At 59.5% G+C, this 57,671-nt stretch carries 52 protein-coding genes (1 of these 52 cut by a window edge); 22 read left to right on the top strand and 30 right to left on the bottom strand.

The genetic code is table 11. The features are described 5' to 3' along the window. Positions 1-923 precede the first annotated feature (923 nt). Positions 924-1,745, bottom strand: a complete 822-nt coding sequence (locus ACSQ8V_RS32370) for an SDR family oxidoreductase (protein ID WP_436208531.1) — start codon at positions 1,743-1,745, stop codon at positions 924-926. Between the two features lie 112 nt (positions 1,746-1,857). On the opposite strand from ACSQ8V_RS32370, the gene ACSQ8V_RS32365 reads away from it, so the two are divergent. From ACSQ8V_RS32365 to speG, 11 genes are all read left to right on the top strand, one after another. Beyond that, entirely contained in the window at positions 1,858-2,772 is a 915-nt protein-coding gene (locus ACSQ8V_RS32365; protein ID WP_436208530.1) for a LysR family transcriptional regulator, read from the top strand. 263 nt (positions 2,773-3,035) lie between these two features. After that, positions 3,036-4,004, top strand: coding sequence for an ABC transporter substrate-binding protein (locus ACSQ8V_RS32360; RefSeq protein WP_436208529.1), 969 nt, complete (start codon positions 3,036-3,038; stop codon positions 4,002-4,004). A 108-nt stretch (positions 4,005-4,112) separates the two neighbouring features. Then, on the top strand, positions 4,113-5,627 hold the full coding sequence (locus tag ACSQ8V_RS32355; protein WP_436208528.1) for a sugar ABC transporter ATP-binding protein: 1,515 nt from the start codon (positions 4,113-4,115) through the stop codon (positions 5,625-5,627). Next, positions 5,624-6,661, top strand: a complete 1,038-nt coding sequence (locus ACSQ8V_RS32350; protein ID WP_436208527.1) for an ABC transporter permease — start codon at positions 5,624-5,626, stop codon at positions 6,659-6,661. The genes ACSQ8V_RS32355 and ACSQ8V_RS32350 overlap by 4 nt, the downstream gene beginning before the upstream one ends. Next, entirely contained in the window at positions 6,658-7,752 is a 1,095-nt protein-coding gene (gene yjfF / locus ACSQ8V_RS32345; protein ID WP_436208526.1) for a galactofuranose ABC transporter, permease protein YjfF, read from the top strand. The genes ACSQ8V_RS32350 and yjfF overlap by 4 nt, the downstream gene beginning before the upstream one ends. A 207-nt stretch (positions 7,753-7,959) precedes the next feature. Next, entirely contained in the window at positions 7,960-9,702 is a 1,743-nt protein-coding gene (locus ACSQ8V_RS32340) for an IlvD/Edd family dehydratase (protein ID WP_213768097.1), read from the top strand. A 62-nt stretch (positions 9,703-9,764) separates the two neighbouring features. Continuing rightward, complete coding sequence (locus ACSQ8V_RS32335; RefSeq protein WP_436208525.1) at positions 9,765-10,694, top strand: Gfo/Idh/MocA family protein; 930 nt, start codon at positions 9,765-9,767, stop codon at positions 10,692-10,694. 712 nt (positions 10,695-11,406) lie between these two features. Further along, on the top strand, positions 11,407-12,801 hold the full coding sequence (locus ACSQ8V_RS32330) for a selenium-binding family protein (protein ID WP_436208524.1): 1,395 nt from the start codon (positions 11,407-11,409) through the stop codon (positions 12,799-12,801). Positions 12,802-12,862: 61 nt separating this feature from the next. Continuing rightward, positions 12,863-13,504, top strand: a complete 642-nt coding sequence (locus tag ACSQ8V_RS32325; protein ID WP_436208523.1) for a hypothetical protein — start codon at positions 12,863-12,865, stop codon at positions 13,502-13,504. Between the two features lie 328 nt (positions 13,505-13,832). Next, positions 13,833-14,804, top strand: coding sequence for a LysR family transcriptional regulator (locus ACSQ8V_RS32320; protein WP_213768094.1), 972 nt, complete (start codon positions 13,833-13,835; stop codon positions 14,802-14,804). Positions 14,805-14,880: 76 nt separating this feature from the next. Further along, positions 14,881-15,423, top strand: a complete 543-nt coding sequence (speG, locus tag ACSQ8V_RS32315; RefSeq protein WP_213768092.1) for a spermidine N1-acetyltransferase — start codon at positions 14,881-14,883, stop codon at positions 15,421-15,423. A gap of 146 nt (positions 15,424-15,569) precedes the next feature. Here speG and ACSQ8V_RS32310 read toward each other — a convergent pair whose 3' ends face one another. Then, on the bottom strand, positions 15,570-16,628 hold the full coding sequence (locus ACSQ8V_RS32310) for a glycosyltransferase (protein WP_436208522.1): 1,059 nt from the start codon (positions 16,626-16,628) through the stop codon (positions 15,570-15,572). 529 nt (positions 16,629-17,157) lie between these two features. Between ACSQ8V_RS32310 and ACSQ8V_RS32305 the strand changes: the two genes are divergently transcribed. After that, complete coding sequence (locus ACSQ8V_RS32305; RefSeq protein WP_436208521.1) at positions 17,158-20,271, top strand: autotransporter outer membrane beta-barrel domain-containing protein; 3,114 nt, start codon at positions 17,158-17,160, stop codon at positions 20,269-20,271. A 169-nt stretch (positions 20,272-20,440) separates the two neighbouring features. Here the strand turns inward: ACSQ8V_RS32305 and ACSQ8V_RS32300 are convergent, their stop codons facing one another. The 6 genes from ACSQ8V_RS32300 to ACSQ8V_RS32275 form a co-directional block, all read right to left on the bottom strand. Then, a complete protein-coding gene (locus ACSQ8V_RS32300) occupies positions 20,441-21,796 on the bottom strand; it encodes a sensor histidine kinase (protein WP_436208520.1) in 1,356 nt (451 codons plus the stop codon). A gap of 137 nt (positions 21,797-21,933) precedes the next feature. Then, positions 21,934-22,707, bottom strand: coding sequence for a response regulator transcription factor (locus ACSQ8V_RS32295; RefSeq protein WP_436208519.1), 774 nt, complete (start codon positions 22,705-22,707; stop codon positions 21,934-21,936). Next, positions 22,704-23,429, bottom strand: coding sequence for a response regulator transcription factor (locus ACSQ8V_RS32290; protein WP_436208518.1), 726 nt, complete (start codon positions 23,427-23,429; stop codon positions 22,704-22,706). Before ACSQ8V_RS32290 ends, ACSQ8V_RS32295 begins: the two co-directional genes overlap by 4 nt. 9 nt (positions 23,430-23,438) lie before the next feature. Then, the gene (locus ACSQ8V_RS32285; RefSeq protein WP_436208517.1) at positions 23,439-24,257 is read right to left on the bottom strand and encodes a MipA/OmpV family protein; all 819 of its coding nucleotides are present in this window, start codon (positions 24,255-24,257) and stop codon (positions 23,439-23,441) included. Between the two features lie 480 nt (positions 24,258-24,737). Then, on the bottom strand, positions 24,738-25,457 hold the full coding sequence (locus ACSQ8V_RS32280) for an ABC transporter substrate-binding protein (protein WP_436209227.1): 720 nt from the start codon (positions 25,455-25,457) through the stop codon (positions 24,738-24,740). A 372-nt stretch (positions 25,458-25,829) separates the two neighbouring features. After that, on the bottom strand, positions 25,830-27,092 hold the full coding sequence (locus ACSQ8V_RS32275; RefSeq protein WP_436208516.1) for an MFS transporter: 1,263 nt from the start codon (positions 27,090-27,092) through the stop codon (positions 25,830-25,832). 134 nt (positions 27,093-27,226) lie between these two features. Between ACSQ8V_RS32275 and ACSQ8V_RS32270 the strand changes: the two genes are divergently transcribed. Further along, the gene (locus ACSQ8V_RS32270) at positions 27,227-28,174 is read left to right on the top strand and encodes a LysR family transcriptional regulator (RefSeq protein WP_436208515.1); all 948 of its coding nucleotides are present in this window, start codon (positions 27,227-27,229) and stop codon (positions 28,172-28,174) included. A gap of 189 nt (positions 28,175-28,363) precedes the next feature. Here ACSQ8V_RS32270 and ACSQ8V_RS32265 read toward each other — a convergent pair whose 3' ends face one another. Beyond that, complete coding sequence (locus ACSQ8V_RS32265; RefSeq protein ID WP_436208514.1) at positions 28,364-29,518, bottom strand: epoxide hydrolase family protein; 1,155 nt, start codon at positions 29,516-29,518, stop codon at positions 28,364-28,366. A 125-nt stretch (positions 29,519-29,643) separates the two neighbouring features. Here ACSQ8V_RS32265 and ACSQ8V_RS32260 point away from each other — a divergent pair, with 125 nt between their 5' ends. The 3 genes from ACSQ8V_RS32260 to ACSQ8V_RS32250 all read left to right on the top strand — a co-directional run bounded on the left by ACSQ8V_RS32260 (position 29,644) and on the right by ACSQ8V_RS32250 (position 31,016). Next, entirely contained in the window at positions 29,644-29,979 is a 336-nt protein-coding gene (locus ACSQ8V_RS32260; RefSeq protein ID WP_436208513.1) for an ArsR/SmtB family transcription factor, read from the top strand. Further along, positions 29,976-30,503: an SRPBCC family protein gene (locus ACSQ8V_RS32255; protein ID WP_436208512.1), complete on the top strand. Its 528-nt coding sequence runs from the start codon at positions 29,976-29,978 to the stop codon at positions 30,501-30,503. Before ACSQ8V_RS32260 ends, ACSQ8V_RS32255 begins: the two co-directional genes overlap by 4 nt. Before the next feature lie 96 nt (positions 30,504-30,599). Continuing rightward, positions 30,600-31,016: a DUF1801 domain-containing protein gene (locus tag ACSQ8V_RS32250; protein ID WP_436208511.1), complete on the top strand. Its 417-nt coding sequence runs from the start codon at positions 30,600-30,602 to the stop codon at positions 31,014-31,016. Between the two features lie 191 nt (positions 31,017-31,207). On the opposite strand, the gene ACSQ8V_RS32245 is transcribed toward ACSQ8V_RS32250, so the two are convergent. The 4 genes from ACSQ8V_RS32245 to ACSQ8V_RS32230 form a co-directional block, all read right to left on the bottom strand. Further along, positions 31,208-31,552 carry a hypothetical protein gene (locus tag ACSQ8V_RS32245; protein ID WP_436208510.1) on the bottom strand — a complete coding sequence of 115 codons (345 nt, stop codon included), beginning with the start codon at positions 31,550-31,552 and terminating at the stop codon, positions 31,208-31,210. A gap of 560 nt (positions 31,553-32,112) precedes the next feature. Further along, on the bottom strand, positions 32,113-33,051 hold the full coding sequence (locus tag ACSQ8V_RS32240) for a PD-(D/E)XK nuclease family protein (protein ID WP_436208509.1): 939 nt from the start codon (positions 33,049-33,051) through the stop codon (positions 32,113-32,115). Positions 33,052-33,242: 191 nt separating this feature from the next. Further along, positions 33,243-33,734, bottom strand: coding sequence for an NUDIX domain-containing protein (locus ACSQ8V_RS32235; RefSeq protein ID WP_436208508.1), 492 nt, complete (start codon positions 33,732-33,734; stop codon positions 33,243-33,245). Positions 33,735-33,937: 203 nt separating this feature from the next. After that, the gene (locus ACSQ8V_RS32230; RefSeq protein ID WP_436209226.1) at positions 33,938-34,444 is read right to left on the bottom strand and encodes a GNAT family N-acetyltransferase; all 507 of its coding nucleotides are present in this window, start codon (positions 34,442-34,444) and stop codon (positions 33,938-33,940) included. Positions 34,445-35,098: 654 nt separating this feature from the next. Here ACSQ8V_RS32230 and ACSQ8V_RS32225 point away from each other — a divergent pair. Together ACSQ8V_RS32225 and ACSQ8V_RS32220 are read left to right on the top strand one after the other, a co-directional pair. Next, on the top strand, positions 35,099-36,223 hold the full coding sequence (locus ACSQ8V_RS32225) for an ISAs1 family transposase (protein ID WP_436208507.1): 1,125 nt from the start codon (positions 35,099-35,101) through the stop codon (positions 36,221-36,223). A 293-nt stretch (positions 36,224-36,516) separates the two neighbouring features. After that, a complete protein-coding gene (locus tag ACSQ8V_RS32220) occupies positions 36,517-37,311 on the top strand; it encodes an ABC transporter substrate-binding protein (protein ID WP_436185759.1) in 795 nt (264 codons plus the stop codon). Between the two features lie 478 nt (positions 37,312-37,789). Here ACSQ8V_RS32220 and ACSQ8V_RS32215 read toward each other — a convergent pair whose 3' ends face one another. The 3 genes from ACSQ8V_RS32215 to ACSQ8V_RS32205 all read right to left on the bottom strand — a co-directional run bounded on the left by ACSQ8V_RS32215 (position 37,790) and on the right by ACSQ8V_RS32205 (position 39,535). Continuing rightward, positions 37,790-38,089 (bottom strand): hypothetical protein, encoded by a 300-nt coding sequence (locus tag ACSQ8V_RS32215; protein ID WP_436185758.1) that lies wholly within the window; start codon positions 38,087-38,089, stop codon positions 37,790-37,792. Between the two features lie 604 nt (positions 38,090-38,693). Continuing rightward, positions 38,694-39,089 carry a hypothetical protein gene (locus ACSQ8V_RS32210; RefSeq protein ID WP_436208506.1) on the bottom strand — a complete coding sequence of 132 codons (396 nt, stop codon included), beginning with the start codon at positions 39,087-39,089 and terminating at the stop codon, positions 38,694-38,696. A gap of 119 nt (positions 39,090-39,208) precedes the next feature. Further along, a complete protein-coding gene (locus tag ACSQ8V_RS32205) occupies positions 39,209-39,535 on the bottom strand; it encodes a LysR substrate-binding domain-containing protein (protein WP_436208505.1) in 327 nt (108 codons plus the stop codon). A gap of 294 nt (positions 39,536-39,829) precedes the next feature. Between ACSQ8V_RS32205 and ACSQ8V_RS32200 the strand changes: the two genes are divergently transcribed. Together ACSQ8V_RS32200 and ACSQ8V_RS32195 are read left to right on the top strand one after the other, a co-directional pair. Next, a complete protein-coding gene (locus ACSQ8V_RS32200; RefSeq protein ID WP_436208504.1) occupies positions 39,830-40,660 on the top strand; it encodes a DUF72 domain-containing protein in 831 nt (276 codons plus the stop codon). Between the two features lie 1,247 nt (positions 40,661-41,907). Next, positions 41,908-42,963 (top strand): porin, encoded by a 1,056-nt coding sequence (locus tag ACSQ8V_RS32195; RefSeq protein WP_436208503.1) that lies wholly within the window; start codon positions 41,908-41,910, stop codon positions 42,961-42,963. Positions 42,964-43,129: 166 nt separating this feature from the next. On the opposite strand, the gene ACSQ8V_RS32190 is transcribed toward ACSQ8V_RS32195, so the two are convergent. From ACSQ8V_RS32190 to ACSQ8V_RS32180, 3 genes are all read right to left on the bottom strand, one after another. Further along, positions 43,130-43,840 carry a YceH family protein gene (locus tag ACSQ8V_RS32190; protein WP_436208502.1) on the bottom strand — a complete coding sequence of 237 codons (711 nt, stop codon included), beginning with the start codon at positions 43,838-43,840 and terminating at the stop codon, positions 43,130-43,132. A gap of 145 nt (positions 43,841-43,985) precedes the next feature. Next, the gene (locus tag ACSQ8V_RS32185) at positions 43,986-44,399 is read right to left on the bottom strand and encodes a DoxX family protein (protein WP_213768063.1); all 414 of its coding nucleotides are present in this window, start codon (positions 44,397-44,399) and stop codon (positions 43,986-43,988) included. Between the two features lie 150 nt (positions 44,400-44,549). Continuing rightward, the gene (locus ACSQ8V_RS32180) at positions 44,550-45,644 is read right to left on the bottom strand and encodes an alpha/beta fold hydrolase (RefSeq protein WP_436208501.1); all 1,095 of its coding nucleotides are present in this window, start codon (positions 45,642-45,644) and stop codon (positions 44,550-44,552) included. Positions 45,645-45,774: 130 nt separating this feature from the next. Here ACSQ8V_RS32180 and ACSQ8V_RS32175 point away from each other — a divergent pair, with 130 nt between their 5' ends. Then, entirely contained in the window at positions 45,775-46,680 is a 906-nt protein-coding gene (locus tag ACSQ8V_RS32175; protein ID WP_436185750.1) for a LysR family transcriptional regulator, read from the top strand. A 196-nt stretch (positions 46,681-46,876) separates the two neighbouring features. On the opposite strand, the gene ACSQ8V_RS32170 is transcribed toward ACSQ8V_RS32175, so the two are convergent. From ACSQ8V_RS32170 to ACSQ8V_RS32130, 9 genes are all read right to left on the bottom strand, one after another. After that, on the bottom strand, positions 46,877-47,230 hold the full coding sequence (locus ACSQ8V_RS32170; RefSeq protein WP_213768060.1) for a RidA family protein: 354 nt from the start codon (positions 47,228-47,230) through the stop codon (positions 46,877-46,879). 60 nt (positions 47,231-47,290) lie between these two features. After that, positions 47,291-48,427, bottom strand: coding sequence for an NAD(P)/FAD-dependent oxidoreductase (locus ACSQ8V_RS32165; RefSeq protein WP_436208500.1), 1,137 nt, complete (start codon positions 48,425-48,427; stop codon positions 47,291-47,293). Further along, a complete protein-coding gene (locus tag ACSQ8V_RS32160) occupies positions 48,420-49,814 on the bottom strand; it encodes an NAD(P)/FAD-dependent oxidoreductase (protein ID WP_436208499.1) in 1,395 nt (464 codons plus the stop codon). Before ACSQ8V_RS32160 ends, ACSQ8V_RS32165 begins: the two co-directional genes overlap by 8 nt. Further along, a complete protein-coding gene (locus ACSQ8V_RS32155) occupies positions 49,804-50,184 on the bottom strand; it encodes a (2Fe-2S)-binding protein (protein WP_436208498.1) in 381 nt (126 codons plus the stop codon). Before ACSQ8V_RS32155 ends, ACSQ8V_RS32160 begins: the two co-directional genes overlap by 11 nt. A 108-nt stretch (positions 50,185-50,292) precedes the next feature. Next, entirely contained in the window at positions 50,293-51,435 is a 1,143-nt protein-coding gene (locus ACSQ8V_RS32150; protein ID WP_436208497.1) for an NAD(P)/FAD-dependent oxidoreductase, read from the bottom strand. Then, on the bottom strand, positions 51,432-52,229 hold the full coding sequence (locus tag ACSQ8V_RS32145; RefSeq protein WP_436208496.1) for an ABC transporter permease: 798 nt from the start codon (positions 52,227-52,229) through the stop codon (positions 51,432-51,434). Before ACSQ8V_RS32145 ends, ACSQ8V_RS32150 begins: the two co-directional genes overlap by 4 nt. 13 nt (positions 52,230-52,242) lie before the next feature. Beyond that, positions 52,243-53,115, bottom strand: a complete 873-nt coding sequence (locus ACSQ8V_RS32140) for an ABC transporter permease (protein WP_436208495.1) — start codon at positions 53,113-53,115, stop codon at positions 52,243-52,245. Beyond that, positions 53,102-54,181, bottom strand: a complete 1,080-nt coding sequence (locus tag ACSQ8V_RS32135) for an ABC transporter ATP-binding protein (protein WP_436208494.1) — start codon at positions 54,179-54,181, stop codon at positions 53,102-53,104. The genes ACSQ8V_RS32140 and ACSQ8V_RS32135 overlap by 14 nt, the downstream gene beginning before the upstream one ends. Positions 54,182-54,233: 52 nt before the next feature. Continuing rightward, a complete protein-coding gene (locus tag ACSQ8V_RS32130) occupies positions 54,234-55,313 on the bottom strand; it encodes an ABC transporter substrate-binding protein (RefSeq protein WP_213768052.1) in 1,080 nt (359 codons plus the stop codon). A 137-nt stretch (positions 55,314-55,450) separates the two neighbouring features. Here ACSQ8V_RS32130 and ACSQ8V_RS32125 point away from each other — a divergent pair, with 137 nt between their 5' ends. Further along, the gene (locus tag ACSQ8V_RS32125; protein WP_213768051.1) at positions 55,451-56,374 is read left to right on the top strand and encodes a LysR substrate-binding domain-containing protein; all 924 of its coding nucleotides are present in this window, start codon (positions 55,451-55,453) and stop codon (positions 56,372-56,374) included. Positions 56,375-56,393: 19 nt separating this feature from the next. Here ACSQ8V_RS32125 and ACSQ8V_RS32120 read toward each other — a convergent pair whose 3' ends face one another. Continuing rightward, a complete protein-coding gene (locus tag ACSQ8V_RS32120) occupies positions 56,394-56,945 on the bottom strand; it encodes an ureidoglycolate lyase (RefSeq protein WP_436208493.1) in 552 nt (183 codons plus the stop codon). Beyond that, a protein-coding gene (locus ACSQ8V_RS32115; RefSeq protein ID WP_436208492.1) for a LysR family transcriptional regulator crosses the window boundary here: on the bottom strand, positions 56,935-57,671 show its 3' portion. Its footprint extends 259 nt past the window's final position; 737 of the gene's 996 nt are visible here — the last part of the coding sequence; the start codon falls outside the window, past its right edge — the gene reads right to left on this strand; its stop codon occupies positions 56,935-56,937. The genes ACSQ8V_RS32120 and ACSQ8V_RS32115 overlap by 11 nt, the downstream gene beginning before the upstream one ends.

Below are 57,671 nucleotides of genomic sequence, written 5' to 3'. Positions count from 1 at the left end.
AAACGAAGCAAAGAAAACGCTTTCAACCACGCTACCCTAAGTGTCCACAGCGTGCAGTTTCTATTCATGGGTGCCCCAAAAGCACGGTGCTCGCCAGAGCGAAGGATGTTTGAACCCCTCCTTCTCGCGAATCCTGACACGAACACGCTTCGCCCCGTACGCTCTCGGGCAAGCACAATTGCCAATGAACCCGCACGGCCTTACAGGTATTTACGGCTGCGGTTTTTTGACAGGTTAGCTACTTGGTCTGTGCGACCGTATTCATTGACCACGGCTTGATGCGTGTTTGTGTTTACTGCTTCAGTTTTTGTGAATTGGCTGCGCGTTCTGTACAGCTATTTTCGTCGGTTACGCCCGCCCGCATCTTTGCGGCCGCGTTTCTTGGCGGGTTGGCGACGAGGTTCGAGGCGCATACACATTTAGAGGGAGGTCGTCCGCGGATAGCGCGGGGTGCTCCTTGGGCAGGTTCCTTAGCAATTGTGCTTGCCCGAGAGCGTACGGGGCGAAGCGTGTTCGTGTCAGGATTCGTGAGAAGGAGGGTTTCACACATCCTTCGCTCTGGCGAGCACCGTGCTTTTGGGGCACCTATGAATAGAAACTGCACGCTGTGGACACTTAGGGTAGCGTGGTTGAAAGCGTTTTCTTTGCTTCGTTTCTTTGTCGCTTTGGACAAAGAAATGACGTGCCGCCACGCACAGTGGCTAATAGTGATAAAGAGAAAATCCGACTCTCGCAGACCACTAACACTGAAAGCAGCAACCCGGCATTGACCTCTGACCACTAACGCCGAAAGCACCAACCCGGCATAGACCCCGACCACTAACCCCAGAACCGACTACCCCGGCATAAACCCAGAACCACGAGCGCCAGCAGACCTCCCCCTCACGCCAATCCCCCCAACGCTATGACCGCCGCCCCAAACCTCATGCAGAAGGAAACCGCGCCCGCATGAAATCGATATAGTCCTGATCATCCAGGTTGCGGCGCGCCTTGATAAAGCCGCGCGCATCATCGCCGACAAGGTAGCGCAAGCGGTCAGTACCATCGGTCGCCGCACCGTGAATGACGTGCGCCACCTCTTCCGCCGTGATATTGCTCGCCGCCGCGAGATTGGCGAAGGCCTCGCTCGTGCGGCCGACAAAATTGTCATAGTCCTTCAACGCGTCGCTGCTCGCCGCGCTTTGCGCCAACCGCTCGTTAAACCGCGTGCTCGTCACGCCCCCGTGCGGATCAACGAGCTTCACGCCGATACCTTGCGACGCCAGTTCATACGACAACGCTTCAGAGAAGCCCTCCAGTGCGAACTTGCTCGCGCAGTAGAGCGAGATCATCGGCAGCGTGAAAATGCCCGCCCCCGACCCGACGTTCACGATCACACCGGACTTGCGCGCCCGGAAATGCGGCAGGACCGCACGCGTGACGTTCATCACGCCGAACACGTTGACGTCGAACTGCGTCTGGATGTCTTCCCGCGACAGCGCCTCGAACAACCCGTATTGACCATAACCGGCGTTGTTGAGCAACACATCGATCGCACCAAAGCGCGCGATGCCGGCATCGACGGCGTGTTGAATACTGTCGACGTCCTGCACATCCAGCTTCTCGACCAGCAGATTGTCCGCCTCAAGCGACGCGTCGGGATGACGCATCGTCGCAACCACGTTCCAACCCTTCGCGGCAAACAACGCCGTGCTCGCCCGGCCAATACCCGACGACGCGCCGGTAATCAAAATCGTCTTGCTCATGGTTCTGTTTCCCTGACCGTTGATGACATGCGGACAAGGTAACAACCCATGATCGATGCGACAATACGCACAATATCGCATGGGTTAATGCAAGTAATCGAACAATGGAACAATGAACAAGACAGCGTTATCCGAACTGACATCGGTGGCGTCGGTTGCGGCACACCGCAGCTTTCGCGGCGCCGCGAAAGAACTCGGCATGTCGCCATCGGCGCTGAGTCACGCGGTCGCCGCGCTCGAACAGCGCATGGGCGTGCGCTTGTTTCATCGCACTACGCGCAGCGTATCGCTGACCGAAGCCGGCGAGCAGTTTCTCGCGCGCATCGGTCCCGCACTGCGCGAAATCTCCGCCGCAATGGATGAGGCCAACACGCATCGCGCAACACTGACGGGCACATTGCGCATCAACGCGTCGGAAGGCGCAGCGCTGCGGTTGATAAACCCTGTCGGCTATGAATTCCTGCGGCGTTATCCCGACATGAAGCTCGACATAGTGACGGACGCGCGGATGGTGGACATCGTCGCGGAAGGTTTCGATGCCGGAGTCCGGCAGATCGGCCACGTGCCGCAAGACATGATCGCCGTGCCTTGCAGTGCGGCGGTGCGCTTCCTGGTGGTGGGCGCGCCGGCGTATTTTTCCGATCGCACCCGGCCGATGGTGCCCGACGACTTGCGCGCGCATGAATGCATTCGCGCCCGCCTGCCGGGCGGCGCGCCTTACAAGTGGACGTTCGGGCAACACGGCGAGCGCATCGATATTGAGGTGCCGGGCGCACTGACGCTCGACAGCCCGCATCTGATGCTCGACGCCGCGTTTCACGGCGTCGGCCTTGCATGGATGAGCCAGTGGGCGGTGGCCGACCACATCGCCGCCGGCCGCCTCGTCAGCGTGCTCGACGACTGGTCCGAGCGTGCACCCGGGCTTTGTTTGTACTACCCCGGGCACAGGCATGTGCCGGCGGGATTGCGCGCGTTCATCGATGTCATTCGCGAGTGCGCGGCGTCCGATCCTGATACGCCTGACTGACGCTTTTCAGCGCTGGAGTCCCTTACCGCCAGCGGGCGGCCGCTTCAACGAGACAAGCCAATTCCGGCAATCCGCCCGCGCCGACACTCCCCTTCGCCATACCAATTCTGGTATCGCAAATACCAAATAACTGATTGGACCGCCATGAACCCCGGCGCTACGCTTCATTCCGGTACGACCTGAACCAGTTGACCGCGCAAAAACGCATAAGCACGGATAAGCGCGGCAGTACCGAACATAAACACAAACAATCGGAGACAACCATGAGACATGCTCGACGCGCAGCCATTGGTGCGCTGCTTGGTGCTGCGCTATTGCTGGGCGCAAACCTGACCGCCCACGCCGATGACAGCAAGATCACCCTGGGTTTCTCACAGGTCGGCGCGGAAAGCGCCTGGCGCACGGCCAATACCGTTTCCGTCAAAAGCGCGGCTAAAGACGCCGGCATCAATCTGAAATTCTCCGATGCCCAGCAAAAGCAGGAAAACCAGATCAAGGCGATCCGCTCTTATATCGCGCAGAAAGTCGATGTGATCGCGTTCTCCCCGGTCGTGGAATCCGGTTGGGAACCGGTACTCATCGAAGCGAAAAACGCCGGGATCCCGGTGATTCTCACTGACCGCAATATCGATGTTAAAGACACATCGCTGTACGTGACCATGATCGGCTCGGACTTCCTCGAAGAAGGCCGCCGCGCGGGCAGATGGCTCGAAGAGCACTACAAGAACGACGCCGGTCCCATCAACATCGCCGAGTTGCAGGGCACGGTCGGCTCAGCGCCCGCCAACGATCGTCGCGCCGGACTGCTGGAAGTGATCAAGAACGATCCGAAGTTCAAGGTCATCGCGTCGCAAAGCGGCGACTTCACGCTCGCGGGCGGCAAGCAGGTCATGGAAGCCTTCATCAAGACCTACGGCAAGCAGATCAACGTGGTCTATGCCCATAACGACGACATGGCGCTCGGGGCAATCCAGGCGATGGAAGAAGCCGGCGTGAAGCCCGGCCGCGATGTGAGCGTGGTCTCGTTCGACGCCACCAAGGGCGGCTTCGAAGCCATGGTCGCGGGCAAGATCAATGTCGACGTGGAATGCAGTCCGCTGCTCGGACCGCAACTCATGACCGCGGTCAAGGAAGTGAAGGCGGGAAAAACCTTGCCCAAGCGCATCGTGACCGATGAAACCATTTTCCCGATGAGCGTTGCAGCGCAGGTCTTGCCACAGCGCAAGTACTGAGCCGCCGCGGTTGCGGAAAAAACACCTGACAAACGCGAGTCCGTCACATAAGGCGCAACAACGGCGGACTCGTTGCGCACTTTCAACCTCCCTTTTCGGCCTTCGTTCATGACCGGCTCGCCCATTCTTGAAACCATTGGCATCTCCAAGTCGTTCCCAGGCGTCAAGGCGTTGCAGAACGTGGACTTCAGTTTGTTTCCCGGAGAGATTCATACGCTGATGGGCCAGAACGGCGCCGGAAAATCGACGCTCATCAACGTACTCACCGGCGTCCATGCACACGATGCCGGCGAGATACGGCTTGGCGGCGAAACCGTCAATTTCGCCAGCCCGCTTCACGCGGAAGCGGCTGGAATCAGGACGCTTTATCAAGAAGTGAACCTGTGCCCGAATCTGTCCGTCGCTGAAAACGTGTTCGCCGGAAGGCAGCCGAAGAAGCATGGTGCTATCGACTGGAAGACCATTCATGCACGGGCCGAAGCGGCGCTCGCCGAGCTGAACGTCTTCCTGGATGTGACCAAATCACTCGATACCTATCCGATCGCCGTGCAGCAGATGGTGGCAATCGCACGCGCGGTCTCGGTGGATGCGCGCGTGCTGATCCTCGATGAACCAACGTCAAGCCTTGACGACGGCGAAGTCGCAAGGCTCTTCGATGTGCTGCGCACGCTCAAGCAATCGGGCATGGCGATCCTGTTCGTCACGCACTTTCTTGAGCAAACCTACGCGATATCGGACCGCATCACGGTCATGCGCAATGGCGAACGCGAGGGTGAATATCTCGCCCGCGATTTGCCGGTGGAACTGCTCGTTTCAAAGATGGTGGGCCATGAACGGATGACCGAGCGCCTGAAGCGTGCGGCTGACGAACCGCCCGCGCACAAGGCCGCTGTGCCGCCGTTCTTCGAAATGCGCGGCATCGGCCGGCGTGGCGTGATGAATCCCGTTGATATCGACGTACAGCCCGGCCAGATCCTCGGGCTGGCCGGCTTGCTCGGTTCCGGCCGCACCGAAACCGCCCGGCTCCTGTTCGGCGCGGAGCGGGCGGACGTGGGCGCCATGTCTATCGACGGTAAGCCGGTAAAGCTTCGTTCTCCTCGCGATGCGGTGCGCCGTGGCATAGGGTATTGCCCGGAGGACCGGAAAAAGGAAGGCATTGTCGCGGATCTTTCCATACGAGAGAACATCATTCTCGCGCTGCAGGTGCAACGCGGCTGGTGGCGCGTTATACGCAAGGCAAAACAACGCCAGATAGCGGATGACTATATCGAGCGGCTGGGCATCAAGGCGCCCGATGCCGAACAGCCCATCGGACTTTTGTCGGGCGGCAACCAGCAGAAGGTCCTGCTCGCGCGCTGGCTTGCGACGGAACCGAAGATGCTGATCCTCGATGAACCCACGCGCGGCATCGACGTCGCGGCCAAATTCGAAATCATGGATCGCGTGCTGGCGCTGTGCGCGAAAGGGCTCGCCATTGTATTCATCTCTTCCGAGGTGAGCGAGGTCGTGCGCGTGAGCCATCGGATTGCAGTGCTGCGCGACCGGCGCAAGGTGGCGGAGGTCGAGGGACACGCGGCGTCGGAAGATCAGGTGTACAGACTCATTGCGGGAGGCAGCCGATGAACCGCATCAAAGCCGCTTTGCAACATCCTCTCGTATGGCCGGCCCTCACGCTCGTGCTGCTGATCCTGCTCGACCTGAGCCAGAACGCGCACTTCCTCTCAATCACGATGCTCGACGGCCACTGGTTCGGCGCGCCTATCGATATTCTCAATCGTGCCGCGCCGCTCGTGCTCGTCTCGCTCGGCATGACGCTCGTGATTGCAACGCGGGGTATCGATATCTCCGTCGGCGCAGTCGTTGCAATCGCCGGCGCGGCAGCCGCCAGCATCCTCGCCGACGATCCCTCGCGGGTCAGTGAAGCACTCGCCGCCGCGCTCGCAGTGGGTGTGCTCGCCGGCATGTGGAATGGCGTGCTGGTGGCGTTCGTCGGCATGCAGCCGATCATCGCGACGCTGATCCTGATGGTGGCCGGCCGCGGCGTCGCGCAGTTGCTCACGGGCGGCCAGATCATCCCGATCGGCGCACCCGGATATCTCATGGTCGGTGGCGGTTATCTGGCCCGCATGCCGTGTTCCGTGTGGGTCGCGGCCGGTGCGATTGCCGCAACCGCGCTACTCATGAATCGCACCGCGCTTGGCATGTTCATCCGGGCGATCGGTATCAATCCGGTGGCCACGAAACTGGTCGGCTTGCGCGCAAGCGCAATCGTGTTCGGGGTCTATACCTTCTCCGGGCTGACGGCGGCTATAGCAGGCATTTTGATCAGCTCCAACGTGCGTAGCGCCGACGGCAACAACGCCGGACTGTTGCTCGAACTCGATGCGATCCTCGCTGTCACGCTCGGCGGCACGTCGCTGCTCGGCGGGAAGTTCAGCCTCGCGGGCACCGTGCTCGGCGCGTTGATCATCCAGACGTTGACCTACACCACGTACTCCATCGGCGTGCCGCCTGAAGCAACGCTCGTCGTGAAGGCAGCGGTGGTGCTGGTGGTCAGCGTGATCCAGTCGGCCACTGCCCGCACGATCATCATGCGGCAACTGAAACGCGCCCTTTCCTACGCCCTGAAAAAGCCCCTTGCCGAGGCAGCAAAATGAGGAACCTTCTCGACCGCCTGGTCGATCCGCGTACATTGCCGATCGTCGTCACCATCGTTTTGTTCATCGCGCTCTTCGGCTTCGGCTCCGTGATGTACACCGGATTCTTCTCGCTGCAAGTGTTGCTCGGCCTGCTCGTCGACAACGCATTCCTGTTGATCGTCGCGATCGGCATGACGTTTGTGATCGTATCGGGCGGCATCGACCTGTCGGTGGGATCGGTCGTCGCGCTGACGACCATTCTCTGCGCCGTATTCGCTGAACACCTGCACTGGCCGATATGGGTGATCGTGCCGCTCGTGCTCTTGCTGGGCGCGATGTACGGCGCAGCGATGGGCGCGCTGATCCACTTCTTCAAACTACAGCCGTTCATTGTCACGCTGGCGGGTATGTTCCTCGCGCGTGGCGGGTGTTTCCTGATCACCACGCAGTCGATCACCATTAACGACCCCAGCTTTCACGCGCTGTCGGGCTTTCACATCGACATTCATGGCGCGTCGCTCACGGCCGGTGGCCTGATCGCCATCGCAACGCTTCTGCTCGCCATCTTCGTCGCGCACTTCACGCGCTTCGGACGCAACGTCTATGCGGTCGGCGGCAACGAACGTTCCGCGTTGCTGATGGGGCTGCCAGTGGCGCGCACGAAGGTCGGCGTGTATGCATTGAGCGGCTTCTGCTCGGCGCTGGGCGGCGTGGTGTTCACGCTGTATGTGCTCTCGGGCTATGGCTTGCAAGGCCAGGGCATGGAACTCGATGCCATCGCCGCCACGGTCATTGGTGGAACCCTGCTCACGGGTGGGGTTGGTTACGTGATCGGGTCGGTCTTCGGCGTGGGCATTCTCGGGACCATCCAGACGCTCATTACGTTCGATGGCACGCTGAGTTCGTGGTGGACCCGTATCGTGATAGGAGCCCTCCTGTGTGCGTTCTGCCTGTTGCAGCGTGTGATCGAACGGCATGCGGCGCGGCGCAAATCGGATGGGACGGCATCGGGTGAACGAGCGGGATCGAAGCTAAAGCGGCGAGATGCGGTACGGCAACACGATGCGGCGAACAAAGCCGATCCCGTTGCGCTTGGATCCAGAAGTTAACGCGCCCCCGCCAAAAACACGCGCTGCAGTCGCCGTTCCCGTTGACAGCAGTAAGACATGTAAGACAGCACGACTGCTCTGCATGCTCTATAAAAGGGATAGGTCAGCGCGTCTTGCGAATCACCAAACAGGTCTCGAACGGGAGGCGCGTTCGTGCAAATGAAGCCTTGAAATAGCAAACGAATAGCAAACGGTAAGGAAAAATCGATGTCAGACGCAAAACGCCCGCTGCGCTCCGCCCAATGGTTCGGCACAGCCGACAAGAACGGTTTCATGTACCGAAGCTGGATGAAAAACCAGGGCATTCCTGATCACGAATTCCAGGGCAAACCGATTATCGGCATTTGCAATACGTGGTCAGAACTCACGCCTTGCAACGCGCATTTCAGGAAGCTCGCCGAGCATGTGAAGCGCGGGGTGTTCGAAGCCGGCGGATTCCCGGTCGAATTCCCCGTGTTCTCAAACGGCGAATCGAACCTTCGCCCGACCGCCATGTTCACACGCAATCTCGCCAGCATGGACGTGGAGGAATCGATCCGGGGCAATCCGGTCGATGCCGTCGTGCTGCTCGTCGGCTGCGATAAAACCACGCCCGCGTTGTTGATGGGCGCAGCGAGTTGCGACGTGCCGGCCATTGCGGTAAGCGGCGGCCCGATGCTCAACGGCAAACATCATGGCCGCGATATCGGCTCGGGCACGGTGGTCTGGCAACTTAGCGAGCAAGTGAAGGCCGGCAAGATCACGCTGCACGAATTCATGTCGGCGGAAGCGGGCATGTCGCGCTCGGCCGGCACGTGCAACACCATGGGTACCGCATCCACCATGGCCTGCATGGCCGAAGCACTTGGCGTTACGCTACCGCACAATGCGGCAATTCCGGCCGTGGATTCCAGGCGCTACGTGCTCGCGCATATGTCGGGCATGCGCATTGTGGAGATGGCGCTGCAGGATGTCCGGCTCTCGAAACTCCTGACGAAAGAAGCCTTCGAAAACGCGATTCGCGTGAACGCGGCGATTGGTGGATCGACGAATGCAGCGATTCATTTGAAGGCAATCGCTGGGCGCATTGGCGTGAATCTGGAACTCGATGACTGGACGCGCATTGGCCGCGGCACACCTACGCTGGTCGATCTGCAACCATCGGGGCGCTTCCTGATGGAGGAGTTCTATTACGCGGGCGGCTTGCCCGGCGTGATCCGGCGCCTGGGCGAAGCAGGCCTGCTGCCCCATCCCGATGCGCTGACGGCAAACGGCCATTCGTTATGGGAGAACGTGAAAGAAGCGCCTATCTACGACGAAGAAGTCATTCGTCCACTCGACAAACCGCTCGTTCCCGACGGCGGCCTGTGCATCGTGCGCGGCAATCTCGCACCCAATGGGGCGGTGGTCAAACCGTCGGCCGCGACGGCGGCGTTACTCAAGCATCGTGGCCGCGCGGTCGTGTTTGAAAACTTCGATGACTACAAGGCCCGCATCGGAGACCCCGAACTGGATGTGACGGCCGACTCCGTTCTCGTGTTGAAGAACTGTGGGCCGAAGGGCTATCCAGGCATGGCTGAAGTGGGCAACATGGGCTTGCCGCCCAAGTTGCTGGCGCAAGGCGTGACCGACATGGTGCGGATCTCTGACGCACGCATGAGCGGCACGGCCTATGGCACGGTGGTGCTGCACGTTGCGCCCGAAGCGCGAGCCGGCGGTCCGCTGGCGGTGGTGAAGGAAGGCGACTGGATCGAACTGGATTGCCTTGGCGGAACGCTGCACCTTGACGTCAGCGATGCGGAACTCACCTCCCGTCTCGCTAATTGGGCCGAAGTGCAAACAGTTGCGATTGCGGATACGAGCGGGTATAGAAAGCTGTATGTCGATCACGTCCTGCAAGCCGACCAAGGCTGCGATTTCGATTTTCTCGTAGGATGCCGAGGTGCCGATGTGCCGCGGCATTCGCATTAATCCCGCACGTTGCGCACTACCGTTACGTACCACATCAACGAAGCTTTCTTTAAGGTCCAACCATGACAGAACAAGTTGCGATAGGCATTGCCGGCGTCGGCAAGATCGCTCGCGATCAGCATTTACCCGCTATCGCCGGTCATTCCGGGTTCAAGCTCATTGCAGGGGCGAGCCGGAATGCGCGGATCGATGGGGTCCAGAATTATCAGAATGTCGAAGACATGCTGGCGGCGGAGCCGCTTTTGCAAGCCGTGTCGTTGTGTGCGCCGCCGCAAGTCCGTTTCTCCCAGGCGCGCGCGGCGCTTGAAGCGGGCAAGCATGTGATGCTGGAGAAACCGCCGGGTGCGAGCGTGACCGAAGTTACCGTGCTCGCTTCCTTGGCGCAGCAAAATCAATGCACCTTGTTTGCGTCGTGGCATTCCCGTCATGCTCCAGGTGTTGAAACCGCGCGTGCGTGGTTGGCCGGTAAAGAAATTACGGCGGTGAACGTCCTGTGGAAAGAAGATGTGCGCCGCTGGCATCCGGGTCAGGAGTGGATCTGGCAACCGGGCGGCCTCGGTGTATTCGACCCGGGTATCAACGCGTTATCCATCATCACGCGTATCTTGCCGCATGCGTTTTTCCTGAAGTCAGCAGAGTTGTTTGTTCCGGCAAACCGGCACAATCCGATTGCCGCGAACCTTGATTTCAGCGACGCGCTTGGCACGCCAATCCGGGCGGAATTCGACTGGCGATTTGGTCCGGAAGAATTGTGGCAGATTGAAGTGACCACCCGCGATGGTGTGTTGCATCTGGCTCAGGGCGGGAAGTTTTTAAAGATCGATGGGGAGGTGAAGGACATCGGACGGGAGAGGGAATATCCAAGCCTTTATGATCGATTCTTCGAGTTGATCTCGACCGGTTCAAGCGATGTCGATGTCAGTCCGCTTCAGCATGTTGCCGATGCGATGCTGCTTGGCGGGCGGCATGAGGTTGAGAAATTCGAGGGGTAGGGAGGGGTTTGTTCGCGGGCGGTGGTCAGGGGTCTATGCCGGGGGTGTTGGGTTCTGGGGGTAGCGGTCGGGGTCAGTGCCGGGTTGCCAGGTTCTGGGGACAGCGGTCGGGGTCAGTGCCGGGTTGCTGCTTTCGGCCTTAGCAGTCTGCGTGAGTCGGATTTTCTCTTTATCACTGTTAGCCACTGTGCGTGGCGGCACGTCATTTCTTTGTCCAAAGCGACAAAGAAACGAAGCAAAGAAAACGCTTTAACCGCTCTACCCTAAGTGTCCACAGCGTGCAGTTTTCATTCATAGGTGCCCCAAAAGCACGGTGCTCGCCAGAGCGGAGGATGTTTGAACCCCTCCTTCTCGCGAATCCTGACATGAACACGCTTCGCCCCGTACGCTCTCGGGCAAGCACCATTTGCCGCCTCCATACTTTGGGACCCGTCCTGCCAGAGGATTGCTCTGACCGCGTGCAAACGAACTCACGATTCGCAACTCACCTGGGAGACATACCCTCTCGTTTACCCGTGGCTGGAGCCCCTTAGGTAGCCCGTCTTTATATCGCTACGCGATATTCGCTTAGAAGAAAACAAGCTTTCGGCGCTAACGCGCCCGTGCAATTAAATTGCCGGAAACAAGGTATATTTGCCCAGTAGGTCTGCGGGTAATCCTTGGAGCGGCCTCTACCAGGCCACCAGGGAAAAACGTTCCCTGGAGAAATGGCATGGCAAATTGGACACCGGATCCAACGTTCTATCCCTCCCCGCGGATGGCCATGAAAGCCCCGCACGAAACCATCGCGTACGTCGCAAGCTTCGATCCAACACGACAGGTTCCAGACGCCATCGCGGTTATAGACGTGGACCCCGCGTCGGCCAGCTATTCGCAACTGATCAGCAACGTTGCAATGCCCAACACGGGCGACGAACTTCATCATTTCGGCTGGAACGCCTGCAGTTCCTGCTTATGCCCAAATGCACCCCACCCCCACGCCGAACGTCGTTATCTGGTCGTGCCCGGCTTGCGATCGTCAAGAATTCATATTCTCGATACCAAGGCCGACCCGCGCAACCCTAAAATAGTACGCGTGCTGGAACCAAGCGAAGTCGCGGAGAAAGCGGGCTACACACGCCCCCATACGGTTCACTGCGGACCCGAGGGCATCTACGTGGCCGCATTGGGGAATGCGCAGGGCGAAGCGCCGGGCGGCATTTTCCTGATGGACCATGAAACCTTCGATATTCGCGGTCAATGGGAAATAGATCGTGGTCCTCAGCAACTTTCCTATGATGCCTGGTGGCATCTCGGACACGACACCCTGGTCACAAGCGAATGGGGCTTGCCTGCTACATTCGAAAACGGCCTCGTGCCGGAAATCCTGCTAGGCGGCCAATACGGACACAAGCTGCATTTCTGGGACCTGCATACTCGCAAGCATAAACAGGAAGTCGATTTCGGCGCGGAGAACCAGCTCGTGTTCGAACTGCGTCCGGCCCACGATCCCACCAAGGCATACGGCTTCGTCAACTCCGTAATCAGCCTGAACGACTTATCCGCGTCGATCTGGACGTGGTATCGCGATGGTGACCGCTGGGCCGTCAAGAAGATCATCGAGATTCCGGCCGAGCCCGCCAACCCCGATCTGTTGCCACCCATGCTGAAAGGCTTCGGCGCGGTGCCTCCGCTCGTTACGGACATCGACCTGTCAATGGACGACCGATTTCTCTACGTCGCGTGCTGGGGAACCGGCGACTTGCGGCAATACGACGTGTCCGATCCCTTCGCGCCGAAACTCACCGGGACCGTGAGGATCGGCGGGATCGTATCGCGCGAATCACATCCGAAGGCGGCCGGGCGACCCCTGAACGGCGGACCGCAGATGGTCGAGGTCAGCCGCGACGGCCGCCGCGTGTATTTCACCAATTCGCTATACGGCGCTATCGACGACCAGTTTTATCCCGATGGTCTCAACGGCTGGATGGTGAAACTCGATGCGTCGCCCGAAGGCGGTATTGAATTCGATCCGCGCTTCCTGGTTGAGTGGCCTTCCACGCACCGGCCACATCAGGTGCGGCTCGAGGGCGGCGATTGCTCGTCGGACTCGTATTGTTATCCGTGACGTTATCGTTGACGTTATCCGCGAGCCGCGGCTCTCGCGAAGCCCTCATGCCGGACACATCATGAACATGGCATGGGCGGGGACGGGCCACGCATGGGAGTGGCTCGCCATTGCAGGGCTCGGGGTCTTTCATGGAATCAACCCCGCCATGGGCTGGCTGTTCGCGGTCGCCCTCGGTCTGCATCGGCGTAGCCGGCTGGCCGTCCTGCTCGCGATCCCGCCAATGGCACTGGGCCACGCACTCTCTATCGGCATAGTCGCCGCGCTCGTGCTCACTACAGGGATGGTCGTGGACAGCCATCTTATCCGCATCGCGAGTGGCGTCCTGCTCGTCGCCTGGGCGGTATATCAGGTTCGCTACGGGCACCGGCACCGCGTGCGTGTTGGCATGACGACCGGTTTTGCCGGCCTCGTCGTCTGGTCGTTCCTGATGGCGACCGCGCACGGCGCAGGTCTCATGCTGATTCCAGCGCTGATCCCATTGTGCGGGTCCGTGGCAGGCCAATCATCCGGGCCCTTGCTGGTCTCGCTCGCCGCCGTCGGCCTGCATACGCTGGCCACCTTGCTCGTGACCGGCGCCATCGCTCTGCTGGTATACGACTGGCTGGGCGTGGGCGTGCTCAGGCGCGGCTGGATCAACTTCGACAGGCTCTGGACCATCGGGCTAGCGGGCACCGGCGTATTGCTGATCGCCACGGCTTAGCAACCGAACGCCGGATTGCTCGCCCGGCTTCGGCAAGCGCCTGTCATTTCTCACTCGTGCACCAAACCGGGCGACGGCTGCCAAGCGGCGATAATGCGGCTTGCGTAGCGAGCTTGTCTGACAGCCACGATCGGCTACGATTGACGTCCACGGCCTGCGAGACGCGTCTTCACTGCGGGTTTCGCCCGATCCCTATAGAGCATTCGCGCCTTCCCGGAACCACAACCGTTTTGTCACTGAGCGAAAACGACAATGAAAAAAACGCCCGCATATCCAGTAAGCAAAAAAGCTTTCAGTGTCGTTTCAATTCACGCATAGGCACAGGGCAATGGCTCAAAGCTCCTCGAACTGGTTCGTGCGCGCGCGCCTCAAGACGCGGCAGTTGATGCTGCTCGCGGCCATGGAAGAAGAAGGCAATGTCCGCCGCGCTGCCGATGTCCTCGGCATGACACAACCAGCTGCATCGCGTTTATTGAAGGAACTGGAGGACGTGCTGGAGGTGCGGCTTTTCGACCGCACGCCTTACGGGATGCACGCTACGCTGTACGGTGAAGTGATGATCCGGCACGCGCGCATGGTGCTCTCGAATCTGAGCCAGGCGCACGACGAGATCTCCGCGTTGCGCGCGGGACTCGTGGGTCAGGTGCAGATTGGCGCCATTGCCGCAGCCACCGCAACCATGGTGCCGCTTGCCATCGCGCGCGTGAAGGCGCTTTATCCGCAATTGCAGATATGGTTGCAGGTTGAGACTTCAGACGTAATGCTGCCGCTGGTTGCAGAGGGCCACCTCGACATCATGATCGGCCGCGTACTCGAGCGACAGGGCCAGTTCAAGGACGCGGTGCGATACGAGCCTATTGCCGAGGAACCGCTTTGCGTGGTCGTGCGCCCCGGGCATCCGCTCGAACAGGCGACCGGCTTGACCATGCACGACATTGTCAACGCAGGCTGGGTTCTGCATCCTCCCGGTAGCGTGCTGCGGCACAGATTTGATATGGTGTTTTCGCAGATCGGCCTCAGTTCGCCGCAGAATGTGGTGAATACCAACAACATCCTCGCCATCTCCGGCATTTTGCTGCAGAGCGACATGCTCGCTGTGATGCCCGAAGAGGTCGCCCGGCAATACGAGGAATTCGGCACGCTCAAACGGCTGGCTATTAAACTGCCCTGCCGCATGGATGCATTCGGCATTATCACGCGGCAGACGCAATTATTGTCACCGGCGGCAACCGTTGTGCTTCGGGCGCTGCACGATGCCGCGCTCGAAGTGTATGGCGCGCGGCAAGATGCCATCGCTTAAGGCCTGTGCGCAACAAGGCACGCGCAGGCCCTTAAGTTATATTGCAGGTCGATCCACCATTCACGGAGTGTTACTCATGATCATCGAAGAGAACAATCAGCTCATGCTGCGGCCACTCGAACGTACCGATCTCCACTTCGTCCACAGCCTGAACAACAACGCAAAGATCATGCGTTACTGGTTCGAAGAACCCTACGAAACGTTCTCTGAGTTGTCCCAGCTATACGATCGCCATGTGCACGATCTGCGTGAACGCCGCTTCGTCGCTGTCGACAAGACGGGCGAAACCGTAGGGCTCGCGGAATTGATCGAGCTTGATTACATCCATAGGCGCGGCGAGTTCCAGATCATCATCGCGCCCGGCGCTCAAGGCCAGGGCTATGCGACAAACGCAACCCTGCTCGCAACGGACTACGCGTTTTCCGTGCTCAATCTGCGCAAGCTTTATCTGATCGTCGATGTGTCGAATCAGTCGGCCATTCACGTCTACGAAAAGTGCGGCTTCAAACAGGAAGCGGAATTGATCGAAGAGTTTTTTGGCAACGGCCGGTATCACAATGCGTATCGCATGTGCATTTTCCAGCACGATTTCCTCAAACAAACGCAGGCAGCCAAGTAAGCGCGGGTTGGCGTCGCCAAGTGGATCACGTTCACCCGGCCATTGTTTGCCGTGTCGCTGTTGTTGTCAGACGCGACGCTGGCGCTTGCGGTGGTGACGGGATATCGAGCCACCGCTTGAGCGCCTTAAGCCGCATGACCCGCGGCCTACACACGCGCAAGCGATTCCGCCCGTTCCTTCGGCTGTGCCCGGCGCAACATTTGATGAGTCAGCATGACGTGTTGCCGGGCGAAACCGCGCGTCGTCAAATCCTTCGACACCAACTCCTGTTGCGCGCGACGAATTCGCTTCGTCGTGCCTTCAGGGTCTGCACCTAGCGCGGCGACAGTCTCGCGCAAGCTTTGTGCATCGTGGACCGGTACGTATGAGACGGCGTCATCGGAGAAATAGTCGGACAGACCGCCTATGCCCGTTGCAACGACCGCCTTGCCGGCCGTCACCGCTTCGAGCAAAACCGTAATGCCCGATGCATGGTGATTGGGATGAAGCGGCACGACGATTACATCGGCCCATTCATAGAGCGCGCGTTGCTCCGCCAACCCCGACACCGGCGCGACAACAACGTTATCCGCCCGATCAGAACGCGTGACTTTGCGCTGGGTCGCAAGCCTCGCGTTGAAGCGTGGATCGTTTTCGAATGCAGCCATGAAGGTCTGCCAATCGCGGTCGCGATCGTTACCAATGGCCGCCACGCGCAATGGTTCGTGAGGACGCCACTCGGACACTGGCTGCAAGGGGAAATCGTCGGTACTGACACCGTAGAGCACCACCGTTGCTTCGCGGTTCCAGAATTTTTTCGTGAGTGCTGCGTTGTCGTGAGTCAGGGTCGTCACCAAGCTCGCCTGGCTTAGCAGCCTCTTGAAGATCACGCGCTTGAACACGCTAAGCGATTCCCATATGTCGAGCAGCCACACGCTTTGTGCAAGCAGAAGCGGCTTACGCGGACCACGTTTGAGCATCAGCAATAACGCCGCCGATAGATACTCGCGCTCCGTATGCGTCCAGATCACGTCCGCTTCAAGCAGCGCTGCGCGATTGCGAAATGTATGAACGAGATCGCAACCGAGAAGCGCTTTCAAGCCGCGTCGAATAGTGCGGAGAGCACGTCCTTCGGGATGATCGTGGGAATACGAAAGGGTCATCGATTCCGACTCGGCGTGGTGATAACCGTACAGGCACCCAACGTTCTCGTCTTTGCGATACATGCTCGGATCGACACCATAGTAGAGGTGGACATGAACGTTAGTCGACTCGTTTGCCACCGTGCTTTTCGCTCCCATATCTCCCCCGATATCAGCGCTTTCCCAAGCGCCTGACGCGCCGAAAGACGCATCGTACCGATGCACGGACACAGAGGGAACGCCCTGAAGCAAGACATTGGCGTTTGAGCGATGGGTAACCCACACAACGCGTTGCATCTGCGCTGCGTGTTCGGCAGCGCTCATAACGCCCGCGCGGATTCTGTTATTTAATGCACGCGAACAAGGAACCAAGGCCAGGGAACGGAAGTGGCCTGCCCTCCACTGACGAACAAGCGCCTATTTTATTTCTCGTCGATCTGACAACAATTGACAAATACCCAGGCTCTTTCTGCCACTTAAAGCGCGATGCTGCACAAAGCAGGTATTACTCAGTAAGGTTTCCAAGTTCGTTCGTTCGGCTAGCCACATTCACAAGATAGCCTGCTTGTTAAATTCCGCCCGCTTTTACAGATAACAACACCGGGGGCGGTTCATGTCTAATCCAGTTCGTTCGCGAGCGATCTCGCTTGCACCATCACTTCTGCTGATTCCTTTTCTCCTGAGTCCCATTGCGGCGGCAGCAGCATGTGCCGTGAACGGCCTCGATACGGTTTGCGACTCGACATCGCCGAACCCATGGACCACGACCATCGGTACCGGCTATATTCCGGGCAACGACAATCAGACGGTCACTGTCCAGAACGGCGCGAGGATTACCACGCAAGATGCATCGGCAATCAGTCTCGCTAACAACGCGAACATCACCGTGCAGACGGGCGGCACAGTCAGCAATTACGCCGTGAATTCGCACGGCAACTATGGCACGGGCGCCAACACCATCGAGTTCCAGGACAACGGCACGCTGACCGTGCAAGCGGGCGGCAAGGTGCTGTCCAAGGGCACGCAGGACATTGCCGAGGCCGTGAACATACAAGGCCAGGGCAATGTCATCATCAACAACGGCTTGATCCGGGCGATCAACGCCAGCGCCATCTGGTTCCAGAACAAGGTCGGCGGTAACACGATCATCAATAACGAAACCGGCGTGATCCGGTCACCCGGCAGCGTGATCGGTTCGAGCGGCGACGCCCCTATCGATTTCACCAACAAGGGCACGGTTATCGGCGACATCATTTTCTCCGGTGGCGACGACGTCATGCGCATCTATACCGGCTCGTCGGTGCAGGGCAATATCGACGGCGGCGCGGGCAACAACCAGTTGTTCCTGAGCGGGCTTGGCGTGGACACGCTGACCGGCAACATCGTCAACTTCCAGACGCTCATCAAGACCGACACGGGTACGTGGACCGTCAACGGCATTCCGGTCGATGTGCAAAGCGCTGAAGTTGCGGGTGGCACGCTGATCCTGACGGGCGACAACAGCACGTACACCGGACAGATGCTCGTCGATGCCGCGGGGACGCTTCAAGCCCGGGCACAGAGCCTGCCGGCCGCGATTACCGACAATGGCCTGGTCCGCTTCGCGCAAACCGATGACGGCACGTACGCGGGATTGTTGAGCGGCACGGGTTCGATCGAGAAAACCGGTGCGGGCACGCTGTTCCTCGCGCCCACCGCAACCGGCGGCAACACGTATTCCGGCGGCACGCTGATCACGCAAGGCACGCTGAATATCGCAGCGGACAATGCGCTGGGCGGGACCGCTGGCGGTGTCACGTTCAACGGCGGCACGCTGCAACTGAATAACGACCTCGACCTCGCCGCGACCCGCGCCATCTCGATCGGTGCGAATGGCGGGACGATCGACACGCAGCAATATTCGTCCACGCTCTCACAAGGGGTGACCGGTACCGGCTCGTTGACCAAGCTCGGCAGCGGCTTGCTCACGATGAACGGCGTGAGCGCCTACGGCGACACGAACGTGCTGGCGGGTACCCTTGCAGTCGGCGACGCACAGCACAATTCGGCAAGCATCGGCACGGGCACGACGACCGTCGCGGACGGCGCCACGCTTGGCGGTTTCGGTACCGTATTCGGCTCCGTGACGAACTCGGGCACGATCGCGGCGGCGAATGCCTTGCCGGCTTTTTCTGCATCGACGACCGGCACCTTTGCGATCCACGGCGATCTCACCAATAACGCCACGATCAACCTGGCGGCTGCATCGGGCACGCCGGGCAACGTACTCAATGTGAGCGGGAACTACGTCGGCAACAATGCGCAGTTGATTGTGAACACTGTCATGAACGCGGGCGGCGCGCCGTCCAACCAGTTCACCGACCAACTGGTCATTGGCGGCAACGCGAGCGGGAGCACGACCGTGACAGTGCGTCCGAGCGGCTTGGGCGCGCTGACGGTAGGCGACGGCATCAAGCTCGTCCAGGTGAACGGCAGCGCCGCTGCCAGTACCTTCCACATGCTTGCGCCGGTTCAGGCGGGGGCGTACCAGTATCTGTTGTATCAAGGCGGCTCGGGGCGCCCCAACGACTTCTATTTGCGCTCGGCGCTTGAGAGCGTGCCGGTGACGCCACCTGTGACGCCGCCGGTTACACCACCTGTGACACCGACGCCACCAACCACGCCGGCCGACTCTGGCCCGGTGGTTACACCGGTGACACCGATCGTGTCCGCGGGCACGCCCAGTTCCCCGCCTGCCGCCCAGCCTTCGGTCATCGCGTATCGCCCTGCCGTGGTCGGCTACACGATGACGCCATCGCTCAACCTCGACTATGGCTTCACGATCATGGATCGGCTGCATGAACGTGTCGGCGACATCGCGAGTCTCGAGAACGCGCAGGGAACGTATGGCAACGGCGTGTGGGGACGCATCGGCGGCCAAAGCCTGAACGCCAACTCGGGGGACCGTTTCTCCGGCGATGAACGCACGTTCTTCGCGGAGTTCGGCAAGGACTGGACGCTCTCGACGAACCCGGCCGGCGGCAGCACGCATGCAGGCGTCACGGTGACTATCGGCTCGTCGTCGGCAACCTTCGAAGACAGCGCACGCAGTCTCAATCCGGCGCTGACGACCGCTACCGGCTCAGTCGAAACGCAGGCGCAATCGCTCGGTGGCTACTGGACCAAATATCTGAAAGACGGCAGCTACTTCGACGCCGTGGCGCAACTCACCCACTATCGCAACAAGTACGGCGATGTGTATGGCGGCGGCGCTTCGCAAAACGGCGTTGGCACGGGTCTGTCCGGTGAAGTAGGCAAGCCGTTGCTGATAGGATCGACGACGATTGCCATTGAACCGCAAGCCCAGTTGATGTACCAGTACCTGCATCTGAACGGCTTCGATGACGGCATCTCGCCGGTATCGAGCACGTCGAGCAACGCGTTGCGCGGACGCGTCGGCTTCCGGATCTTCAAGGCGAACCTGACCAATGACACGAAGACGGGAACGGCAACGCCCTACTTCACCGCCGACGTACTGCACGACTTCCTGAACCCGGGCAACACGGCAGTGGATGGCGCGTCGTTCAACAGCGGGCTCTCGAAGACCTGGTATGAAGTCGGCGTGGGTGTCACCACGAGCATGAGCAAGTCGTCGGAGATGTACGCCAACGTCAAATACTCCCGCAACCTTGGTGGCGATTATCGTCAGGGCGTGTTTGGTCAGGTTGGATATCGATATAGCTGGTAAAAGCGATACGCGCCGGTGTGGGTGACCGGTGCATGAGGTTTGACGTTCAGTTAAGCTCATGTCAGAAAGGCCGCGCCCGGAAACGAGCGTGGCCTTTCTGTTTGAAGGCTTACTCGTATCGACGAACTCTACGGCGAGTGGGGTGGTTAATTCGGGCTACTGAGCAGGTCTAGAAGGAAACAATAAACCGGGTTCCGGACGCCAGCGTTCTGACGGTAAGTTTCCAATTGTGCGCCAGCGCTATTTCTTTGCAGATCGAGAGGCCCAGGCCGGCGCCGTCGTGTTGAGCATCGGGCGCGCGCCAAAAACGCTCAAACAGAAATGGCAAATATTCAGGGTTGACACCGGGTCCCTCGTCCTGGACACAGATCGTCTTTTCATCGACGGAAACAATGACGGACCCATGCGAAGGCGTCGCGTTGATCGCGTTTTCAACAATGTTTTTCAGCAAGATGAAAAGCGCGCTCCTGTCAGCTCGCATTGTTGCGGGAATGACAGGGACGTCGACATGCAGTTTCACCTGCTTTTTGTCTGCCTTGCGTGCCAGATAGTCCACGACGTCCTCGGCAACATCGACCTTGTCGACCTCGCTGAATTCAAAGTTCTGCGATTCGCTTACCTCGGCGAGGTGTAAGAGTTGCCGGACCTGCCGCGCCATCAAGTCAATTTCGCGGAACAGCAGATCCTTGTTCTCGACCTCGGGTTGCAACTCGATCTGCCCTCTTATCAAAGTCAGCGGTGTTTGAAGTTCATGAGCAGCCGAGGCGAGAAATTGCTGTTGTACAGCGAAGCCATTTTCGAGGCGCGCGAGCGCATCATTGAACGCGACAAGAATAGGTTTGATCTCGCTGGGGACGCCCTTGATGGAAAGCCGCATGCGAAGGTTCCGCGGGGTGATTGAAGCGGCGGAATCCGATGCCACGCGAAGAGGCCGCAGCACGCGGCGAACAGTGAACGTCAAGGTCAGGCCGAAGATGATTGTCGCGATCAGCAAGGTATAGCCCACGATCTTCGGGATCGGCTCGATCCTCTCGCCAAGAACGGCTTTATTGAAGGCTACGCTCGCCGCGCTCTGTACAAAATATGGGGTTTGCCCGTGCATGATCTCCAGGGTCACCACGTCGAAAGGCTTGCCGTTAATGGTCACGCGTTTCATGGCGCCGAGGGCGCTGGTCAAGTCACCGGCATCCCAGGAGGCATTGTTCAGCGCGCCACGCGACGCAAAAAGCACATGTCCCGAAGCGTCGAGCGTACGGTAGAGCAACTCGGTCGATGCGAAATCGAAGAGCCACGTCGCGTGCTCGTCGAGGTTTATCGACACCGGGCGCCCAGACTCGTCAAAGCGCAATTGGGAGGCTAACTGGTGCGCGCTTCTTATGCTCTCGCTCACCCGGAATGTATCGGGTGGCAAGTGATTGAAGGCGTACAGCACGATTGTGGCGATGAGGGTAAGACTCACGGCCAACGCCGCCACGCTTGTAACCCATAAGCGCACCGAGAGGCTTTTGATCCAGTAGTTGAGCATGATGATGCTGTCCGTGTAACTTGATCGAATGCGGTGAAGGATGACATTGCGCGATGCGGGCGCGGACCTGATAGTGATCCGTCCGTTCGCCATCCGTGTGCCGTCAGCCACCGGCAAGCGTCAGTAAAAACGGTTAATCATCTCGCATTGCGTTGGCTTGCCGCTGACGGTTCAGCGTCCACTCTTCGGCGTTGCGGCGTAGGCTGACGGTCGGGATGGAAAACGTATCCATGGCCGCGAAAAGTCTCTATGAACTCACATGCACCAACTATCAGCTTGATCCGTTCGCGCAGGCGATGAACCCAGACACCAACATTGGTGCGAGCGCTGGACGCGTCCGAGTGCATGCTTTGAGCAATCGCAGCTTTTGAGAAGACTCTCCCTGGTGCTGTTGAAAACAGGGCGAGTATGGCGTATTCATGCTGCGTCAGTGAGACTGGATCATCGAGGTACGTGAGCGAGCGCAGCCCGTAGTCCAGTTTAAACCCGCTGAACAAAAATGGCTTCCGGTATGTAGGGTCCTGAAAATGATGCTGTCCGACCCGTCGCAGAACGGTGCCGATTCTCAGCAACACTTCATGCACATTGAATGGCTTGGATATGAAATCGTCAGCGCCGCACTCGAGCGCGATAATGCGTTCCGTTACGTCGTCGCGATTGCCTAGCATGATTACCGGTAAGTCATCCTGAGCGATTCGCAGCGCCTGAAGCGCCCGGAGTGCAGGAAGACTGCCGCGTTCGGACGAACCGCTGGCCATCAGGATCAGCGCAGGCCGCTCCTCTTCGATCCGGCGAGCCACTTTGCTCGCGTCATATAAGACCGCGACGTCGTAGCCATCGGTCTGCAAGGACGTGCGCAAGACATCGCGGCAGGTGGGGTCGCTGTCTACTACAAGTATAAGCTGCTTCATTTCTGCCTTTCATCGCGTTGCCCGACGCTCGCCTGCAAAGGGGGGCAGTCCGGTCGCTGGACTGCGAAACCCGCACCCCTGATGTTTGCAAGTCGCGTGGTCGCGCCCACCGCAAGCAGCTTCTTTCGCAACCGGTGAATGGTCACTTCAAGCGCGTTGGGGGTGACCGCGTCGCCCAGACCCCAGCCCGCATGCTCAAGCGCCGAGTGGCGAACGGTCCGGCCCGCAGCCTTCAATAGAACGGACATGATCTGCAATTCAGCGGGCGCAAGCGGGACGGACTGGTTGCCGCACCGCATTGCATGTTGCTGTGGATCGATCGCAATATCAGCGAAGCTTTGAACCAGCGTCGTCATTTCGGCAGGCCTGCGCATCAGCGTTCGTACGCGCGCTACCAGCTCACTCATTTCAAATGGCTTGGTAACGTAGTCGTCCGCGCCAGTCTCGAGCCCTTCTATGCGGTCGTGCAACGCATCCCGAGCGGTCAGCATCAGGCAAGGAGTCATGGTTCCGGCGGCACGCAACGTTCGAAGAAAAAGTAGCCCGTCGCCGTCGGGCAATCCGCGGTCAAAGATCATTACCGAGTAGTCGGCATGGCTCAGGCCATAGGCTGCTTCAGAAAGATTGCTGAAGATATCGGTTTCGATTCCAGCACCGGACAACGATTGCCGGATCATGGCCGCCAGGCGGACATGATCTTCGATCAGTGCAATTCGCGACATAGGGCCGGTTCAATTGAATTGATAGAGATAGGCTACCTTGGCCTCAGGAATGAATCGCTTGCCCACGATGGGACTGTCAGTCATTCCGCTGCCCAGGTGTGCGATACCCAGGTCAAGGCTTACGAGCTGCTTGCGCGTTACGCGATAGTCGAACTTGGCGCCGACGGTTTCCTTGTAGGTGGATGTCCCGGTGTATGCAGGTCGTCCGGCTCGCGCCTCCGACGTCCTCACGCCATAATAATAATCAACGTAGTCGCCGCTGAACCAACTGACTGCTGCATGGGGTTCTATAGAGAAGTTACCATAGTCCAGGGTCTTGCCGAACTCGATATCGGCCTTCTGCCCTTTGTTTCCGCTAGTCAGGTACTCGCCCGAAAGATCACCATATTGCGTCTGCCATTTGAGTGCGGGGCCCAGCCAGAATGCAGCGCTCCGGTTTTGCATTCCGTTGAGTATGGGTGCGTCGGAGCCCCTGTAGCCGTCGGCGATCGCGTAATTCCCGCGCAGAGTGAACGCAACGCCGCCCCAGTTCCCGACCTTCAGATCGACCGTTGTGCCAATGGCGTGAATCCATTTATCGTCGAAAAAGAAGAACGGAATAGGCGTTATGTGCGTGCCATATCCTTTGTAGGGTGATTGCTCAAAGGCCGCCCCGCCGCCAAGTCCCCAATGGGTAACGTTCGTGGCATTGCTCAAAACTGTGAAGCCGGTCGTGTCGGCGTAAGGCAGATTCGCGCTAGGACCATCTGCCCAAGCCGCGCCCGAATACATCAGAGCGGATGCGACGGCGAATAGCAGTTGATACTTGCGACGAAGGTGTTTTTTCACAGGGGTGCCTTTTATTGGTGTGGTCGTGAGGACGCACTGTAGGACCGGGGCACTTACTGTTCACTTACTCAGCAAACAATTACTTCCATGGAACAGGTATCGAGAAATATGTCACTTCACGTCGCGCGACGCGACGACCGGTTGTAATCATGTGATTTGGAATGGAAGTTCGGCCGACATCAGAAGGATCTGGTGGCAGTGGTTACCTGCACGATCCGAAAGACTGGCAAGCGCCAGGTTTAGCGCTGCGCCATTTTGTGCTGCCCAGCCTCAAGGCGTGACGTATCTATCCGTGCACGATCCACGTTCAACTGCTTCGCTATAAGAAGAGGAATCCTATGCGTATGCCATTTCTTTCGGCAATCAAAACTCGTCCGGACATTAGCTGTTCCGAACGGGACAATGCACATCCGGCGATGCACCGTCGACGTGACCACCGCACCGGGCAAAGTAACGCTATGCGCACGGCCTCGCAGCCTGCTAGTCGTTGTCTTTCGCAACGACCGCGCCCGCAATCTGATGACGCGCCAGAGACGCCGCGACAAAGCCGGATGCTTTCATGTCCTCGACAAACGTCGACAAGTACGCGGCCGCTTCATCGCCCTTTGCTTTTGGCACCCCCATCGCTTGACGGATCACCATGAAACGTTGATCGAGCATCCGCAATCCACCTGCCTTCGCGGCATCTCTTTCAAGCTGTTGCCTGACGCCGGCGGCCACGTCCAGATGCTGATCCAGGAAACCTTGCACCACTGCGGGTGACGTCGGAATTCGCACAATCTTCGCGCGATGCAATTCGCGCGTGAGGAACAGATCGTACGCACTGTCTTTGCCAACAGCGACAGTCACTCCCGGTTGGTCGACCTGATCGTTGGTGGTAATCGGCGACGCGGCGCGCACCAGGTAAAAGCCTTCGATCAACACATACGGTTTCGTGAAACTGATTTCTTGTCCACGCTTTGGATCAACGGCGAAAAAGCCGACGTCCGCTTTGTCCTGATCGACGTTATCCACAGATGCCCCCGCCGACCTGACCACGACCAGTTGCAGCGGCACACCGAGACGCCTGGCGAGTTCAGTGGCGAGATCAACCGATACCCCTGCCGCCTTGCCGGTTGCTGGATCGATGCTCGCCAGCACCGGATTCCCGAGATTGATAGATGCGCGCAGCGTGCCGCTTGGCGCAAATACTTTCACCATGGGTTCACTTGCCTGCTTCGCGGATTGTGGAACAGTTGATGGCGGCGGGATCGCGCCTTGGGACTGTGCGAACGCGGAAACGGATAGGGCGGCGCTAACTGCCAACACTACAGATAGCGTTGCGATGAAACCCGTGGGGCGTTGCATCATCGAAAGCTTCGTCATCTTGGGATGCCTTTTATTTAGCGAACCGGCACCCATTATCTCAGTAGGATCGTTGCTTGATTCCCTAACGATCCGCGTCGTAGGTGACCACCCATAAGTTCTTGTGAAGCGTGGATGTCTCAAACGCACCGGGGGCGTCGCCGCAACCAGACAAATGAATGTCCCTTGCCACCGACGCTGTCAAAAACTCCATGGCAGTCGACACCCTTATCTCCCCTCGTCAGCCAGCCTGGTCAGCCGGAGCACGAAAGCAAGGCCGGTGAAAACGAATCCCACTACACAGACACCGGTCCAGCCGGCCATCGCCCACGCGGCGCCGGAAAGCGCGGCACCCAACGCGCCGCCGACAAAAAATACGCCGACGAACAAACCGTTCAGCCTTCCACGCGCGGCAGGATCCATCAGGTTGATCGCACGCCGGCCCAAGGTCTGGTCAGTGACGACGCCTGCGTCGAGCGCGGCCGCGCCCACGACGAGCATCGCAACCGCCAGCACCGGATGAGCGCTCGCCGAAAACCCTCCCCAGCCCGCGCCCGCTACGCCGATTGCCACAAGCGCAAGGAGCACCGCGAGGTGGCCGGCAAGCAACGTCTTGCGACCCGACCCACGGTCGCCCGCGCGGCCGGCGAGCGGCGTCACGATCGCACCTGCCGCGCCGGCGAGCGCGAACAGGGCGATGCCATTCATATCGAAGCTGAAAGGCGGCTGCACGAGCCGCAAGCCGATCGCCGTCCAGAACGCGCTGAACGCCCCCATCACCAACGCCGCCGATGCAGCGTTCCGTTGCAACACAGGCTCGGTGCGCATCAGCGTCCAAAGCGAGTACAGGAGTGCCGGATAACGCGTCGGGATAGCTGGCATGCGCACAGGCAGTTTCATGTACAGGACGACAGCGAGTAGCGCATCGATCACCGCGGCAAGCCCGTAGAAGGCACGCCAGCCCATCGACCCGGCAATCACGCTCGCAGCCGGACGCGCCAACAGGATGCCGAGCATCAAGCCGCTCATCACGTTGCCGACTGCACGTCCGCGGTGACTGTCAGGCGCCATCGAAGCGGCCATCGGCACCAGCATCTGGATCACGCTGGATGCGGCACCGGCCAGGAATACAGCGGCCAGAAACAATACGCGTGAGTCGGTGAACATTGCGACCGCGAGAAAACCGGCGCCGCATGCCAGTGTGCGCACGATCAACCGCCGGTTCTCCAGCAGGTCGCACAGCGGTACGAGCAACACCAGTCCGACTGCGTAGCCCAGTTGCGGCACCATCGCTGCGAGGCCGGAGAACTCAGGGGCGAGATGCAAGCTGCGGCTGATCGCACCCGTCAGCGTTTGCGCGGCAAACAGGTTCATCACAATCACGCCGACTGCCGCCGCGAAGAAGGCAGTCAGTGGTCCGGTGAGCCTGTGCGGATTGTCGGCTTCCTGCGTCGCGACGGCACGGGCGGGACCTTCTGCGGATGGATTCATCGAACGGGTTCTCAAAACGGGATCTGAGAAAGCATCCTAGCGAACCCCCTACTATGCGACAATTGAAATATGTTGATAATGATTATGCGCGTTAATATGGAAACTCCCGTTGAAACACCCGTCGGAGCCGCCGTTTGAACACCCGTGATCTACAAGCGTTCGTTGCCGTTGTCGACAGCGGTTCGATGGTGCGCGCTGCAGAAAAACTCCATCTCACGCAACCTGGGTTGACACGGCGCGTGCAAAACCTTGAAAGCATGCTGGGTGTGGAATTGCTCGATCGCCAAAGCAAGCCGCTCAAGCCGACCGCTGCAGGCAACGAGGTCGTTGCCTTGGCGCGCACCGTGTTGCGCGCTGTGGACGATCTATTGTTGGTGGTCTCTCCCGAAAGCGAGCCGTCCGGCGAGTTGAGAATTGGAATGCCGCCATTTCTGGCCGAAGCAGCACTCGAAAAGCCGGTCGACCTCCTGCGCGGTGCCTTTCCGCGACTTACGCTGCGCGTAACAGCGGGTTGGTCGCCAGCTCTGTTGCAGAGTGTCGAACGGGGCTCGCTCGATGCATCGATCGTGATGATGCCGTCGGGCTTCGCACCACCCGAGACGTTGCGTGCTGCGCGCCTCGCGTTCCTTCCGACCGTGATCGTCGCGGCGCGCGCCCTCGGTCTGCCCGATACACCGGTGACACTGGCGGATCTGGCGCGTTACGAATGGGTACTCAATCAGGATGGCTGCGGGATGCGCTCGGTGCTAAGACGTGCGATGGAGGCGGCGGGAGTGCCATTCAATGTCGCCGTCGAAGCGTTTGGCTCCGAGCTGCAATTGTCCCTGGTAGCGCGTGGACTCGGTATCGGGCTCGTCACGCCGGACTTGCTGGAACGCACGGTGCATCGTCCGGCGCTTCAGGTTATCGACGCCACTGACTTTCGCACGGGAGTCGATGTGTGGTTCATTCACGGTTCCGTCCCCGGCCGGCTCATGCGGGCCATTGATCTGTTGCGCTGTTCGCTCACCGAGGCGCTCACCAAAGGAACAACGGCGATGCAAGGGGAAAATACAGATTCCTCAAACAGTTTGGTATCCTGAGTAAAATGGGTTGGCGTTATTGCGCGGATGCCGGACCGGCATGCGTGACGCCACCCTTCCAACGGCCGACTACATACACGCCCCTCGGCGATAAGATCGGCAGCGCCCCAGAATTTCAGGTCCGGGAGCGCTTCGGGGAAGCTCGTGCAGCGAGTTCTGACCAACGTCCATGTGCCATCTTCAACGAACTCACTGCCGGAAGTGCCTGAAAAAGCTACGAATATCGGCCGCAAGGAGTTCAGGTTCTTCCATTGCCGCGAAATGACCACCGCGCGGCATGTCGGTCCACTGCGCGACAGTGAACGTTCGTTCCAGCCATGCGCGCGGCGGGTGATTAATCTCTTTCGGAAAGTGCGCAAAGCCCACCGGCGGTAATACCCGTTGTCCGGCGGAGAAACGCATGGGCTGCAACCGGTTTTCCCAGTACATTTGGATTGCTGTACCAATGCTCTGGGTGTACCAGTAGAGCGATAAGTTGGTGAGCAACTCATCTTTCGAAAATCTACGCTCGATCACCCCGTCGCAGTCGCTCCATGCGCGAAACTTCTCCCCGATCCACGCAGCAAGCCCGGCCGGCGAGTCGTTAAGCGACGCCGCTAACGTCCGCGGCCTCGTGCCGTGCATATGCGCATAACCGCCCTCGAGCGCAGCCCACTCACCCTTCTCTCGAAGGAAGTTTTGTTCTGCGACGGTCAGCGGCGAATTAGCGGCGTCGATTGCAGGTTCATACGAGCCCGGCAGAAAGTTGAGATGAATTCCATCGATTACCTGGGAGTGCCGCAAGGCGAGCGCGACCGACACGCCTGCTCCCAAGTCGCCACCTTGAGCACCAAATCGCTCGTACCCAAGACCTTGCATCAGCGATGCCCATAGATCAGCCACCTGAAACGAGGAAGTGCCGGAGGTGGCGGGCGCCGGCGAAAATGTAAATCCCGGCAGTGAAGGAATAACGACGTCGAAGGCATCGTTCGGGTCCGCGCCGAATGCAGCCGGGTCGCATAACAGATCGGCCAACGCGTGAAATTCGAAGAACGATCCCGGCCAGCCATGCGTAACGACCAGCGGATAGGGCCGAGGTCCAACACCACGCCGATGAACGAAGTGCACGCGCTGACCATTCACGTCGGCCATGAATTGGGGTTGCTGATTCAGACTGCGTTCAGCCGCCCGCCAATCAAAACTGTCGGCCCAGTACTTCACCAATTCGCGCAACCATGTGGTGTCTGTGCCTTGTTGCCACGACTCGGATGGAGTCATGGATGCCCACCGGCTGTCGCGCAAACGCCGGCGCAAGTCGTCGATCTCAACATCGGACACGGAAATCTGAAATGGCTCGATATGCATGACACCTCCGCTAGAACAGTGCAGTCGATTCTCCACGATCTGACTGTGAGGGACAACACGCCTAATATCGCCACACGCATTCGCACGGCTTGACACTTATATACTCCGTGGCGTATATATAAAAAATGGAATCAACATTTGCCGTCATCGCCGAGCCGAGCCGCCGCGCCATCCTGAGTCTGCTCGCAACTTCAGAGCGGTCCGTGGGTGATATCGAGGAGAAGTTAAACCTCTCGCAGCCCTCGGTTTCAAAGCATCTGCGGGTGCTTCGAGAGGCCGGATTCGTGGAGTCGCGCGTTGACGCGCAGCGGCGTCTATACCGGATAAAACCGGAACCACTGATGGAGATAGACGCCTGGCTCGCGCCGTTCCGTCAATTCTGGTCGGTCCACGTCGACGCACTCGAACGCCACCTTGATCGGATGGATCCTGTACCGCGCAAAAAGGGTAAGAAACGATGAGCAACCGCGACGAATACATGCCAGGACCGGCCGCCGGCGCCGAAGTCCAAAAGGATGGAGAAAAGTGGACACTGATTCTCGTACGCGAGTTGCGCCATCCGCCGGAGAAAGTGTGGAAAGCGTTGACCGACCCGGCCAGTCTGCGTGAATGGGCACCGTTCGATGCCGACCGGAGCCTCGCGTCTGTCGGCCCCGTCAAGCTCTCGACAGTCGGAACGCCGACGCCGCACATCTCGGACACGCAGGTGACGCGCGCCGAGGCGCCAAACCTGCTCGAGTACCGCTGGGGCGAAAATGACATGCGATGGCAACTTGAGCCGTTTGGCGACGGCACGCGTCTCACGCTCTGGCACAACATCGATCGTGGCTTCATATCGATGGGTGCAGCCGGCTGGCATATCTGCCTCGATGTACTCGATCGGCTCGTGGCCGACGATCCTATCGGGCGTATTGTCGGTGGCGAGGCAATGAAATTCGGCTGGCCACGCTTGAACACCGAGTATGCGAAGCAATTTGGTATCTGAACCCCAGAGCGCGGAAGGCGACGACGTTCAAATCCCCGAGCGCAGGAAAGGGCTTTCCCCGAAATATGGAAGAGTCTGGAAATTTAGGATGACATAATGAAAAAATCGGATTCAACCGAGGGTCAACCGGCATCTGAGCTGATTGACAAAAGAATCACCGAGCTTGCCGATTGGCGTGGAGAGACCTTGAGCAGAATGCGCAAGCTCATCAAAGACGCAGACCCGGACATCGTGGAGGAGTGGAAGTGGATGGGCACTCCCGTGTGGTCACACGACGGGATCATCTGCACGGGGGAGTCTTATAAATCTGTAGTGAAATTGACCTTCGCCAAAGGGGCTTCGTTGAAGGACCCGGCCAAGCTCTTCAACTCAAGCCTCGACGGGAACACAAGGCGCGCGATTGACATCCATGAGGGCGAGGAGGTCGACTCGGATGCATTCAAGGCGCTCATCAATGCTGCTATCGCCCTGAATACATCCGGCGCAAAAGCAAGGCCAAAGCGAGCGAAATGAACTACGGGATTCGTTGCCTCCGTGGGCCGGGCAAATGCTCCGCCGGAGCCTCGCCCTGCTGCCCGAATTTGCCATAACGCGCGTTACAGGTGGGGCGCGGTCGCTATTACTCTTGCGCCCCATGCGATTAAAGCGCTTGTTCGCTTTGCGCTTGCGCATTTTTTCGCGGCCGGTTGTCATCTTTACAGCTGTTATTGGCCGGCGGCCGGTGACTTTACGCTCGGCGTCGCCAGCGTGTTGTTGCTGGTGGGAGCGCTGGTACCAGTCGTCAAGCTGTTGTTCGTGCCACTCGGCAGGCCCGAGTTCGGCGCCTTGGCACCCATGCCGCTGTCCGAGTTGGTGGTGCCTGGCGTGCCGTAGCCGCCCGTTGTACCGTTCACCTGGTTCACCTCGTTCGCCGGGCTAGCCGTGCTGCCCGACGAACCGCCGCCGCTTGAACCTCCACCGCTTGAGCCTCCACCCGCCTGTGCATAAGCGCCGCCCGACAACGTGAGTGCGGCAACTGCCGCGATTAATATGCTGGTTGCCTTATTCATGATCCGTCCCTCCTTGATTTGACTGGAATATAGACACAGACGGTCGCCGCCTGCTTGACTATGAACGAGCAGTTACCGTGCCGCGTGCTCCTTGTCCGCACCAAAATGGCGTGCGTCGCAGCCAGCGGCTTTCGTCTGCGCTTAGCAGATCGACCACGCCGTTCAGCCGCGCCGCCACGTGCGATTTCGAGGCCGGCCAGATGCGGCAGACGCCGCGTGACCGGAATTCACGCGAACGAGCTCATGCAGCCAGCATGCACGTTTGAATTTCACGAAATCGCAATAACTGGCGGCTACGGCGGCATGACTGCCCGACACCAAGGACAATGGAAGACTTCTAATGGACCGATTTCCTGAAGCGCTTCCCTTAGTAGTTGAAGCGGAGAGTGCGCGGTGTCGGTGCCGATGGTGTCGACGTCTGCACACTCTGCTCACCGACCGATACTGGCCGCACCCAGGCCGCCGTTGATCGGCCCGCGTCGGGCAGATGTCGACCCGAAGGGACATTCAGTCTTCTTGAAAGCGGCCCTTCAAGACTGAAATTCAGCGCGAACTACCTTCTACGTGAAGATGGTGCCGAAGGGTACAAGCCGCTGAGCAGCTTGCAATGCCTGATCGACTGCCGCACGTTGCATTTCCAGCGGCTGTTCGAGGTCTATACGCGCGACCAGAATGTCCGCGGTGACGGACTTTGGGAGTCCGGTAAGTCGAACGCCGTCGGGCCAATCTATACGCAGTTCGAGCAATTCGGCAAGGTTGTGCTTGAAAAAGCTGAGCCGGACTATGCCGTCTGTCAGCTTGTGGTCGATCTGAACGTCGTGCTTTGGAAAGTTGCGACCTTTCAGTACGACCCATGTGGAACCGGCACCCCGCCCTTTCACGGGTCTCATGACAAGATCAGGATAGTTCGAACGCACGATTTCCCAATAGGCGTGATGAAACGCGGTATGGGCCGTATGCAGGACGAGTTGATAGCCGCGGCGTGCCTGCTCGATCGCGTGTTCGATTACTTGACGTCGCCATGAAGAACGTCGGTCCGGTTGTTCACTAAACCATGTGGCGATCTCTTCGTACGACACCTTGTACTGGTAGTTACTTTGCGCATTGAGACCTGAGAGATAGCGTTCTGGTGCGCAGATCACAGTCACGTATGCATCGCATTTGCCCTGCTGCTGTTCACGCGCAGCGCGAATGTGGTATCGCTGCGCCTGCTCATGCTGTTCGAGAGCAGCCACCTTGTTTTCGATGAATACTGCGACGCGCTGACCGTCGGCGTTGACGCGCAACAGGAGGTCGGTTTCGCCATCCGAATCTGAAACGCTATGCCATGCTCCATCGCCGCGCACTTCCGGCAAGCCCAGTTTTGCGCAGAACCACGAGACAAACGCGTCACTCGCGTGAAATTCTTCCATCAGCAGCAGATCGACATCGCGCTCGGCGACACTCACCAGATAGTGGCCGAAGCCTGACGACGGTTTGTCCTGCAGTTGATCGCTCATGGATCGTTCTCTCGATGACTTCCGGCTTGCGTGCCGGCATCGGTGAACAACCCGCCTATGCGGGCATTCATCTCATCAAGGATAACCCGCTGTACGGGGCCGTTCCGTTGCCCAACGGACAGAATCTCCGTTTCGGCTTAAGCGTCAAGACTGTTGCCCGATCGAGCCATAAAACAGACGTCGCCAGCTTGTCAACTGACAGCAGCGTCTCTGGCGAGATACGCAGAGACCGCCGCTGTCAGCGCGATGCCCTGCAATTCCTCCGGCGATGCCAGATGCGCGGCGATAATCTCGCGATTATCAAGCCGCAATTCGGGCACACGATCGAGGTGCAGCTCAAAGAAATGGACCCGGTCTCGTCGCCCGTCCCAAATGCCGCAGGCGCTGCCCGCTGGGAGTAATGCGTACGACAAGAGACCAATTTCCTCCTCCATTTCGCGCTGCGCCGCTGCATCAGGCGTCTCACCGGGATGGACACTACCGCCAGGAAAATTCCACTCGGCCCGGTACGATGACTTCAGCAGTAACAGCGCAGGCCCGACGTAGATGGCTACTAGCGCGCCCTCGTGGCGAGGCCGTCGAAGGTGCCACCAGACGCGAGCAAGCTGAAATCCGACGCGAAGCGCCATGCGCCAGACAGCGTCGATGAGCATAGCAGATCGACCTCGCTCAAGCCTCGGCATGAGGTCTTTCCTTTTCGTTCATGTCAGTGGATTCCGGTTCGCCGCGTTCGTGCGGCTTGGGTCACTCAGCGTCTGTCGCAGCACTGCCTGAACCGTAGTTTAGCCAGCCGTTGCGCCCGCGCGGGATAGCGATTGTCAAAAATTCAGGGGCGTGTGTCGATCGGCCGTTCGTGGCCGGACCCGGTCTAGTGCGATGCGGCGCGCTAGGCCAGTTGTTTGCACATATGCTCCTCGTCATAAAAACGATCTCCAACCTTCATCGCGCGTGGCTCCAAGCCGAATGTCTGAAAGCCGTGCGACGCGTAAAGCCTCTTTGCTGGCAGGTTTTCCGCATTAACGCAAAGCATCAACTGAATGGTGTCCCACTCCTTGGACGCATGGACCGTCGCTGCCGACAAAAGCGTTTGCGCGATTCCTCGTCCACGGTATGAAGGGTTGACAAACACGCCCCACATCGTGGCCTTGTGATTCACCTGACACAGCGGTTCGCGACGGTCACCCGTGATGCCGACCAGTACCTCTCCCTCGAACGCACCGAAGACGGCCTGTGTTGGCGTTGAATGAATGCGGGCGGCGATCTCCTCAATCGAGCGTGCCATTTCCTCCTGACGAGTAGGCCATATGGCGGTGGGGGAGTTGTCGACGGCGAGAAGACGTAATGCTTTGAATTGTCCTGCGTCATGTGGATCTAGTAGGCGGGCAGTGACCATGCGATATAAGCGGATAACCAAAGAACGCTTACCGTACTCGATATCAACAACGCCGCGCAAGTTTTGACGGTCAGGTGTTTGGCCCATCCGCATAAGTCAAGTTGTCGACGATCTAGGCGAGGACGACGAAGGGCTGCTTTTGGCCGAATGCGGCTCTGCACGGTTGGTAAAAGACGTTCGAACCTTTGAAACGTGCTAGCGATCGATCAAGCCAACGGTCCCCGGCACTACAACGTCGCCCATCGGCGCCTATATAAAATTCCCTACGGACGGTGGCTGAACTGAGTGCGCATTGCCCCCCCCACTCGCATGACCGGTTCCATGCTGTTAGCGCATTTGCGAGTGGTCTCGGGACCAAGGACGCACACGTTGGCCGGTTGCGAACTCCCACGATTCAACGCCTCAGTCATGCACTTCGTACGGTCGGCTAAGATAAATGCGTCCGCATGGGATCCTGCTATGCACGGAACCGCAAATGCGCTTGCGATCAGCGTTTTGCGGCTGGAGCTATAGGAGAAAGATGAAAAGGAGTCGGTCAAGCACAATTTTGCAGGGCAATTGCATGAAGCCTCGTTAACAATCAACGTGTTAGAAAAAGACGGTTGTTAACTCGACGGGAAAGGCGTTTACTTTCGTCTTTTTCAGGTCGAAACGATGCACGATGAAGCACTGAGTATTGAAGATGCGTTTGGTGATTTGAAAGACCCGCGCAGGCGCACGCCGGCTCACGATCTGAGCGGGATGCTCTTGGTTGCTGTGTGTGCGATCTTGAGCGGGGCAGACAGTTGGGTCGCGATCCAGACTTGGGGCACAGAAAAACTGGACTGGCTGCGCCGCTATGTGCCGCTGGAGCACGGCATTGCCTCTCACGACACCTTCGGGCGGGTGTTTGCGTCGCTTAATTCCAAGCAGTTCGAAGCATGTTTTATCCGCTGGATGAGCCACCTGTGTCCGGCGCTTGTCGATCAGGTCGTGGCGATTGATGGCAAGACCGTGCGTGGCTCGCATCGGGCAGGTGAGCGTGCGATTCACCTGGTCTCGGCATACGGTTGTGGACTAGGCGTGGTGCTCGGGCAGGTTCGTACGGCAGACAAAAGTAATGAAATCACGGCGATTCCGGAACTGCTCGATGCCCTGCTGTTTAAGGGTGCGATTGTCACCATCGATGCCATGGGGTGTCAGCAGCGTATTGCGCAGAAGATCGTGGGCGGCGAGGCTGACTACGTGCTGGCCGTCAAGGGAAACCAGGGCAAACTCAAGGACCGGGTCCATGAGGCCTTTGCAGCATTGGAGCGCTGGCCGGGTGCCTACGAGTGCGACGAACATGTGGAGATTGGCAAGGATCACGGGCGCATCGAAACACGCCGCTGCGTGGCGCTGTCGTACACGCCCTGCGCACTGGACGCCCTGTCTCGCTGGCCGAAGCTGCGTTCAGTGGCGATGGTCGAGGCCACGCGTGAGATCAACGGTGCCGTTTCAACCGAGCGCCGTTATTACATCAGCAGCCTCCCGCCTAACGCACTCACGATCGCTCAGGCCGTACGTTCCCACTGGCGCATAGAAAACTCGATGCATTGGGTATTGGACATGGCCTTTGGCGAAGATCAGTGCCGCATACGGGTGGACAACGCCGCGCAGAACTTCGCTGTCCTTCGGCGCATCGTGATGAACCTGCTCAAGCACGATACGACATCCAAGGTGGGGCTGAAGATTCGCCGTCTGAAAGCGTGTGCGAACGACCGCTATCTCGCTCAACTCCTCGGCTGGCATGGCGAATAGAAATTTAACTTTTAGTGCAATTGCCCTGCACAATTTTGGTGCGCACTGATGCACCAACGTCCGAGAGGAAACGGCCAGACGTAGTGAGCCATACAGTTAGCGAATGGACAATTAGCGGCTAACGGGCAAACCGGCTCCCGCCGCTATGCTCGAAACCGCACTCGGTTTAATAGTTTCCGATTTGTTTTCCTGCTTAAATTGAGTGCTTGCTGCGTCCGCGTTTCCTATGCGTAGCGGCGAAAAAAACTTACGAACCCGTCAGAACTCTTTAATCCGCCACACGAGATCAGCCAATGAAGAACGCAACGTCGATCACTCTTTTTAAAGCTGCTTTACTGCTGGTTGCGACGCTGGGCGCCAGCGCCGCATTCGCCGCTGGGACCCTCCACTACGGACTGGAAGCGCAATATCCGCCGTTTGAGTCCAAGTCCGCGTCGGGCGAGTTGCAGGGTCTCGACATCGATATCGGCAACGCCATCTGCTCAGAACTCAAGATGAAGTGCGAGTGGACGGAAAGCTCGTTCGACGGCATCATCCCCGCGCTGCAAGCCCGCAAGTTCGACGTAATCAATTCGGCCATGAACGTCACGGCGAAACGCCGCGAAGTAATCGACTTCACTAACATCATCTACAAGGTGCCTACTCAATTGGTCGCTAAGGCGGGCATTGGCCTGATGCCGACACCGGACTCGCTCAAAGGCAAAAACATTGGCGTATTGCAAGGCTCGACCCAGGAGACCTATGCGAAGGCCAAGTGGGCCAACAACGGCGTAACGGTGACCACCTATCAGGACCAGAACCAGATCTACACTGACCTGAAGTCCGGTCGTATCGACGGCACGCTGGTTCTCGCCGCCGCAGGCCAATCGGGCTTCTTGTCGAAACCGGACGGCGCGGGTTTCAGCTTCGCCGGCGGTCCAGTGAATGATGACGCAATCCTTGGAAGCGGCATTGCGTTCGGAATTCGCAAAGACGACGGCGCGCTAAAGGAGCGTCTGAACAAGGCGATCGCCAAGCTTCAGGCGAACGGCACGGTTAAATCGCTGGCGAAAAAGTATCTGGGCGACATCGACGTCTCGCCGAAGTAAGCATTCTCGCGAGGATCCGTCGACGCTAAACGCAATCAGGCTGCTTGACCCGTCTACGGGCGACGCCTTACGGTCAGAAGATCGCCAAGAATTTTTTTGGTCGATTGCAAGGCCGCGAGGCCGCGCTCAATATCTGAAACGTCTCCTCCATGTCTTCACCGATATGGATTACGCCCGCCTCGGTTCGCGGGCGTTTTTCGTTTTTGCGATCGTTGGCGATCGAGCGTTTCGGTCCCTCGATTTTCCGCGAAGCGCTCATTCAACGTTGGTCGAATTCAGCCATCTGACGCCTTACGGTAGGCTAGTCCGGTCGCTATCATTCAGTAGGTGTGCCGCAAGCCGCAGCCAGGAGGAGGTTGGTTAGGGAGAAACAAAAAGCCGTTGTCCGTGAGGGCAGCGGCTTTTCTTACGACGAGTGATGAATGAGGGGACGCTTGTTCGCTTTTTGCTTGCGCCTGTTTGTCGTCATTAATTGCCGTTATTGGGCAGCCGGCGACACGGTGCTCGGGGTCGCCAGCGTGTTGTGACTCCCGGGAGCGTTGATGAGGGACGTCGGGCTACTGGTCGTGCTATTCGGCAGGCCCGAGTTCGGCGACCCGGCGGCCTTGCCGCTTTCCGAGCCGGTGGCGCCAGGCGTGCCGTAGCCGCTCGTTGCGTGGGCGGCGGCCGGCGACACGGTGCTCGGGGTCGCCAGCGTGTTGTTGCTCTGTGCATAAGCGCCGCCCGACAGCGCGAGTGCGGCGACGGCCGCGATTAATGTGCTGATTGCCTTGTTCATGATCCGTATCTCCTTGATTAGACTGGAGTATCGACGCAGACAATCGCTCCCTGCCTGACCACGAATTGCGCAATCACCGGATTTCACGAGATCGTGGTAATTGGCAGCTACGCCAGCATGACCGCTCGATACCATGAACAGTGTAAAACATCTAACAAAACGATGTTCTGAAGCGGTCCATTAGTAGTCGAAGCAGCGAATACGCGGTCCCGATGCAGATCGACGATCTGGACGCCTGTCCTGACCGACCGGTATGGGCCGTATTTGGTCCGACGATAAAACACCGAAGTCACCCTCCCCAAACCGCCGATCAGTGACGGTTTCCCCGACCGACACATGCCTCGGTACAGCCGCCTGGCAGAGCGTCAAATCACCCATGTCGCATGGCGCGCAAACTATCTATGTTCTTCGTTCTCCGAACCAATCCGTTCCCGTTCCCTTTGAAGCGATGGAGAGCGTTCAGTTAGCCGGGCGACATCCTCGTCATCAGGAACGCCGGCCTCGGCAAACTCCCGGCGATACGCTGCCGGCGTCGTTTCCTTCGCCGTCTTGAACTGCCAGTTGAAGTTGGAAACATTCGCTGAGCGGGCTATGTCCGGGAACGTCAAACCAGTAGCGAAATGATTCCTCCAACGGTGAGTCCCGCAGCGATCCATCTCCCAGCCGTGTAGAACTCGTTGCGATTCTGTTGCGGCTGGTCGGGACGTTCGAGGCCAAGCGTCCCGTAAGCAAGCGACTTGACCGCCGATACGTTCGACGTTGACCCGTCGTCACTGCTTGCATCCTGACCCGCCATTGCAGCCCCTTCGGGCGAAATCGTGACGGCCGAATCCTGGGTCGTGGCATCTGCCGGGTTGGTCGCTTGCGTTGTTTGTGCTGTTTGCGTTGTTTGTGCCGGGTCGACGTTGTCATCCGATACAGACCATGGGTCAGTCGCGGGACTCGAAGTCGATATCGTTCGCTCCGAAGTGGGTGACGACGCAATATTGCTTAACTGCATGGCAACTTCCCTCATCCTCTTGGTCGGTCTCTCCAGCTTATCGACTCAAGCGCGCAGATCTTTAGTGTTGGTAAGGATAGGTAAGGTCGGGGCAATGCGTCGTAGAAATACAGGGTGGCTTAAGCCAATACCTGCAACAGCTTCTGTCGCACTACAGCCGTAATGTCAAGCTGGCGGTCATTTTCCAGTATGCCGATTACGCGCTTGAGCGGACCATATGGAAGTTGTAGAGCAATCAGCGAATGGTCGCGCGTCCATGCAACATGCTTAAACAAAGGCACGATGGAAATTCCCACGTTTTGCCTGACCAGATCGATGATGGCCACCACTGAATTGACCTTGAGAATCTCCTTGGGTTTTATCCGCATGCGCCGCAAGGTCTGCTCGACTTTTGCGCCCGTTGGCGAGATCCGGTCGAAGCGAATGAACGGATGACTCTTGAGCAAGGATGCGACGTCTGCGTGTGCCGTCGCAACCCGCCACTATGTTCCCGCTTTTTATGTCGTCTTTGCAGCGCTGGTTTCGCTCGCGCTCGTGGCGTTCACGCGTACCGGGCAAACGGCCTTGGCTGGCGACCGTGCTAACAGGAAGCCACTTAGGAAGACGCTTTCTGCGGTGCAGCAAGGACCCACAGTGGACCTTCAGTCTTCCGATAGCTGATCCTCAAGTCCCCCCATCGCACGCCCTGCGCCAATTCGCTACACTTGAGCGCATCGAGTGCACTGGGAGGGATCTCATTCATGGCGACCCGGAAGACGGCGGGCAAGGCTGGGCAGATCAGGATCGGCATCGGCGGCTGGACCTTCGAGCCGTGGCGCGGCAAGTTCTATCCGAAAGGACTCGTGCAAAAGCGCGAGCTCGAATACGCGAGCCGCCAGTTGACCACGATCGAGATCAACGGCACGTTCTACGGCTCGCAGAAGCCCACCACGTTCGCGAAGTGGCACGACGAAACCCCGGATGATTTTGTCTTCTCGCTAAAGGCACCGCGTTTCTCAACGAACAGGCGGGTGCTCGCGGAGGCCGGCGAATCTGTGGAGCGTTTCCTGGCGAGCGGTGTGCTCGAATTGAAGAACAAGCTCGGCCCGATCAATTGGCAATTCGCCCCGACCAAACAATTCGATGCGGACGACTTCGAAGCTTTCCTGAACCTGTTGCCCCATAAAGTTGATGGTCGTGAGATCCGGCATGCGCTCGAAGTGCGGCATGAGAGTTTTCGCGACGAGGCATTTGTTGCCCTCGCGCGAAAACATGGTGTTGCCATCGTCATGGCGGGGGATTCGAAATATCCGCAGATCGCGGATGTAACGGCGAAGTTCGTCTATGCCCGCATCATGGGGACGACCGAGGAGTTTGCGCGCGGCTATGACGACAAAACGCTGGATCTATGGACTGAGCGGGCTCGGGACTGGGCTTCCGGCGGCACGCCGACGGGACTTGAAACGGTCAGCAAACCAGCCGCGGTGACTACGCCGCGAGACGTCTATTTGTATGTGATCAGCGGGTTCAAGACGCACAACCCGGCGGCGGGCATTGCCATGATCGAGGGATTAAGCGGTAGTGGCGCTTAATGGGGGAATTGGGTTTCGTTCGCACTCGGGGTTGGAGGAGGTTTGCTGGGGCTTGAGGGTTAGGGGTAGTGGTCAATGCCGGGAGGTCGGTGTGTAGTGGTCGGGGTCAGTGCTGGGTTGGTGCTTTCGGCCGTGGTGGTCTGCAAGAGTTGGATTTTCTCTTTATCACTGTTAGCCACTGTGCGTGGCGGCACGTCATTTCTTTGTCCAAAGCGACAAAGAAACGAAGCAAAGAAAACGCTTTCAACCACGCTACCCTAAGTGTCCACAGCGTGCAGTTTTCATTCATGGGTGCCCCAAAAGCACGGTGCTCGCCAGAGCGGAGGATGTTTGAACCCCTCCTTCTCGCGAATCCTGACACGAACACGCTTCGCCCCGTACGCTCTCGGGCAAGCACCAGTTGCCAAGGAGCCAGTGCGGCCTCACGCGTACTCGTAGACTCGCGCTTGCCAATGAACACGCTTCGCCACCCGTGCTCTCGGGCAAGCACGAATTGACCACGAACCTGCACGGCCTAACGCGTATTTGCTTCTAAGGTTCTTCGCGGGTTAGCTGCTTGGTCAGCGCGCTTATTTTCGTGGCTTACGGCCCAGAACATCTTTGCTGCCTCGTTTTCAGCAGGGTTGGCGACGTGGTTCGAGGTGTGTACAAATTCGGTGGGTGGTTCACGCGGATAGCGCGGGGTGTCCCTTGGGCAGGTTCAATCACTGGTGGCGAAGCGTGTGGGTATCCGTGTTCGGAGAAGGAGGGGTTCACACATCAGTGGCTCTGGCGAGCACCGTGCTTTTGGGGCACCCATGAATAGAAACTGCACGCTGTGGACACTTAGGGTAGAGCGGTTAAAGCGCTTTCTTTGCTTCGTTTCTTTGTCGCTTTGGACAAAGAAATGACGTGCCGCCACGCACAGTGGCTAACAGTGATAAAGAGAAAATCCGACTCTTGCAGACCACTAAGGCCGAAAGCACCAACCCGGCATTGACCCCCGCCCACTAACCCCAGAACCAACAAACCCCCGGGCAATACCACGGCCCTTACCGCTGCAATTTCGATCATCGCCATGCTGTGGGGTTTCGCGTTTAATTCTTTCTTCGGTATCCTTATTTCCTATGCATCAAACAAGGTTCAGAAGCTAAGCCTTTGGTCGCCGAGCACCAGTCGCAATATGGCGTCGTTCGAATTTCGTTGCAACTGTGGTCCAACTTGCTACAGTCGCGGAGTTCAATTGCAAAGAACGTAATCCGACCGCGATGAATTCCCCTGCCCGGCACTATGCGGCGCTCCTCTGCCGCCGCACTTGCAAACACGCGCTGTTCTGCGCGCTGCCGCTCCTCGCTACCGCAGGCACGGCCCATGCGCAAGGCTCAGTCACGCTATACGGCACGCTCGACACCAGCATCGAAGTGACTAATCCCGGCAATGGCTGGACACCGCGAATGGATTCCGGCGCGTATCGCGGCTCGCGCATCGGCTTGCGCGGCAGCGAGCCCCTGGGCAATGGCACAAGCGTGATCTTCGACCTGGAGAACGGCTTTGGCTCTGCAAACGGCACCCTGGACACGGCCGGTACCCTGTTCAACCGGCAGGCATGGGTCGGCCTCGACGCACCATGGGGCGAAACCCGCTTCGGCCGGCAATATTCGCCGCTCTATATCCCGTTCAAGGGCGGACTCGATGCCTTTGGCGCAGGCACCATCGGATCGGGGCTGAACAACTTGTCGAAGATCACACCCTACACGGATAACGCACTGACCTGGATCTCTCCGTCGGTGGCGGGCTTCGACGTCACGGGCATGGCCGCGCTGCGCGACCCGGGCGACGGCAACGGGATCGGCGGGTATTACGTGACGGCCAATTACACGCTCAATGCCCTGCAGTTATCGTATGCACGGCAACAAACCCATGGCGACGCCGCATTGCGCGCGAATCTGGCGGGCGCGTCCTATCTTTTCGGTCCCGTGCGCACCTACGTCGCGCTGTTCAACGGCGACGGCGGCAGTCCACGCTATCACGACGACGGCATTTCGCTGTCAGCCTCCTGGGCCATCTCGCCGCTGGCGCGTGCGTCACTGGGCTACGCGCATGCGCGCGATCGCAGCGGCGAGGGCAACAACGCAGACCAGTTCAGCATCGCGTTCGAATACACACTGTCGCGTTCGCTCCTGCTGTATTTCACCGCAGCCGATCTGGAAAACCGTGGCAACGCTACGTTCACCCTGCGCGGCGTCAATGTAACGGGATTGCCGGTCGCCTACCCCGGTGCGCCGGTACGCGGTGTGCAATTCGGCATGATCGAACGATTTTGAAGCAGATGTTCAGACAAGCTCCGCGCGGCCAAGTATTAAATTCCACTAGTGGGAATCGCCTTGATAGCGCCGCCGTGCTTTTGCCTGACGCGTCGTTACGGCAGCGCTGTCCATGCACAATGCCGACAGAGGCGGCCTCCCATCGTGCACGGGTATCGCGTAATAATTACGACTGCTCGCCCGTTTTATCGAGGGTGATCCCCAGTTCGGCCGCCATCTGTTCAACCATCGTCCGCAGGCGGACCAACTCCTCACCAAGCCGCTTGTGGTCGGCTTTAAGAATCTCGAACTCGGTGTACGAAACGGAATCGTCAACAGCACCGCCGCTGGACGCTTCGCTCACACTCACGCTCACTTCGCCGCATAACAAATGCGCCCAGCGGCTTTCGCGCTCGCCCGGCGTGCGCGGCAACTTCACGACGCGCGGCGGCTCGTTCGCGGCGAGTTCATCGAGGAACGCCTCGACCGACGAGATATCGGCGAAACCATGCAAACGCGCGGCATTCAGGCGTAGCTCCGCTGCGGTCTGAGGTCCGCGCAGCATGAGCGTGGTGAGCAACGCGGCAGCCTGGCTGGGGATGCCCAGCACGCGGTTCATGTTGTGCTCGAAACGCGGCACGCGGCTGCTGCTGCCTTCAAAAACCAGGCTCAAGCGTTTCAGGTCATCGACAGTCGTGAGGACATCGGCGTCGGTGACGTTCATCACCGGGGAGCGGGCGGTCTTCTGGTTGCAACCGGATGTGAGTGCATTGACCGACAGCGGATAAGCATCGGGGACCGTGTGCTGCTTTTCGACAAGAACGGCCAACACGCGCGCCTCGAGCGGCGTCAGGGTGCGCATGGGCGGTCGTGAAGGTACATCGGGAGTGGAGTTCATGCTTGACGTCGCTGGATGCAGATACGGGTATTCGGACCGGGCGTTAAGCCGGGCGGAGGATGTCTATAGGCGCTTAACCAGCCTTGCGAAGAGCACTATGATATCCGCCCTGCCCTGTCCAGAGAATACGCGGCGATGGATACGCTTATCTTCGATCGATTGAATATTTTCCCGCACCGGTCACGCACAACAGCAGCAGGCCGCCCATGATGCTGATGTTCTTGTAGAAGTTGATCATGTTGGCCATATACGCGTCGCCGGTCATGGTCCAGAAGCGGTGTCCTATCAGGGCCGTGCCCAGCGTGTACAACGCAAAGAGGAGCGCGAGCGGCCGGGTGTAGAACCCGACCACAATCGCAATGCCGACAAAAAACTCCATGACAATCGCGATGATGGCAGAGAGCGTAGGGAACGGTGCGCCTTCCGTGGCCATGTAACCGACCGTGCCAGAGAACCCTGTCAACTTGCTCCAACCGAAGATCACGAACAGGATCATGAGCAATACGCGCGCGATCAGAATCAATTCGTCTTTACGTTGCTCGAACAAGGTGTATCGCATGATGGCTTTCCTTTGGAAGGGCACGACCGTACATGGGGTTGGAACGCCCGATGGGCACCAGTCGAACATTAGCATCGCTATGCGGCAGTAGGCAAACGGCGGGATTGTTTCGATAAGCTAAGGAAACGGCGGCGAGACGTTGCGGGTTGCCTAACTCACGACCTGCGCCGCGGTTGTAGACCAGGTCGAAATCTCCGGTGGCTTCGACAGCATTTGACCGAGCCTCGCCATATCGCCGCGCTCCGTCCGCCACGCAATGTACGTCTTGAACGCCACCTCGCTCTCCCACTCTTCGACAAACAGGATCGCGTTAACGCTTTCAGCATTGCGGAACGCGCGAACCGACCGCACGCCTGGCGAAGACGATGTTTCACGCACCAACGCAGGCAGTCCGCCAATAAAATCCGCCGCAAAATCATCCTTCACGTTCATCAGCAAAGTGACCGTGATTGCATCGCAGTTGACGCACTCGATGCCATCGACAAACTCGCGGATGATACCGGCGACTTCCATCGGCGATTCAAGCGGTGACAAGTGGCCGGTGTCAGGCAGCACATGCATGACCGCATGGGGAATGCGCGTGAGCAATTGCGCTTCGAGTATCGCGGTACCGTCGATACGATCAAGCTCGCCGGCAATGACAATGGTCGGTACATCGATCGCGGCGACATCAAGCGAAATGTCTTCCAGGCTGGTGGACTGGGGCCACGCCAGCTTCGCCTGAACCGCGCCACGCAGGCTGTCTTCAATCACCTGTTCCCGGTGCTTCGGACTCAACGGTTTGGCGGTCAGCATCTGGTCTATCGCCATGCCGACGGACTCCCGTGACTGGTAAGCGCCTTCCATTGCCGCGCGCGCTTCAGCGGGCAGAACCAGCGGCACGGGTGGAGACGGCGCAACCAGCACAAGCCCTGCAAGTCCCTGCGGGCGGCGCGACGCGAGCAACTGCGCAATCTTGCCGCCCATCGAATGACCGACCAGGACGAACCGGTCCAACTTCATCGCCGCAATCAATTGCTGCACGTCATCGGCAAAATCAGTGAGCGCGTAGCCAGCGGACGGCGCGTCCGAGTTGCCCCAGCCCCGGAGGTCGGGCGCGATGGTCCTGTATTGCGTCGGCAACGCCGCGATCACGTCATCCCACGTGCGCGACGACCCTCCCCAATAATGTAGAAAAACAACCGGCAGCCTGCCGTTTCCCTGATCCTTGACGTGAATCTGTATACCGTTCGACGTTACTTTCATCGCGCTTCTCCTTGATATCGGTGGCTTGGCCACGCTCGGCCAAACTCACAACGCGATGTTAGATTAGCGCGCAGAACGCGATAATCCCCGCTTTGGTATCATCACTCAATCATCGGGCTATCGAATAAAAATGGACCGCTTCGCAAGCATCGCCGTGTTTGTAGCTGCTATCGATGAAGGCAGTCTCGTGGCCGCCGGCAAACGTTTTGGGTTGTCCGCTTCGATGGCGGGCAAGTATGTCAGCGCGCTGGAAGCCGAGTTGAACGTCCGCCTGCTTCATCGCAGCACGCGCAGCCTGAGCCTGACGGACGCCGGGCGCACCTACTACATCCGGTGCCAACGCATTCTCGAAGAGTTCGACGATGCCAACCGGGAAGCCAGCGACGCGCACAGCACAGTACGCGGCACCTTGCGGGTCGCCGCGCCGGTCACGTTCGGTACGCTGCATATGGGCGCGGTCGTCGCGCGCTATCTTGACGACCATCCGCATGTCAGCATTGAAGTCTCGCTCGATGATCGTTACGTCGATCTGCAAAGCGCGGGGATCGACGTCGCTATCCGCATTGGCAAGCTGCCCGACTCTGATCTCGTCGCCCGGCGTCTTGCACCTTGCCGCATGGCGATCTGCGCATCGCCGGCGTACCTGAGCCGCGAAGGCACACCTAAAGATCCCGAAGACCTCCGGCGTGCACCTCGTCTGGCGTTCAGTGAAGCGGTATCGGTTCCCGAGTGGATACTGACGGACAAACAGAATCGCGACCATGTGATCGACGGAGCGCTTCGGATGCAGGCCAACAACATGCAGATGCTGCTCTCGGCAGTACTCGCGGGCGTCGGGATTGCGTACGGCCCTACCTTCGTTTTTGGGCAGGATATCAAGGCTGGAAACCTGATCAAGTTGCTGCCCGACTATAGAACCGCCGAGCTGACCATCAACGCGGTTTATCCGACTGCGCGCTATGTGCCGTCGAAGGTTCGTCAGTTCATCGATTATCTCGCCGACGCTTATCGTGACGAACCACCGTGGGATCGCTAAGCGTTGGACCTGGCTACGGCGCGCTGGTGAAGGTCCACAACCGCACAGCCGGGCTCCTGCACTGGTGGCAAGCGGTATTGCCGCCGCCACGCATTCCGCTATGCGGCAGTGGTTGATACGTGGGAAGTGTCAAACGGACGGAACGATAGCTGCTGAATTCAAAAGCGGCTCACGCCCCGACCTTGAGCCTACGAAATCACGCCAGCGCAGTCACCGTAATCTCGACCAGCAAATCAGGCGCGGCCAGCTTCGACTCCACCGTCGCGCGTGTCGGCGCGCAACCCGGTGCAACCCATGCATCCCACACTTCGTTCATGCCCGCGAAGTCGCGGCCAATGTCCGCCAGCCAGACCTGCGCGGATACCAGCCGCGTTTTATCGATACCCGCCTGCGCGAGAAAACCATCGATCTTCGCAAGAACCTGTTGCGTCTGACCTTTCACATCGAGCGTACGGTCATTCGACGTTTGTCCGCCGACGAACACCAGCCCCGCCGCCTTCACAACACGGCTCATCCGTTGATTCGTTTCGATCCTGACGATATCATTCATAAGTATTCCTTGTTAATTTAAAATAACCATCAATCAGCATGGCACAACCCTGTGTTGCGTTTATGCCGCCGCAACATCCTTGAACCGGTCAATAGCAAACGCATCCAGCGGCAACGACGCTACGCCGTCCAGCACCAGCTCGGACACCAGCTTCCCGCATCCCGGCCCAAGCTGAAACCCGCTGCCGCAATACCCGAACGAATAGGTCAGATTGGACGCCCGCCGGCTAGGTGAGATCACGGGCAGCGAGTCGTCGGTGAAGGCTTCCACGCCGGCCCATGCGCGATTGATGCCGAGATTGCGCAAGTGCGGAAACAGATCGACAACCGTGTTCGCGCTCTTCACCAGCCGCGCGAAATCGACTTCGCCATGACGCCCGGGCAGGTCCGCAATCCCGATCAGCTTGCCACCGATAACCACCGTGCCGTTATCGAATTGCTTGAACGACAAGGGCCGTCCCGTTGCGCCGAGCGTCGCGCGGCAGAACGGTGCGGCCCGATGTGTGACCATCAACATCAGCCCTTCGGGATGAACCGGCACCGGCTCGCCCACTTGTTGCGAGAGTTCGCCCGCCCATGCCCCGGCCGTCACCACCAGCTTCGCAGCCGAGAACACACCCGACGGCGTATGCGCGAACCAGCGCTCGCCCTTCTGTTCGATCCTTGTCACCGGTGTGCCTTCATGGAACACGGCTCCATGACGCTCTGCTGCCAGCCGAAACGCAGTCGTTGTCCGGAACGGCAACGCGTAACCATCGCGTTCGACCCAGATGCCCCCGGTCACATGCGGCGTGATTGCCGGCTCCAGCTCAAGCAAAGTCTCACGGTCGATTATTTTCTCGTGCGTGAAACCATGCGCTTCAAGCAGCGAGACGCGTTCGCGGCATTCATCGAGTTCGGCTTCGGTCTCCGCAATCTTCAACTGACCCGACGCCACGAAACCCGCGTCGTCACCAATTGTATCGACGATGTTGTGCCATATCTCCCGCGACATCAACGCCAGAGGAATCTCGGGCAATGGCCGGCCAAGCGTGCGCACGCCGCCTGCATTGACGCCCGACGCATGGCGGCCGACATAATCGGCTTCCAGCACGGTCACGCTCACCCCACGGCGGGCGATATGGAATGCGCTGCTCGATCCATGCAGCCCACCGCCAATCACCAGCACATCCGACTCATTGGCTACGGGCTTATTCACCGGCCAGTTCTCCGAGCGTAAGCGGCTTGATCGGCGGACGGATGCGGTAATAGCCCACGGTTTCAGGAGGTACGCTGCGTGCATCGGCGATCACTTCGGTCACGGTCAATCCACACAAGCGGCCTTGGCATGGACCCATGCCGCATCGGCCGAAGGACTTCGCCTGATTCGGCCCAAGGCAACCGAGCTTCACGAAACTACGGAGTTCGCCGGCAGTCACCTCCTCGCAGCGGCACACGATCACCTCGTCCTTCGGCACACGGTTTTCATCGCGTGGACGATAAAGACTGTCGAGGAAAGGACGAATACGCATGACCTCCGCCAGGCGGCGAAGCAGCGGTGCGGCGCTGCGATTGCGCGCGGCGGTATCAATCGCACCAAGCTGCGCAGCAATCGCCAGCGCCGTCACTTCGCCTTGCGTTTCTGCCGCCTGCGCGCCGCCAATGCCGCCGCCATCGCCCGCCACGAAGATGCCGGGGACATCGAGCTCACCCCATTTATCGGTGAGGGGCGCGAAGCATAACTGCGCGTCATCCCACTTATGCGATGCCCTGAGCGAAAGCGTGAACTGCGTATTCGGTACCACACCCTGATGCAGCAGGATCACATTGGCCTCGATCCGATGCGACACGCCACGCACCGAAAAATGCAGCGCGCGCGCCCGTTCGGAACCGTCTTCATCGATACCGCTTTCCACCCGAAGGTCATCGGCGGCTTCATGCATCGGAACGCCGGCTTCGCGCAACGTGCGCATCAACTGCAGGCCCTTGCTCAGGTATGGCCACGCGCGCAAAGCTGACAACATGTGCCGCTTCGCGCGCCAGCGATCCTCGTAACGCGTGGTATCAACAAGCGCGCGAATGGGTACACCCGCGCGAACGTACTGCCATCCGAGCAAGTAAAGCAGCGGGCCGCAGCCAACGAGTATCGGCGGTTCAGCTGGCACTTCGCCCGCGCTTTTCAGCAGGATCTGTGCGGCACCGGCGGTCATCACGCCGGGCAAGGTCCAGCCGGGAATCGGGAAGGGACGTTCGAGCGCGCCGGTCGCGAGCACCACGCGCCGGGCCTCGAAGCTGCTTACCTTGCCGTCCTTGAGGTAGTGCACCGAGCGCTCGCGCGTGACTTGCCAGACCGACGCGTTAGGCACATAACGCGCGCCGGAACGGGCGAACTCGCTCGCCAGCACCGCACCGGCGGCATAGTCCGCGCCAAGGATGGTGCGGCGTTGCGCGTCGCTGCGTTCGATCGCGCGATAGATCTGTCCGCCCACCGCTTCCTGTTCATCGAGCAGGACCACGGACAGCCCCGCTCTCGCAGCTTGAGTCGCGGCAGCGAGCCCGGCAGGTCCGGCGCCGATCACGGCGACATCGACAGTATTAGCGGCCATGAACGTTCTCCACCGAATTCACATCCGACAGCGGCGGCAGATCGCGTGCGCCCTCTTGTGAATGAATACGCATGCCATCCTGCACCGTGACGAGACAACTCTGCCGGCTCGGCATGCCGTCGATCTCGACCAGGCATTCGAAACACGCGCCCATCATGCAATACGGCGCACGTGGCGCACCGGACACGGGCGTCGCGCGAAATCGCTGGACTCCAGCGGCCAGCAATGCGGCGGCAACCGAGCGTCCGCCCCGCACGCTGAGCGGCTGGTCGTTGAACCAGATCTGGATAGTGGCCTCGGCCTGGGTATCAGTGCCAGTGCCAGTGCCGGGGGCCGGCGAGAGTATTCTGAATAGCGGTTTTGAAGTCATAGTCGGACAAGTCGAAGCAAAGCGGAATGTCGGCGTTCAGGATGCATCGCGAGGAGCGGACAACGGCGACAACAAGCCGGAGCCGATGCAAGCGAGACGTTGAAGCGGCTAGTTAGCATGGCTGGTCGCATGATTCGCGGCGAGAAAACGGCCACCCCGGAATGCGGCAAGTTCATCGGGGATCGGTCCACCCTTGATCCACGGGGCAATGCGCATGGCATGCGCCGCCGCCAGCGTCACGCCGCTGTGGCAGGTCACGACGAACGCGCCCGGATACTGCAGCGACTGCTCATAGATCGGAAAGCCGTCCGGGCTGTAGACACGTAGCGCAGCCCACATGCGTACCAGCCGCACGTTCCTCAACAAGGGGAATGCCCGCACGCCGCGCCGCGCGATGGTCGACAGTACATCGGCAGTGGTGTAGTCGTTGTAGCCGACCTCTTCCATTGAGTCGCCGAACTGCACCGATCCTTCATCGGTCTGGCGTACGTTGATGGTCGGGTAATGCAGGAACGGTGCGACCCGTTCACTGACCAGCACCTGCCCGCGATTCGGTGCAACCGGCGCGTGCAGACCCACCTGGGCGCTGAGCGCGCGGTTGCCAAGACCTGCTGACAAGACAACCTTCGGCGCACGCCACACGGCGTTCTTGCCATGCACGGCGAAGCCGTTCGTCTCGGGAACGATGCGCCCGATGTCTTCGTCATTGATGAGCGTCACGCCGCGCCGCTGCATGGCGTCGTGCAGCGCACGCAGCAGCTTGAGCGGATTCACATGACCATCCATGGGCGTATAACTCGCGCCGATCACTTCAGGTCCTACGGTGGGAAGACGTTCGCGCAACTCCCGAGCGTCGAGCAATTGATAGGGATATTCGCTGCCAAGTTCTGTCTGCAACGTAGACAGGCGCTTCTCGCGCTCGGCCATTTCTTCGTCGGAGAAACACAGGTGGAAACCGCCCGGCTGCTTCAGCGAAACGTCTATACCCGTTTCCTCCAGCAACGCCGCAGCGAGTCCGGGCCACAGCCGCGACGAACTGCGCGACCAGCGTGCGTAGGGCGACAAACCGTAGCCTTTGCCCTGCACCCACACCAGCCCAAAATTGCCGCGCGATGCACGAAAGCTGCCGTCACCCTGGTCCAGCACCGTCACCTTTGCTCCCTCGCGCGCCAGCCCGTAGGCCACCGCGGTTCCTACCAGCCCACCCCCGACCACCAGCACGTCGGGACTGTCGACTGAATGACCTCTCATCGTGTTTCTCCAATCAGGACGCGGTCCAGACCCACCATGCGGTCTAGCACCAGCATCAGTACTATTGTGCCGACGATCAACACGGTCGACACGGAGGCCACCAGTGGATCGATCGTCTGCGCGATCTGGTTGTACATCGCGACGGGCAGCGTGGTGGTGCCGGGTGTCGCGACAAAAATAGTCATGGTGAGTTCGTCGAAACTCTGGATGAACGACAGCACCCAGCCGCCGGCCACGCCGGTACGGATCATCGGCAGCACGACGCGGCGAAAGGCCGTAAAGCGGCTCGCGCCACATGACAGTGCTGCGCGTTCGGCATCCCGATCAAGGCCAATAGCCGATGACAACGCCAGCCGCAACGCGTACGGAAACACAATGATCACGTGCGTCGCGCAGAGCGCCCAGAATGAGCCGCCGAGGCCGAGCAAACTCAGGAATCGCAGGAACGCGATGCCGAGCACGACGGCGGGAATCATCATGGGCGAGAGGAAAAAGCCGGTTAGCGCGGCCCGGCCCGGGAAGCGATAACGAGCGATAGCCAACGCCGCCGGCAACGCGAGCGCTACGCCGACCGTGGCCGCCACCAGCGCAAGGCGCACCGAAAGCCAGAAGGCATCGACGATCTGGTCGTTGTCCAGAATTGCCCTGAACCAGCGCAGCGACGCGCCATCGAACGGCAGCGAGATGAAGCCTTTGTCAGTGAATGCAACCGCGATCACGACCACCAGCGGCGCTGCAATGAACGTGAGAAACAGCGCGTTGAACAGCAGGCCCAGGAATCCGTTTTGTTTCATGGCGTCTCCCGGTTTAATCGAAGATGTGCTTGAAACGGCGCTCGGCGAGGCGACTGCAGCCCAGCACGATTGCCACGTTGGCAATCAGCAACAGGACGGCGATTGTCGCCCCGAGAGGCCAGTTCAGCGTACCGAGGAACTCGTCGTACGCGGCGGTCGCGACCACTTTCAGACGCCGTCCACCGATCAACGCGGGTGTCGCGAACGCCGATGCGGACAGCGCGAACACAATGATCGATCCGGACAGCACGCCGGGAAGGATCTGCGGCAGCACTACACGCCGGAACACACGGAACGGCGAGGCGCCCATGGACCGCCCGGCCCATTCCACCTGCGGGTCCAGCTTCTGCAACGTCGCCCATACCGACATCACCATGAAGGGCACCAGTACATGCGTCAATGCAATCACAACTCCGGTCATGGTGAAGACAAGGCGGATAGGCTCCGACGTGATGTGAAGCGCCTGCAACGCATTGTTCAGTACACCGTTATTTCCAAGCAGGATTTGCCAGCCGAGCGTGCGCACGACGACCGATATCAGCAGCGGACCGAGCACGACCAGCAGGCAGATGGACTGCCACGGCCGCTTCATCCGCGCGAGCACGATGGTCTCGGGCACGCCAAGCAAAATGCAGAGGAAGGTCACCGTGAACGCCATTCCCGCGGTGCGGGCGAAGATTGCGCCGTAGTAGGGATCGGTGATGACTTCGAGGTAGTTGCGCAGCGTGTAGGTCGCGAGTGTGCCCTGGCTGTCGCTGAATACGTGGAAGGACAACACGAGCGTCAAAAGCAGCGGCACCAGCAGCAAGCTGCCGAACAACAGCAACGCGGGGGCGGACAGGAGCCACGGGGCCGCACCCGCGCGTTCGTTGTCAAGCGTGGCCATGGTGCCCCTCCTTCTGAAGCACGCGCAAGTCGTCGTCCGACCACGCCACACCCACTTCCGTGCCCTCATCCGGCGGCGGTGCGCCGTTGTTCGGCTGGGCCACGCTCAGTTGCCCAAGGCCGGTATCGATCAGCAAAAGCCACTGGTTGCCGGTGAATACGCGCGTGGTAATGCGGCCCATGGTGCGGACACCCGCTGTATCGATGACTGCGAGATGAACCTTCTCCGGACGGATATACACGTTCACCTCGCCCTGAACATGGCGGCCTTCGTGCGGCACCTTGAGCGTGATGCCCGCTACATCGACTTCAGCACAGCGCGCGTTGCGGCGCAAAACCGCGCCCGGCAGCAAATTGGTCTTGCCAAGAAACGCCGATGCAAACGGCGTCTCCGGCCGCTCGTACGCTTCGAACGGTGTGCTCAACTGAGCAATCACTCCGCGATGCATCACCGCAATACGATCGCTCATCGTCATGGCTTCGACCTGATCGTGCGTGACGAGAATAGTGGTAATACCCAGTCGCTTTTGTATCGACCGCAATTCGATGTGCATTTCCTCACGCAGCTTGGCGTCGAGGTTGGACATCGGTTCGTCCAGCAACAATAGTTCGGGACGCATCGCGAGCGCGCGGGCAATCGCAACGCGTTGCCGCTGGCCGCCCGACAACTCTTTTGGATAACGCCCGCCCAGTCCGTTAAGACGCACCAGGTCGAGCGCTTCGGCCACGCGTTCGGCGCGTGCCGCGCGTTTCATGTTGCGCATCTCCAGACCGAAGCCGACATTGCCGTTCACCGTCATATGCGGAAACAACGCATAGCTCTGGAACACAACGCCCATGCCGCGCTTCTCGGGCCGTTCATGCGTGATATCGCGGCCGTCGAGGAGGATGGTGCCGGTGGTCGGCGTAACAAAACCCGCGATCATCTGCAAGGTCGTGGTCTTGCCGCAACCAGAGGGACCAAGCAGCGACAGGAACTCACCACGTTCGACGTCAAGGTCGATCTGCTCGATCGCGGTGAAGTCGCCGTAGCGCTTCGAGATGCCTTTGAGGGTCAGAAAGCTCATGTGCGTCCGTGGGTTGAAGTCGGCGGTCGGTGTTTGAAGCTAGGCGCGCGGCTCACCGCTCCACGCTGCGATTCCAGCGTTCGGTCCACTCAGTCCTGTGCTGATTGATCGTCGCCCAGTCCATCGCGACCAGCTTCGAAATCTGCTCGGGACCATACGGCACGCGCGCCGCCACTTCCGGTGTCAGTTGTACGGTCTTGTTGACCGGGCCGAGTCCGATCGCCTGCGCCTGGATCACCTGCACTTGCGGGCTCAACAGGTACTGGATGAACTGCTGCGACAACGCGGGCTGCGCGTTCTCAGCCACCGCGCAAGCGCCAACCTGCAGCGCGACGCCGCCCTCTTTCGGGTAGAAGAACTTCAGCGGGAAACCGGTGTTTTGCAGCGCAACCGCGCGGCCGCTGCCATACGGTGCGAGGATCACGTCGCCGCTTTGCATCAGACCGTCCATCTCACCCGGCGTCGGTGCCCACGACAACACGTCCGGCGCGACCTGCTTGGTCATCGCGGTGAAACCCGGGTCGATGTTCTTCTCGCCGCCACCATTCAAACGCGCCAGCATGACAAGCGCATGCAGGCCGTAAGTGTTGGTGATAGGCGGCATGCCGAGCTTGCCCTTCAGGCGCTTGTCGTACAGCACGTTCCAGGAATCCGGCGCGGGCAAGCCCATCTTCTTGAATGCATCGGCGTTGTAACCAATGCCCGTCGCGACCATGCCGACACCCACCGAAGTGGGGCCAAGATGCGCAAGCGGATACAGGTCCTTCATCACCGGCGCGTCCTCGACCTTCGCGCACAAACCCATCTGCATCGCCTGGTACATCGGGCCGTCATCCATCACCGCGACGTTGATCTGCTGATGCCCTTTTTGCGCTTGCAGTTTCGCGAGCGTGTCGCTGGAATTACCGGCAACGTAGACGATCTTGACGTCGTGCGCTTTCTCGAACGGCGGGATGATCTTCTCGCGATACATGGTCTCGTTCGAGCCACCGACGTTCGCCACGTAGAGCGTGGTTTCAGCGTGCGCCAACAACGATCCCGACAACGCCCCGGCACAGCCGAGCGCGGCCACCAGCGGCCGCAAATACGAACGAGAAGACGGCGAGCAACGGGTTTGCTGCTGTTGTTTCATGTGCGATTCTCCAGACTATGCGGGTCGGACGGTTGAGGAATGTGGCCCCCAAGCGAAATTATTTTGTTCGCCGCAGGGCATATCGTCCAATAAGAATAAAATAACTATCCATACATGGATGATATGGGTCTCACTCAATGAATCTTAAGCATATAGAGGCATTCCGGGCGGTCATGCTGGCAGGCTCCATGACCGCGGCGGCGAAGGAATTGTTCACGTCGCAGCCCAATATCAGCCGCCTGATCACCCAGCTCGAACGCGAAACCGGACTACTGCTGTTCCAGCGCAGCGGCGTGCGGCTGATTCCAACCAGCGAGGGCAATGCGTTTTTTCGCGAAGTGGAACGCGCTTACGTGGGCCTGCAGGGGCTCACCAATGCCGCGGCTCAGATCAAGAACCTGGGGACCGGGAGATTGCGCATTGCAGCCATGCCGTCGGCGGGAATGACGCTGGTGCCGCACGCAATCCAGCGCTTCCAGGCGTTGCATCCGGAAGTCACCATCTCGCTGCACGTGAACACCTCAGGCACCGTCAATCACTGGACGAGTTCGCAGTTCTGCGACCTCGGCGTCGCGATCTATCCCAGCGAGGCGTCCAATTGCGAGGTCGAGTTGTTATCGAAGGTGGCGGCGGTATGCGTGCTGCCTGCGGGACATCGGCTGGCGAAGAAGGCATCGCTCAAGCCAAAGGATTTTCAGGGTGAGCCGTACATATCGTTGTGTCATGGCGACGGCACGCGCGCCCAAATGGACGAGGTTTTCGAGCGCGCCGGCGTTGAACGGGTGCTGGCAATCGAGGCCCAATACGCGGCCATCTGCTGCGAGATGGTTCGTTGCGGCATGGGCGTCACGCTGTCGCATCCTATCGTTGCGCAGGATTTTGCCGGTCCTGGCATCGAGATCCGCCCATTCACCCCAGCGGTCCTGTTTCCCACTTATCTGCTTTTCCCCCCGCATCAGCCGCGGGCTCGTCTGACCATGGAATTCGTCGACATACTGCGAAAGACACACGACGATCAGTTGGCGGCGATGGGTAAGCCGGAGCGGTTGAAGCGCGCTTGAGGGGACGCGGTCCTGATGGTTATAGACTCGTCAGCTTATGCGTCGGGATCGACTTGATTGCGCTCTCGCAGGCGGGCGCTCCCGTCTCCAGATGGACCACCAGATCGTAGGTCGTCGAGCGCCGGGTGAGCATCAGGCACGTCGACTCGCCACGAAGCACCCGCGTTGCGTGCCAGCAGTGCGGCCGCATGCAGATACCCTCACCCTGCGGCACCCAAAACGCACGCAGCGACTCCATATCGGGTTGGCCGCCCTCCGTACTCGTTGCAACGACCTGAATGACAGGCGCAGTCAGCGGCACGATGGCTTGCTGCGTCAGCCAATGGGCTTCGAGGCTTGCGATCGTTTCGTCAGCGTTCCTGTACTTGACCCACAGGACTTCCGTCTCGCCGGTCACGCCAGTATCGAAGAGATGTTCGCGCCAGAAATCCGAGGCCGGACTGGTGTACGCGGGAGCGTGGCCGTCGTTTTTAAGCGGTTTCCCCAGCATCCAGCCATAGGCGTTGAAGGCCTCGGCGCTGAGCGGTTCGATCGTGAGGGAAGGGATAGGAGGATAAGGATCAGTCGGCATTTTTCGGCAAGGCGTCTGGATGTAACGGGGAACGGAGGCTTGACAGTGAAATCGGCGTATCACCCGTGTTGGGGAACAGCGCGAACTCGGGGCCGTTGGCGAGACTGAAATCGCGCACGACCTGCAACGCGAGGCGCGTGATGGATTCGCACAGCAGGCTGTCCGGGCTGCGCCTGAACGTGGCGACGAGCGGGAGCGCCGGAACGCGGTGCGTCACCTGCAGCAATTGCAGCCGGCCCGACTGCAATTCGTGCATGACAAAGGCGGTCGGCAGCACGGCTATGCCGAAGCCATCCAGGACGAGACGGATGATCGCGGCCACCGACGAGACACAATTGATCTGGACGGTGGTCTCGCCGTTGGCCGAGAACAACTCGGTGAGGAACCCATGCGGCGCCGAGTGCCGCGCAAAACTGACGATGGGAAACGCGGCCAGTTCGGCCTCCGAAAGCGCTTCAGCCGATAGATTCAGTGAAGGGCTCGCCACCCATCGCATGGGGAGTGTCCCGAGCGGAATGTTGACGGCGTCGCTGCCGGTAACGTTCGTGGTCATCAACGCGACGTCGACATTGCCGTTGACGAGATGTCCGGAAAGATTGGCCGTGGTGTCGGACGTGAGTTCGATCGTCAGGTTCGGGTACGCCTCCCGTACCCGCTTCAGCAGATTCGGCAGCCATGTATGCACGACCGACTCGATCACACCCAGCCTCAGCAGCCCCGCGACTT

It is taken from the genome of Caballeronia sp. LjRoot31 (assembly GCF_964253885.1).
GTDB lineage: Bacteria > Pseudomonadota > Gammaproteobacteria > Burkholderiales > Burkholderiaceae > Caballeronia.
The sequence above is the reverse complement of the archived record's forward strand: the minus strand, read 5'-3'. Positions and strand labels throughout refer to the sequence as shown.

Coding starts and splice junctions, on each gene's coding strand:
- ACSQ8V_RS32370 (WP_436208531.1), bottom strand. CDS start 1,745: ATGAGCAAGACGATTTTGATTACCGGCGCGTCGTCGGGTATTGGCCGG.
- ACSQ8V_RS32365 (WP_436208530.1), top strand. CDS start 1,858: ATGAACAAGACAGCGTTATCCGAACTGACATCGGTGGCGTCGGTTGCG.
- ACSQ8V_RS32360 (WP_436208529.1), top strand. CDS start 3,036: ATGAGACATGCTCGACGCGCAGCCATTGGTGCGCTGCTTGGTGCTGCG.
- ACSQ8V_RS32355 (WP_436208528.1), top strand. CDS start 4,113: ATGACCGGCTCGCCCATTCTTGAAACCATTGGCATCTCCAAGTCGTTC.
- ACSQ8V_RS32350 (WP_436208527.1), top strand. CDS start 5,624: ATGAACCGCATCAAAGCCGCTTTGCAACATCCTCTCGTATGGCCGGCC.
- yjfF (WP_436208526.1), top strand. CDS start 6,658: ATGAGGAACCTTCTCGACCGCCTGGTCGATCCGCGTACATTGCCGATC.
- ACSQ8V_RS32340 (WP_213768097.1), top strand. CDS start 7,960: ATGTCAGACGCAAAACGCCCGCTGCGCTCCGCCCAATGGTTCGGCACA.
- ACSQ8V_RS32335 (WP_436208525.1), top strand. CDS start 9,765: ATGACAGAACAAGTTGCGATAGGCATTGCCGGCGTCGGCAAGATCGCT.
- ACSQ8V_RS32330 (WP_436208524.1), top strand. CDS start 11,407: ATGGCAAATTGGACACCGGATCCAACGTTCTATCCCTCCCCGCGGATG.
- ACSQ8V_RS32325 (WP_436208523.1), top strand. CDS start 12,863: ATGAACATGGCATGGGCGGGGACGGGCCACGCATGGGAGTGGCTCGCC.
- ACSQ8V_RS32320 (WP_213768094.1), top strand. CDS start 13,833: ATGGCTCAAAGCTCCTCGAACTGGTTCGTGCGCGCGCGCCTCAAGACG.
- speG (WP_213768092.1), top strand. CDS start 14,881: ATGATCATCGAAGAGAACAATCAGCTCATGCTGCGGCCACTCGAACGT.
- ACSQ8V_RS32310 (WP_436208522.1), bottom strand. CDS start 16,628: ATGTATCGCAAAGACGAGAACGTTGGGTGCCTGTACGGTTATCACCAC.
- ACSQ8V_RS32305 (WP_436208521.1), top strand. CDS start 17,158: ATGTCTAATCCAGTTCGTTCGCGAGCGATCTCGCTTGCACCATCACTT.
- ACSQ8V_RS32300 (WP_436208520.1), bottom strand. CDS start 21,796: ATGCTCAACTACTGGATCAAAAGCCTCTCGGTGCGCTTATGGGTTACA.
- ACSQ8V_RS32295 (WP_436208519.1), bottom strand. CDS start 22,707: ATGAAGCAGCTTATACTTGTAGTAGACAGCGACCCCACCTGCCGCGAT.
- ACSQ8V_RS32290 (WP_436208518.1), bottom strand. CDS start 23,429: ATGTCGCGAATTGCACTGATCGAAGATCATGTCCGCCTGGCGGCCATG.
- ACSQ8V_RS32280 (WP_436209227.1), bottom strand. CDS start 25,457: ATGGTGAAAGTATTTGCGCCAAGCGGCACGCTGCGCGCATCTATCAAT.
- ACSQ8V_RS32275 (WP_436208516.1), bottom strand. CDS start 27,092: ATGAATCCATCCGCAGAAGGTCCCGCCCGTGCCGTCGCGACGCAGGAA.
- ACSQ8V_RS32265 (WP_436208514.1), bottom strand. CDS start 29,518: ATGCATATCGAGCCATTTCAGATTTCCGTGTCCGATGTTGAGATCGAC.
- ACSQ8V_RS32260 (WP_436208513.1), top strand. CDS start 29,644: ATGGAATCAACATTTGCCGTCATCGCCGAGCCGAGCCGCCGCGCCATC.
- ACSQ8V_RS32255 (WP_436208512.1), top strand. CDS start 29,976: ATGAGCAACCGCGACGAATACATGCCAGGACCGGCCGCCGGCGCCGAA.
- ACSQ8V_RS32250 (WP_436208511.1), top strand. CDS start 30,600: ATGAAAAAATCGGATTCAACCGAGGGTCAACCGGCATCTGAGCTGATT.
- ACSQ8V_RS32245 (WP_436208510.1), bottom strand. CDS start 31,552: ATGAATAAGGCAACCAGCATATTAATCGCGGCAGTTGCCGCACTCACG.
- ACSQ8V_RS32240 (WP_436208509.1), bottom strand. CDS start 33,051: ATGAGCGATCAACTGCAGGACAAACCGTCGTCAGGCTTCGGCCACTAT.
- ACSQ8V_RS32235 (WP_436208508.1), bottom strand. CDS start 33,734: ATGCCGAGGCTTGAGCGAGGTCGATCTGCTATGCTCATCGACGCTGTC.
- ACSQ8V_RS32230 (WP_436209226.1), bottom strand. CDS start 34,444: ATGGTCACTGCCCGCCTACTAGATCCACATGACGCAGGACAATTCAAA.
- ACSQ8V_RS32225 (WP_436208507.1), top strand. CDS start 35,099: ATGCACGATGAAGCACTGAGTATTGAAGATGCGTTTGGTGATTTGAAA.
- ACSQ8V_RS32220 (WP_436185759.1), top strand. CDS start 36,517: ATGAAGAACGCAACGTCGATCACTCTTTTTAAAGCTGCTTTACTGCTG.
- ACSQ8V_RS32215 (WP_436185758.1), bottom strand. CDS start 38,089: ATGAACAAGGCAATCAGCACATTAATCGCGGCCGTCGCCGCACTCGCG.
- ACSQ8V_RS32210 (WP_436208506.1), bottom strand. CDS start 39,089: ATGCAGTTAAGCAATATTGCGTCGTCACCCACTTCGGAGCGAACGATA.
- ACSQ8V_RS32200 (WP_436208504.1), top strand. CDS start 39,830: ATGGCGACCCGGAAGACGGCGGGCAAGGCTGGGCAGATCAGGATCGGC.
- ACSQ8V_RS32195 (WP_436208503.1), top strand. CDS start 41,908: ATGAATTCCCCTGCCCGGCACTATGCGGCGCTCCTCTGCCGCCGCACT.
- ACSQ8V_RS32190 (WP_436208502.1), bottom strand. CDS start 43,840: ATGAACTCCACTCCCGATGTACCTTCACGACCGCCCATGCGCACCCTG.
- ACSQ8V_RS32185 (WP_213768063.1), bottom strand. CDS start 44,399: ATGCGATACACCTTGTTCGAGCAACGTAAAGACGAATTGATTCTGATC.
- ACSQ8V_RS32180 (WP_436208501.1), bottom strand. CDS start 45,644: ATGAAAGTAACGTCGAACGGTATACAGATTCACGTCAAGGATCAGGGA.
- ACSQ8V_RS32175 (WP_436185750.1), top strand. CDS start 45,775: ATGGACCGCTTCGCAAGCATCGCCGTGTTTGTAGCTGCTATCGATGAA.
- ACSQ8V_RS32170 (WP_213768060.1), bottom strand. CDS start 47,230: ATGAATGATATCGTCAGGATCGAAACGAATCAACGGATGAGCCGTGTT.
- ACSQ8V_RS32160 (WP_436208499.1), bottom strand. CDS start 49,814: ATGGCCGCTAATACTGTCGATGTCGCCGTGATCGGCGCCGGACCTGCC.
- ACSQ8V_RS32155 (WP_436208498.1), bottom strand. CDS start 50,184: ATGACTTCAAAACCGCTATTCAGAATACTCTCGCCGGCCCCCGGCACT.
- ACSQ8V_RS32150 (WP_436208497.1), bottom strand. CDS start 51,435: ATGAGAGGTCATTCAGTCGACAGTCCCGACGTGCTGGTGGTCGGGGGT.
- ACSQ8V_RS32145 (WP_436208496.1), bottom strand. CDS start 52,229: ATGAAACAAAACGGATTCCTGGGCCTGCTGTTCAACGCGCTGTTTCTC.
- ACSQ8V_RS32140 (WP_436208495.1), bottom strand. CDS start 53,115: ATGGCCACGCTTGACAACGAACGCGCGGGTGCGGCCCCGTGGCTCCTG.
- ACSQ8V_RS32135 (WP_436208494.1), bottom strand. CDS start 54,181: ATGAGCTTTCTGACCCTCAAAGGCATCTCGAAGCGCTACGGCGACTTC.
- ACSQ8V_RS32130 (WP_213768052.1), bottom strand. CDS start 55,313: ATGAAACAACAGCAGCAAACCCGTTGCTCGCCGTCTTCTCGTTCGTAT.
- ACSQ8V_RS32125 (WP_213768051.1), top strand. CDS start 55,451: ATGAATCTTAAGCATATAGAGGCATTCCGGGCGGTCATGCTGGCAGGC.
- ACSQ8V_RS32120 (WP_436208493.1), bottom strand. CDS start 56,945: ATGCCGACTGATCCTTATCCTCCTATCCCTTCCCTCACGATCGAACCG.